The sequence below is a fragment of the Variovorax gracilis genome (assembly GCF_030317115.1).
GTDB lineage: Bacteria > Pseudomonadota > Gammaproteobacteria > Burkholderiales > Burkholderiaceae_C > Variovorax > Variovorax gracilis.
In genome coordinates, this window is the sequence record NZ_JASZYF010000002.1 from 1 (window position 1) to 56,006 (window position 56,006).

General features: G+C 65.3%; 57 protein-coding genes (1 of these 57 running past the window's edge). 33 read left to right on the top strand and 24 right to left on the bottom strand.

The genetic code is table 11. From position 1 onward, the window contains the following. The 9 genes from QTH97_RS05580 to dnaJ form a co-directional block, all read left to right on the top strand. The coding region (locus QTH97_RS05580; protein ID WP_286567534.1) for a UxaA family hydrolase at positions 1–121 on the top strand (121 nt) is incomplete at its 5' end. Positions 122–134: 13 nt separating this feature from the next. Further along, the gene (locus QTH97_RS05585) at positions 135–899 is read left to right on the top strand and encodes an SDR family NAD(P)-dependent oxidoreductase (protein ID WP_286567114.1); all 765 of its coding nucleotides are present in this window, start codon (positions 135–137) and stop codon (positions 897–899) included. A gap of 63 nt (positions 900–962) precedes the next feature. Next, a complete protein-coding gene (locus QTH97_RS05590) occupies positions 963–1,955 on the top strand; it encodes a Bug family tripartite tricarboxylate transporter substrate binding protein (RefSeq protein ID WP_286567115.1) in 993 nt (330 codons plus the stop codon). A gap of 67 nt (positions 1,956–2,022) precedes the next feature. Further along, entirely contained in the window at positions 2,023–2,874 is an 852-nt protein-coding gene (gene asd / locus QTH97_RS05595) for an archaetidylserine decarboxylase (RefSeq protein WP_286567116.1), read from the top strand. Between the two features lie 146 nt (positions 2,875–3,020). Then, positions 3,021–3,350 carry a winged helix-turn-helix transcriptional regulator gene (locus QTH97_RS05600; protein ID WP_286567117.1) on the top strand — a complete coding sequence of 110 codons (330 nt, stop codon included), beginning with the start codon at positions 3,021–3,023 and terminating at the stop codon, positions 3,348–3,350. Positions 3,351–3,434: 84 nt separating this feature from the next. After that, on the top strand, positions 3,435–3,785 hold the full coding sequence (locus tag QTH97_RS05605) for an FKBP-type peptidyl-prolyl cis-trans isomerase (RefSeq protein ID WP_286567118.1): 351 nt from the start codon (positions 3,435–3,437) through the stop codon (positions 3,783–3,785). Between the two features lie 140 nt (positions 3,786–3,925). Next, positions 3,926–4,492, top strand: coding sequence for a nucleotide exchange factor GrpE (gene grpE, locus QTH97_RS05610; RefSeq protein ID WP_286567119.1), 567 nt, complete (start codon positions 3,926–3,928; stop codon positions 4,490–4,492). Positions 4,493–4,572: 80 nt separating this feature from the next. Beyond that, positions 4,573–6,531, top strand: a complete 1,959-nt coding sequence (gene dnaK / locus QTH97_RS05615) for a molecular chaperone DnaK (RefSeq protein ID WP_286567535.1) — start codon at positions 4,573–4,575, stop codon at positions 6,529–6,531. Between the two features lie 90 nt (positions 6,532–6,621). Further along, complete coding sequence (gene dnaJ / locus QTH97_RS05620; protein WP_286567120.1) at positions 6,622–7,758, top strand: molecular chaperone DnaJ; 1,137 nt, start codon at positions 6,622–6,624, stop codon at positions 7,756–7,758. A gap of 148 nt (positions 7,759–7,906) precedes the next feature. On the opposite strand, the gene QTH97_RS05625 is transcribed toward dnaJ, so the two are convergent. From QTH97_RS05625 to QTH97_RS05635, 3 genes are all read right to left on the bottom strand, one after another. After that, on the bottom strand, positions 7,907–8,632 hold the full coding sequence (locus tag QTH97_RS05625; protein ID WP_286567121.1) for a molybdate ABC transporter substrate-binding protein: 726 nt from the start codon (positions 8,630–8,632) through the stop codon (positions 7,907–7,909). Further along, positions 8,629–9,621: a tripartite tricarboxylate transporter substrate binding protein gene (locus QTH97_RS05630; protein WP_353655621.1), complete on the bottom strand. Its 993-nt coding sequence runs from the start codon at positions 9,619–9,621 to the stop codon at positions 8,629–8,631. The genes QTH97_RS05625 and QTH97_RS05630 overlap by 4 nt, the downstream gene beginning before the upstream one ends. A 154-nt stretch (positions 9,622–9,775) precedes the next feature. After that, complete coding sequence (locus QTH97_RS05635; protein ID WP_286567122.1) at positions 9,776–10,447, bottom strand: FadR/GntR family transcriptional regulator; 672 nt, start codon at positions 10,445–10,447, stop codon at positions 9,776–9,778. Between the two features lie 120 nt (positions 10,448–10,567). On the opposite strand from QTH97_RS05635, the gene QTH97_RS05640 reads away from it, so the two are divergent. From QTH97_RS05640 to QTH97_RS05660, 5 genes are all read left to right on the top strand, one after another. Further along, entirely contained in the window at positions 10,568–11,464 is an 897-nt protein-coding gene (locus QTH97_RS05640; RefSeq protein WP_286567538.1) for a fumarylacetoacetate hydrolase family protein, read from the top strand. 11 nt (positions 11,465–11,475) lie between these two features. After that, a complete protein-coding gene (locus tag QTH97_RS05645) occupies positions 11,476–12,459 on the top strand; it encodes a tripartite tricarboxylate transporter substrate binding protein (RefSeq protein ID WP_286567123.1) in 984 nt (327 codons plus the stop codon). 520 nt (positions 12,460–12,979) lie between these two features. Then, entirely contained in the window at positions 12,980–14,902 is a 1,923-nt protein-coding gene (locus QTH97_RS05650; protein ID WP_286567124.1) for a PrkA family serine protein kinase, read from the top strand. A 27-nt stretch (positions 14,903–14,929) separates the two neighbouring features. Further along, positions 14,930–16,213, top strand: a complete 1,284-nt coding sequence (locus QTH97_RS05655) for a YeaH/YhbH family protein (RefSeq protein WP_444813396.1) — start codon at positions 14,930–14,932, stop codon at positions 16,211–16,213. Next, entirely contained in the window at positions 16,099–17,727 is a 1,629-nt protein-coding gene (locus QTH97_RS05660) for a SpoVR family protein (RefSeq protein WP_444813397.1), read from the top strand. Before QTH97_RS05655 ends, QTH97_RS05660 begins: the two co-directional genes overlap by 115 nt. 8 nt (positions 17,728–17,735) lie before the next feature. Here the strand turns inward: QTH97_RS05660 and QTH97_RS05665 are convergent, their stop codons facing one another. From QTH97_RS05665 to aroQ, 3 genes are read right to left on the bottom strand one after another with little or no spacing between them, the layout of a single operon-like run. Then, a complete protein-coding gene (locus QTH97_RS05665; protein WP_286567127.1) occupies positions 17,736–18,374 on the bottom strand; it encodes a DNA-3-methyladenine glycosylase I in 639 nt (212 codons plus the stop codon). Further along, positions 18,371–19,483, bottom strand: coding sequence for a mandelate racemase/muconate lactonizing enzyme family protein (locus QTH97_RS05670; protein WP_286567128.1), 1,113 nt, complete (start codon positions 19,481–19,483; stop codon positions 18,371–18,373). The genes QTH97_RS05665 and QTH97_RS05670 overlap by 4 nt, the downstream gene beginning before the upstream one ends. Further along, positions 19,480–19,935 (bottom strand): type II 3-dehydroquinate dehydratase, encoded by a 456-nt coding sequence (aroQ, locus tag QTH97_RS05675; RefSeq protein ID WP_286567129.1) that lies wholly within the window; start codon positions 19,933–19,935, stop codon positions 19,480–19,482. Before aroQ ends, QTH97_RS05670 begins: the two co-directional genes overlap by 4 nt. Before the next feature lie 65 nt (positions 19,936–20,000). Between aroQ and QTH97_RS05680 the strand changes: the two genes are divergently transcribed. The 4 genes from QTH97_RS05680 to QTH97_RS05695 are packed head-to-tail and all read left to right on the top strand — an operon-like array spanning position 20,001 to position 23,519. Continuing rightward, positions 20,001–21,107, top strand: a complete 1,107-nt coding sequence (locus QTH97_RS05680) for an S-(hydroxymethyl)glutathione dehydrogenase/class III alcohol dehydrogenase (RefSeq protein ID WP_286567130.1) — start codon at positions 20,001–20,003, stop codon at positions 21,105–21,107. A 13-nt stretch (positions 21,108–21,120) separates the two neighbouring features. Then, positions 21,121–22,032, top strand: coding sequence for an alpha/beta fold hydrolase (locus tag QTH97_RS05685; protein ID WP_286567131.1), 912 nt, complete (start codon positions 21,121–21,123; stop codon positions 22,030–22,032). Continuing rightward, the gene (gene fghA, locus QTH97_RS05690) at positions 22,029–22,895 is read left to right on the top strand and encodes an S-formylglutathione hydrolase (protein ID WP_286567132.1); all 867 of its coding nucleotides are present in this window, start codon (positions 22,029–22,031) and stop codon (positions 22,893–22,895) included. Before QTH97_RS05685 ends, fghA begins: the two co-directional genes overlap by 4 nt. Before the next feature lie 15 nt (positions 22,896–22,910). Then, on the top strand, positions 22,911–23,519 hold the full coding sequence (locus tag QTH97_RS05695) for a 3'-5' exonuclease (RefSeq protein WP_286567133.1): 609 nt from the start codon (positions 22,911–22,913) through the stop codon (positions 23,517–23,519). Here the strand turns inward: QTH97_RS05695 and QTH97_RS05700 are convergent. Continuing rightward, positions 23,516–24,055: a gluconokinase gene (locus tag QTH97_RS05700; protein ID WP_286567134.1), complete on the bottom strand. Its 540-nt coding sequence runs from the start codon at positions 24,053–24,055 to the stop codon at positions 23,516–23,518. The genes QTH97_RS05695 and QTH97_RS05700 overlap by 4 nt on opposite strands. 63 nt (positions 24,056–24,118) lie before the next feature. Between QTH97_RS05700 and QTH97_RS05705 the strand changes: the two genes are divergently transcribed. From QTH97_RS05705 to QTH97_RS05715, 3 genes are read left to right on the top strand one after another with little or no spacing between them, the layout of a single operon-like run. Beyond that, positions 24,119–27,337, top strand: a complete 3,219-nt coding sequence (locus tag QTH97_RS05705) for an efflux RND transporter permease subunit (RefSeq protein ID WP_286567135.1) — start codon at positions 24,119–24,121, stop codon at positions 27,335–27,337. Positions 27,338–27,341: 4 nt separating this feature from the next. Beyond that, on the top strand, positions 27,342–28,559 hold the full coding sequence (locus QTH97_RS05710; RefSeq protein WP_286567136.1) for an efflux RND transporter periplasmic adaptor subunit: 1,218 nt from the start codon (positions 27,342–27,344) through the stop codon (positions 28,557–28,559). Then, a complete protein-coding gene (locus tag QTH97_RS05715; protein ID WP_286567137.1) occupies positions 28,556–30,037 on the top strand; it encodes an efflux transporter outer membrane subunit in 1,482 nt (493 codons plus the stop codon). Before QTH97_RS05710 ends, QTH97_RS05715 begins: the two co-directional genes overlap by 4 nt. On the opposite strand, the gene QTH97_RS05720 is transcribed toward QTH97_RS05715, so the two are convergent. Continuing rightward, positions 29,988–31,082, bottom strand: a complete 1,095-nt coding sequence (locus tag QTH97_RS05720) for a PA0069 family radical SAM protein (protein ID WP_286567138.1) — start codon at positions 31,080–31,082, stop codon at positions 29,988–29,990. The genes QTH97_RS05715 and QTH97_RS05720 overlap by 50 nt on opposite strands. Before the next feature lie 119 nt (positions 31,083–31,201). Here QTH97_RS05720 and QTH97_RS05725 point away from each other — a divergent pair, with 119 nt between their 5' ends. Continuing rightward, positions 31,202–31,558: a DOPA 4,5-dioxygenase family protein gene (locus QTH97_RS05725; RefSeq protein WP_286567139.1), complete on the top strand. Its 357-nt coding sequence runs from the start codon at positions 31,202–31,204 to the stop codon at positions 31,556–31,558. 31 nt (positions 31,559–31,589) lie between these two features. Here QTH97_RS05725 and QTH97_RS05730 read toward each other — a convergent pair whose 3' ends face one another. After that, positions 31,590–32,246: a glutathione S-transferase gene (locus tag QTH97_RS05730; protein WP_286567140.1), complete on the bottom strand. Its 657-nt coding sequence runs from the start codon at positions 32,244–32,246 to the stop codon at positions 31,590–31,592. A gap of 115 nt (positions 32,247–32,361) precedes the next feature. On the opposite strand from QTH97_RS05730, the gene QTH97_RS05735 reads away from it, so the two are divergent. Continuing rightward, the gene (locus tag QTH97_RS05735) at positions 32,362–33,579 is read left to right on the top strand and encodes a polyhydroxyalkanoate depolymerase (protein ID WP_286567539.1); all 1,218 of its coding nucleotides are present in this window, start codon (positions 32,362–32,364) and stop codon (positions 33,577–33,579) included. Between the two features lie 36 nt (positions 33,580–33,615). Here QTH97_RS05735 and QTH97_RS05740 read toward each other — a convergent pair whose 3' ends face one another. Then, a complete protein-coding gene (locus QTH97_RS05740; RefSeq protein ID WP_286567141.1) occupies positions 33,616–34,521 on the bottom strand; it encodes a LysR family transcriptional regulator in 906 nt (301 codons plus the stop codon). A 62-nt stretch (positions 34,522–34,583) separates the two neighbouring features. Between QTH97_RS05740 and QTH97_RS05745 the strand changes: the two genes are divergently transcribed. Both QTH97_RS05745 and QTH97_RS05750 read left to right on the top strand, forming a co-directional pair. After that, the gene (locus tag QTH97_RS05745) at positions 34,584–35,651 is read left to right on the top strand and encodes an adenosine deaminase family protein (protein WP_286567142.1); all 1,068 of its coding nucleotides are present in this window, start codon (positions 34,584–34,586) and stop codon (positions 35,649–35,651) included. Positions 35,652–35,663: 12 nt separating this feature from the next. Further along, positions 35,664–36,653, top strand: coding sequence for a Bug family tripartite tricarboxylate transporter substrate binding protein (locus QTH97_RS05750; protein WP_286567143.1), 990 nt, complete (start codon positions 35,664–35,666; stop codon positions 36,651–36,653). 119 nt (positions 36,654–36,772) lie between these two features. Here QTH97_RS05750 and QTH97_RS05755 read toward each other — a convergent pair whose 3' ends face one another. Further along, positions 36,773–37,222, bottom strand: coding sequence for a CBS domain-containing protein (locus tag QTH97_RS05755; protein ID WP_286567144.1), 450 nt, complete (start codon positions 37,220–37,222; stop codon positions 36,773–36,775). Positions 37,223–37,358: 136 nt separating this feature from the next. Here QTH97_RS05755 and QTH97_RS05760 point away from each other — a divergent pair, with 136 nt between their 5' ends. Further along, the gene (locus QTH97_RS05760; protein ID WP_286567145.1) at positions 37,359–38,669 is read left to right on the top strand and encodes an O-acetylhomoserine aminocarboxypropyltransferase; all 1,311 of its coding nucleotides are present in this window, start codon (positions 37,359–37,361) and stop codon (positions 38,667–38,669) included. Then, entirely contained in the window at positions 38,669–39,475 is an 807-nt protein-coding gene (locus QTH97_RS05765; RefSeq protein ID WP_286567146.1) for an alpha/beta fold hydrolase, read from the top strand. The genes QTH97_RS05760 and QTH97_RS05765 overlap by 1 nt, the downstream gene beginning before the upstream one ends. Positions 39,476–39,496: 21 nt before the next feature. On the opposite strand, the gene QTH97_RS05770 is transcribed toward QTH97_RS05765, so the two are convergent. Genes QTH97_RS05770 through QTH97_RS05780 form a run of 3 tightly spaced genes read right to left on the bottom strand, consistent with a single transcriptional unit; the run spans position 39,497 to position 41,820 of the window. After that, positions 39,497–40,159 (bottom strand): Rossmann-fold NAD(P)-binding domain-containing protein, encoded by a 663-nt coding sequence (locus QTH97_RS05770; RefSeq protein ID WP_286567147.1) that lies wholly within the window; start codon positions 40,157–40,159, stop codon positions 39,497–39,499. A gap of 16 nt (positions 40,160–40,175) precedes the next feature. Next, complete coding sequence (locus tag QTH97_RS05775; protein ID WP_444813398.1) at positions 40,176–40,565, bottom strand: thioredoxin family protein; 390 nt, start codon at positions 40,563–40,565, stop codon at positions 40,176–40,178. Positions 40,566–40,602: 37 nt separating this feature from the next. Then, a complete protein-coding gene (locus tag QTH97_RS05780) occupies positions 40,603–41,820 on the bottom strand; it encodes a YihY family inner membrane protein (protein WP_286567149.1) in 1,218 nt (405 codons plus the stop codon). A gap of 121 nt (positions 41,821–41,941) precedes the next feature. Here QTH97_RS05780 and QTH97_RS05785 point away from each other — a divergent pair, with 121 nt between their 5' ends. From QTH97_RS05785 to QTH97_RS05810, 6 genes are read left to right on the top strand one after another with little or no spacing between them, the layout of a single operon-like run. Continuing rightward, the gene (locus QTH97_RS05785; protein ID WP_444813386.1) at positions 41,942–42,346 is read left to right on the top strand and encodes a DUF2069 domain-containing protein; all 405 of its coding nucleotides are present in this window, start codon (positions 41,942–41,944) and stop codon (positions 42,344–42,346) included. Then, positions 42,343–43,773, top strand: a complete 1,431-nt coding sequence (locus QTH97_RS05790; RefSeq protein ID WP_286567150.1) for an FAD-binding oxidoreductase — start codon at positions 42,343–42,345, stop codon at positions 43,771–43,773. The genes QTH97_RS05785 and QTH97_RS05790 overlap by 4 nt, the downstream gene beginning before the upstream one ends. After that, positions 43,770–44,600 (top strand): thymidylate synthase, encoded by an 831-nt coding sequence (locus QTH97_RS05795; protein WP_286567151.1) that lies wholly within the window; start codon positions 43,770–43,772, stop codon positions 44,598–44,600. The genes QTH97_RS05790 and QTH97_RS05795 overlap by 4 nt, the downstream gene beginning before the upstream one ends. Before the next feature lie 2 nt (positions 44,601–44,602). Then, positions 44,603–45,100 carry a dihydrofolate reductase gene (locus QTH97_RS05800; RefSeq protein WP_286567152.1) on the top strand — a complete coding sequence of 166 codons (498 nt, stop codon included), beginning with the start codon at positions 44,603–44,605 and terminating at the stop codon, positions 45,098–45,100. Between the two features lie 50 nt (positions 45,101–45,150). Then, a complete protein-coding gene (xth, locus tag QTH97_RS05805) occupies positions 45,151–45,930 on the top strand; it encodes an exodeoxyribonuclease III (protein WP_286567153.1) in 780 nt (259 codons plus the stop codon). Next, a complete protein-coding gene (locus QTH97_RS05810; RefSeq protein WP_286567154.1) occupies positions 45,927–46,424 on the top strand; it encodes a hypothetical protein in 498 nt (165 codons plus the stop codon). The genes xth and QTH97_RS05810 overlap by 4 nt, the downstream gene beginning before the upstream one ends. Before the next feature lie 20 nt (positions 46,425–46,444). Here QTH97_RS05810 and ntrC read toward each other — a convergent pair whose 3' ends face one another. The 10 genes from ntrC to QTH97_RS05860 all read right to left on the bottom strand — a co-directional run. Next, positions 46,445–47,956: a nitrogen regulation protein NR(I) gene (gene ntrC / locus QTH97_RS05815; protein ID WP_286567155.1), complete on the bottom strand. Its 1,512-nt coding sequence runs from the start codon at positions 47,954–47,956 to the stop codon at positions 46,445–46,447. 22 nt (positions 47,957–47,978) lie between these two features. Next, positions 47,979–49,055: a nitrogen regulation protein NR(II) gene (gene glnL / locus QTH97_RS05820; RefSeq protein ID WP_286567541.1), complete on the bottom strand. Its 1,077-nt coding sequence runs from the start codon at positions 49,053–49,055 to the stop codon at positions 47,979–47,981. Between the two features lie 114 nt (positions 49,056–49,169). Then, positions 49,170–49,679, bottom strand: coding sequence for a hypothetical protein (locus QTH97_RS05825; protein ID WP_286567542.1), 510 nt, complete (start codon positions 49,677–49,679; stop codon positions 49,170–49,172). 171 nt (positions 49,680–49,850) lie between these two features. After that, the gene (glnA, locus tag QTH97_RS05830) at positions 49,851–51,266 is read right to left on the bottom strand and encodes a type I glutamate--ammonia ligase (RefSeq protein WP_286567156.1); all 1,416 of its coding nucleotides are present in this window, start codon (positions 51,264–51,266) and stop codon (positions 49,851–49,853) included. Between the two features lie 147 nt (positions 51,267–51,413). After that, positions 51,414–52,214: a competence/damage-inducible protein A gene (locus tag QTH97_RS05835; RefSeq protein ID WP_286567157.1), complete on the bottom strand. Its 801-nt coding sequence runs from the start codon at positions 52,212–52,214 to the stop codon at positions 51,414–51,416. Continuing rightward, positions 52,211–53,083 (bottom strand): EI24 domain-containing protein, encoded by an 873-nt coding sequence (locus QTH97_RS05840; protein ID WP_286567158.1) that lies wholly within the window; start codon positions 53,081–53,083, stop codon positions 52,211–52,213. Before QTH97_RS05840 ends, QTH97_RS05835 begins: the two co-directional genes overlap by 4 nt. 36 nt (positions 53,084–53,119) lie before the next feature. After that, complete coding sequence (locus tag QTH97_RS05845) at positions 53,120–54,091, bottom strand: sterol desaturase family protein (RefSeq protein WP_286567159.1); 972 nt, start codon at positions 54,089–54,091, stop codon at positions 53,120–53,122. Positions 54,092–54,122: 31 nt separating this feature from the next. Then, complete coding sequence (locus QTH97_RS05850; RefSeq protein WP_286567160.1) at positions 54,123–54,941, bottom strand: polysaccharide deacetylase family protein; 819 nt, start codon at positions 54,939–54,941, stop codon at positions 54,123–54,125. After that, a complete protein-coding gene (locus QTH97_RS05855) occupies positions 54,907–55,887 on the bottom strand; it encodes a YVTN family beta-propeller repeat protein (protein ID WP_444813399.1) in 981 nt (326 codons plus the stop codon). The genes QTH97_RS05850 and QTH97_RS05855 overlap by 35 nt, the downstream gene beginning before the upstream one ends. A 42-nt stretch (positions 55,888–55,929) precedes the next feature. After that, on the bottom strand, positions 55,930–56,006 hold the end of the coding sequence (locus tag QTH97_RS05860) for a pseudouridine synthase (protein ID WP_286567162.1). Its footprint extends 682 nt past the window's final position; only the last 77 of its 759 coding nucleotides appear in the window; the start codon falls outside the window, past its right edge; its stop codon occupies positions 55,930–55,932.

Genomic DNA, 56,006 nt, shown 5'->3' on the forward strand with positions numbered 1-56,006 from the left:
CGTCGGCTGGGAAATGTTCCAGCTGATGCTCGACGTGGCGAGCGGCCGCAAGAAGACCTGGGCCGAGCACTGGAAGCTGCACAACGCGCTGGTGCTGTTCAATCCCGCCCCCGTCACCTGAAGGAGAACGAGACATGGAAGACCTCAAGGGCCGCAGCGCGCTCGTCACCGGCGCAAGCACGGGCATCGGCGCCGCCGTCGCCATCGGCTACGCCCGGCGCGGCATGCGCGTGGCGGTGCACTACAACAGTTCTGCGGACGCCGCCAACCAGGTGGTCGCGACGATCCAGGCTGCCGGCGGCGACGCGTTTGCACTGCAGGCGGACGTGCGCGACAGCGGGGCGATCCGGCGTGTCGTGGCTGAAGCCAACGAGCGGCTTGGCGGCATCGACGTGCTCGTCAACAACGCGGGCAGCCTGGTCAAGCGGCTGCCGATCGCCGAATTCGACGACGCTGTGTTCGACGAAGTGATGCACGTCAACGCACGCTCGGTGCTGGCGTTCTGCCGTGAGGTCGTGCCGCTCATGCGCAAGCGAGGGCAAGGCGGCAGCATCATCAATGTGTCGTCCATCGCCGCGCGCAACGGCGGCGGACCGGGCGCGTACCTGTACGCGGGCGCGAAGGGCTTCGTCAGCACCGCGACGCACGGCCTCGCCAAGGAACTCGCGACCGACAACATCCGCGTCAATGCCGTGGCACCCGGCGTGATCCAGACGCCCTTCCACGACCGCTTCTCCACTCCGCAGATGCTCGAATCGTTCAAGGCCGCCATCCCGATGGCGCGCATCGGCGAGCCGGACGATTGCGTCGGCGCCTTCCTCTACCTCGCTTCGGCGCAGCTGTCGGGCTATGTGACGGGGCAGATCATCGAAGTGAACGGCGGGCAGTACATGCCCTGAGTTCCGAAGGCCGCGACGCAACGACAAGAAGCGCGGCACCCACTTCTCAACGGAGACAAACCAATGCAACGCCGCACAATCATCCAAGCCGCGCTCGCCTCTCTCGCCGGAGGCCTCCCGACGCTGCCCGCTCTCGCGCAGGGTCAATGGCCCACGGGCAAGACGATTACCTACCTGGTCCCCTTTCCGGCCGGCGGCACCACCGACGTGCTGGGCAGGCTGATCGGCCAGAAGCTCGGCCCGGTGCTGGGCACCACGGTCGTCATTGACAACAAGGGTGGCGCCGGGGGCAGCGTCGGCTCCGAGATCGCATCGCGCGCCGCACCCGACGGCTACACGATGCTGGGCGGCACGATCAGCTCGCACGCGATCAACGTCAGCCTCTATCCCAAGATCGGCTACGACCCGCAGAAGTCCTTCGCACCGGTCACGCTGATCGGGACCAATCCCGTCGTTCTGGTGGTCAACCAGGCGAGCCCGTTCAAGACCCTCAAGGACGTGCTCGAGGCCAGCAAGGCCAAGCCGGGCGGCCTTTCTTCGGCCTCCGCCGGCACCGGCACCTCGCAGCACCTGGCGCTCGAACTGCTGGCCTACAAGTCGGGCGTCAAGTTCACGCACATTCCCTACAAGGGCAGCGGCCCGGCGATCCAGGACGTGATCGGCGGCCAGGTCGACATGATGTTCGACACCACCGTGGTGGCGGGGCCGCACATCCAGAGCGGCAAGCTGCGCGCGATCGCCGTGACCTCCGGCAAGCGGCTGGCATCGATGCCGGATGTGCCGACGGTCGCCGAATCGGGCGTACCGGGACTCAAGGATTTCGAGGTCGTGTCCTGGCAGGCGATCTTTGTGCCGGCCGGCACGCCGTCGCCCATCGTCGACCGGCTGCACAAGGAGATCCGGACGATCCTGGCCCAGCCGGACATGCAGGAAAAGCTCAAGGGGTTCGGGATGGAGCCCGCCGACATGACCACGGCGCAAATCGCCGCCTTCCAGAAGGCGGAAGTCGACAAATGGGCGCAAGTGATCAAGGCCGCCAACATCAAGGCGGAGTAGGTCTCGTCCTGCGAAACGCGCGGAAGGCGGTCGATAGAATCGCCCACCGCTTTTATTGGGTAGACCCTTGTCCGATCGCCTCCCCGTCCTGCCGCAGTACCTGTTTCCCAAGCAGGCGCTGACCTCTTTCGCCGGCTGGGTCGCGGGCAAGGAGCGCGGCGCCGTCACCACCTGGATCATCCGGCGCTTCGTCGCGAAGTACGACGTCAACATGGACGAGGCGCTCGACAGCGACATCGCGAGCTACCCGAGCTTCAACGAGTTCTTCACGCGCGCGTTGAAGCCGGGGGCGCGTCCGCTGGCGCAATCCGATCTGGTGTCGCCAGTCGATGGCGCAATCAGCCAGTTCGGCCCCATCGAAGGCGACCAGATCTTCCAGGCGAAGCGTCACCACTACTCGACCACCGCCCTGGTCGGCGGCGATGCGGCGCTGGCCGCCCAGTTCGAGCACGGCAGCTTTGCGACTCTCTACCTGAGCCCCAGGGACTACCACCGCATCCACATGCCCTGCGACGGTCGGCTGATGCGGATGATCTACGTGCCGGGCGACCTCTTCTCCGTGAACCCGACCACCGCCCGAGGCGTGCCTGGACTCTTCGCACGCAACGAGCGCGTGGTGTGCGTGTTCGAATCGCCGGCGGGTCCGTTCGTGCTGGTGCTCGTGGGCGCGACCATCGTCGGCAGCATGGCGACGGTGTGGCACGGCGTCGTGAATCCGCCTCGCGGCGGCGAAGTGCGCGAATGGCGCTACGACGACCAGCAGATCGCGCTCCGGCAAGGCGACGAGATGGGCCGCTTCCTGCTCGGCTCGACGGTCGTGATGCTCTTTCCTCCTCCGCCGCTGGACTTCAATCCGGCATGGGCACCGGCCCGCCCGGTTCGGCTCGGCGAAGCCATGGCCAACTACCCGACGCGCTGAGTGCGCGGCTGCAACCCGCAGCCGGCTTGCACTTACAGCTATAAAACTTGTAGCAACAGCTCTTCTGGGCTATAGTCCCCGGCCGTTTCGAGTGGTCACGAGCCAATCACGAAGAACAAGCCGCCGGTCCCGAGGAGATGAAGTCGATGAGTAGCAAGGAAAACGCAGCCATCAGCCAATTGCTTGCGCTGCTGGAAGCCCGCTACGCGCTGCGCGTCCTCTGGGCCCTGCGGGACGGCCACGCCCAGACCTTTCGGTTGCTGCAGGACAGCGTCGGCAACATCACGCCCAACACGCTCAACACCCGCATCAAGGAACTTCGCGAAGCGGGCCTCGTGAACCACGGCACCGACGGCTACAGCCTGACGCTCAGCGGGCAGGACCTGCTGAAGCGCTTGTCCGACCTGCAGGCCTTCGCCGGCAAGTGGCAGCAGAGCCAGGTCAAGAAGACACCGCCGTCCGCCGCCCCGAACTGAAACGGCGGCACCTTGCGCCGGGGGCCGGTCACGCAGCCTAGTTAAACTGCGCGGTTTCCTTCCCCATTCCCTAAGGAGCGCTCCATGCCCACCACTCCCTCCGGCCTGCAATACGAAGACACCACGGTCGGCGACGGCGCCGAAGCCAAGCCCGGCCACCACGTGCATGTGCACTACACCGGCTGGCTCTTCAACGACGGCGTGCAGGGCGCCAAGTTCGATTCGAGTCGCGACCGCAACGATCCCTTTGCCTTCTCGCTCGGCGCCGGCCAGGTCATCAAGGGCTGGGACGAAGGCGTCGCCGGCATGAAGATCGGCGGCAAGCGCACCCTGATCATCCCGGCTTCCCTTGGCTACGGTGCGCGCGGCGCTGGCGGCGTGATCCCCCCGAATGCGACCCTGAAGTTCGACGTCGAATTGCTGGACGCGCACTGACGAGACCGGATCTCCCGCCGCTCCCGAAATGCGCCCTCACCGGCGCATTTTTTTGCCTTGAAAACCCCGGGGCAGGCCTCAAATGGCTGCCTATTGTTCGTTTTCACCCGTTTTCCGGCATGGCCGCCGGCTTTTTGAGCATGACTGACCCGAAAAACCTTCAAGAAAATCCACAGACCCTGCAGGGCGAGCCCAGCCCGGAAGAGCTGGAGGCAGCCCAGGCCGCGAATGAAGCCGACGCGCTTGCCGCTGCCCAGGCCGAAATCGCCGCGCTGCAAGCCAAGAACGCCGAACTGGCCGACCAGTTCCTCCGCGCGCAGGCCGATGTGCAGAACGCGCGCCGCCGCGCGGACGAGGAAGTTTCCAAGGGCCGCAAGTTCGCGATCGAAGGTTTCGCCGAAAGCCTGCTGCCCGTGTTGGACAGCCTGGAGGCGGGCCTGTCGGTGCAGGACGCCACGTCGGAGCATCTGCGCGAAGGCACCGAAGCCACCCTGCGCCAGCTCAAGAGCGCACTGGAGCGCAACAAGGTCATCGAGATCGCTCCGCCGGCCGGCAGCAAGTTCGATCCGCACCTGCACCAGGCGATCTCCGTGGTGCCGGTGCCCGGGCAGGAGCCCAACACCATCGCCAGCGTGCTGCAGAAGGGCTACACGATCGCCGACCGGATCCTCCGTCCCGCTCTAGTGACCGTCAGCAGCCCGAGCTGAGAACAAACAAGAAACCCACAGGAAATCCCCGTTTCATCCCTTGAATCGAACCGGGTTATCCACAAGTTCACAACAACCTCATTTCAGATCCCAGGAGCAAAAACATGGCCAAAATCATCGGCATCGACCTCGGCACCACCAACTCGTGCGTGTCGATCATGGAAGGCAACACCACGCGTGTGATCGAGAACTCGGAAGGCGCCCGTACGACGCCCTCGATCGTGGCCTACCAGGAAGACGGCGAAGTTCTGGTCGGCGCCTCGGCCAAGCGCCAGGCGGTGACCAACCCCAAGAACACGATCTACGCGGTCAAGCGCCTGATCGGCCGCAAGTTCGAGGAAAAGGAAGTGCAGAAGGACATCGACCTGATGCCCTACACGATCACCAAGGCCGACAACGGCGACGCCTGGGTCGAAGTGCGCAGCAAGAAGCTCGCTCCCCAGCAGATCAGCGCCGAAATCCTGCGCAAGATGAAGAAGACCGCCGAGGACTATCTCGGCGAGCCCGTGACCGAAGCGGTGATCACCGTGCCGGCCTACTTCAACGACAGCCAACGCCAGGCCACCAAGGACGCCGGCCGCATCGCGGGCCTGGACGTCAAGCGCATCATCAACGAGCCCACCGCGGCTGCGCTGGCCTTCGGCCTCGACAAGCACGACAAGGCCGACCGCAAGATCGCCGTGTATGACCTCGGCGGCGGCACCTTCGACATCTCGATCATCGAGATCGCAGACGTGGACGGCGAAAAGCAGTTCGAAGTGCTCTCGACCAACGGCGACACCTTCCTCGGCGGCGAGGACTTCGACCAGCGCATCATCGACTACATCATTTCCGAGTTCAAGAAGGATCAGGGCGTCGACCTGAGCAAGGACGTGCTCGCGCTGCAGCGCCTGAAGGAAGCGGCCGAGAAGGCCAAGATCGAGCTGTCGAACAGCGCGGCGACCGACATCAACCTGCCGTACATCACGGCCGACGCATCGGGCCCGAAGCACCTGAACATCAAGCTCACCCGCGCCAAGCTCGAAAGCCTGGTCGACGAGTTGATCGAACGCACCATCGCGCCCTGCCGCACCGCCATCAAGGATGCCGGCGTGAGCGTCTCGGACATCAGCGACGTGATCCTGGTCGGCGGCATGACCCGCATGCCCAAGGTGCAGGACAAGGTCAAGGAATTCTTCGGCAAGGAACCGCGCAAGGACGTGAACCCCGATGAAGCCGTGGCTGTCGGCGCCGCCATCCAGGGCCAGGTGCTCTCCGGCGACCGCAAGGACGTGCTGTTGCTCGACGTGACCCCCCTGTCGCTCGGCATCGAGACCATGGGTGGCGTGATGACCAAGATGATCACGAAGAACACCACGATCCCGACGAAGTTCGCGCAGACCTTCTCGACCGCCGAGGACAACCAGCCGGCAGTGACGATCAAGGTGTTCCAGGGCGAGCGCGAGATCGCATCGGGCAACAAGCTGCTCGGCGAGTTCAACCTCGAAGGCATTCCGCCGGCCTCGCGCGGGACGCCGCAGATCGAGGTGAGCTTCGACATCGACGCCAACGGCATCCTGCACGTCGGCGCCAAGGACAAGGGCACCGGCAAGGAAAACAAGATCACCATCAAGGCGAACTCGGGCCTGTCCGAAGACGAGATCCAGAAGATGGTGAAGGACGCCGAGCTCAACGCGGCCGAGGACAAGAAAAAGGTCGAGCTGGCCCAGGCCCGCAACCAGGGCGAAGCCATGGTCCACAGCGTGAAGAAGTCGCTCGGCGAACACGGTGCGAGCCTGGATGCCGGCGAGAAGGAAAAGATCGAAGCCGCGATCAAGGACGTCGAAGAAGCCCTGAAGGGTGAAGACAAGGCCTCGATCGAGGAAAAGACCAACACGCTGATGAGCGCCAGCCAGAAGCTCGGCGAGAAGATGTACGCCGACGCGCAGGCCGCGGCAGGCGCGGCGGGCGGCGCGGCTGGCGCTGGCCCGGAAGCTGCAAGTGCTCCGGCGGACGACAACGTGGTCGACGCCGAAGTGAAGGAAGTGAAGAAGGGCTGATTTTCACGCCCTGACACGAGGCTGGACCCGCTGCAAGGTGGTCCAGCCTTTTCCGCTTCCTGAAAACGATTCCGCCACCGACCCTCGACCATGGCTACCAAACGCGACTATTACGAAACCCTCGGCGTTCCCAAGAACGCGAGCGAGGAGGAAATCAAGAAGGCTTATCGCAAGATGGCGATGAAGCACCACCCTGACCGCAACCACGGGGACTCCAGCAAGGAAGCCGAGTCCAAGTTCAAGGAGGTCAAGGAAGCCTACGAGATGCTGTCGGACTCGCAGAAGCGCGCGGCCTACGACCAGTACGGCCACGCGGGGGTCGACCCCAACATGCGCGGCGGCCCGGGCGCAGAAGGCTTCGGCGGCTTCGCGGAAGCCTTCGGCGACATCTTCGGCGATGTGTTCGGCCAGCGAGGCGGCCGCCAGGGCGGCGGGCGCCAGGTGTTCCGCGGCAGCGACCTGAGCTACGCGATGGAGGTCACCCTCGAGGAAGCAGCCGAAGGCAAGGATGCACAGATCCGCATCCCGAGTTGGGACGATTGCGGCACCTGCAAGGGTACGGGCGCCAAGCCCGGCACCAAGCCGATCACCTGCACCACCTGCCATGGCCAGGGCGCGGTCCAGATGCGCCAGGGCTTCTTCAGCGTGCAGCAGACCTGCCCGACCTGCCATGGCACGGGCAAGATCATTCCGGAACCGTGCACCACCTGCCACGGCCAGGGAAAGATCAAGAACAACAAGACGCTGGAAGTGAAGATCCCGGCCGGCATCGACGACGGCATGCGCATCCGCAGCACCGGCAACGGCGAGCCCGGCACCAATGGCGGCCCGCCGGGCGACCTCTATATAGAGATCCGCCTCAAGAAGCACGATCTGTTCGAGCGTGACGGCGACGACCTGCACTGCGTGGTGCCGGTCAGCGTCACGACCGCAGCGCTGGGTGGCGAGATCAACGTGCCGACGCTCAAGGGCGCGGCAGCGATCGATATTCCCGACGGCACCCAGAGCGGCAAGCAATTCCGGCTGCGCGGCAAGGGGATCAAGGGCGTTCGCTCGAGCTACCCGGGTGACCTGTACTGCCACGTGCGCGTGGAAACGCCGGTCAAGCTGACCGAGCACCAGCGCAAGCTGCTGAAGGAACTCGACGAGTCGCTCAAGAAGGGTGGCGAGAAGCACAGCCCCACGGACAAGGGCTGGTTCGACAAGGCCAAGGAGTTCTTCAGTTAGATGGGGCTCGCCCCCAGGCTACGCGCACTTCGTGTCGCTTCGCCTACCCCCTGCCGGGGGGCAACACCGGCGGCCCGGCGGAGCCGGCTCCGCGGTGTTTCACGAACGGGCTGGCTTCGCCGGCCTTGGGCTTGGATGCCACACCGGATCAGCCAGAAAGGCGCCCGACCGATGGCACGGACGCCGTGAATTCGAAGCCGCCCTGCTCCCGCAGGCAGCGTGACCTGGGGCCCGCGATCAGTTCGACGAAGCGCCGGGCCAGGTCCGGCTGGCGGGCCGAGGCGCCGACTGCCGCCGAATAGGTGGTGGCGAGCTCAAAACCCTCGGGCAGCGACCCCACCAGCTCGACACCCGGCGTGTACTTGATCTCGGTGATCTGCGTGCAGCCGATCGCGCCGGCGCGGCGCTCGGCGGCGAGTTCCCGCATGGCCGTGGCGCCGTTCGGAAAGGCGCGCAGGCGCGAAGCGACTGCCTCGGCGATCCCAAGCTCGACGAGCATGGAAGCGAAGTGGATGCCGGCGGTCGAGCGCTGCGTGTCCGGCAAGTAGATCGAACCGGCGGCGAGCAGAGCGGCCTTCAGATCGTCGGGCGTGGCAATCGCAGGCAACGGATCGCCGGCGCGGACCGCCAGGCCGGTGCGCACTCGGCCGAGGGCAGCTTCCGAACCCGGCACGAGGCGCCCGTCGGATTGCAATGAAGAGACCATGGCCTCGGTGACGATCATCACGTCGCAGGGCTCGCCTGCGATCAGTGCCTCCTTCATCGCGCCGACGGCGCCGAAACGGCCTTCGACCTTGGCACCGGTCAGTTCGAGGAACACGCCCTGCAGGGCCTTGACCAAGCCCTGTGCGGCGCCAGCGCAAAGAATGTTCATTGGTCGGCCTTTGCGCCCGAGATCTTCACGATGCGCGCCCACTTGTCGATGTCTTCGTTCATGTAGCGCGTGAAATCAGCGACGTTCATGGTCAGCGGCGTCGCGCCCTGCGCCTTCCAGGCGCGGACCACCTCGGGGTTGGAGACGATTTTCACGACTTCGGCGTTCAACCGATCGACGATCGCGGCGGGCGTGCCTTTGGGCGCCATCAGGCCGAGCCAGATCGTGGCTTCGTACTTGGGCACCCCGGCTTCGTTGACCGTCGGCACATCGGGCATCACCGCGGAGCGCGACAGGCCAGTGGTTGCCATGGCCTTGACCTTGCCGCTGCGGACGTGCTCCGTCATGGTGGGCACGGCGTCGAACATCATGTCGACCTGCCCGCCCAGCACGTCGGTGCGGGCGCCGGCGCTTCCCCGATAGGGAATGTGCAGGATCGAGACGCCCGCCATCGCCTTGAAGAGTTCACCGGCCATGTGGTACGGCGTGCCCGGCCCGGAAGACGCGTAGGAAAGCCCTCCGGGCTTCGACCTGGCAAGCGCGATCAACTGGCCCAGATTGTCGACCGGCAGCCCGCTTCTCGTGACGAGTACCAGGTCCGAGTAGTTGATGGCAGCGACCGGCACGAAATCGCGCATGAGTTGGAAAGGCTTGTTCGGGATCAGAGACTCATTGACCGTGTGCGCGTTCGACATCAGCAGCAGCGTGTAGCCATCCGGCGGGCTCTTTGCCACGGCGTCGGTGCCGATCACCGATCCGGCGCCAGGCCGGTTGTCAACAACGAATCCCTGGCCGAGCGACTCCTGCAGGCGTGTGGCGATGAAGCGCGCGTACACGTCGGCGGGACCGCCGGCGGCAAAAGGCACGACAACCCGGACCGGGTGCGATGGGTAGTCCTGCGCAGCGACCCACGGCGCCATGACTGCCAGCAAGGCAGCGGCCCACCACCGACGGTTCGGACGCAGACTTCGGGCAGACGCTGTCTTCACGGTTGTCTCCAAGGCGGTGGGGGCGGATCGCCGTCCGGTATCGCGACGATTGGTATGAATTGGTATGCACCGATGCCAATCGCGGACCAATATAGCGAGCGCCGCCGGCCCGGTCAATGCGGGGCCGGGTTTGTCCGCAACGCCCGGCCAAGGGTCAGTACCCGAGCAGATTGCGCCGCACGTGCGTGAGGTGTCCGATACAGAGTTCGTTGGCCCGGGCGCCGTCGCGGTCCTTCAGGGCCGCGACGAGTTCGCGATGTTCACGCTGGTAGTCCAGGCGACGTTCGGGCGTGGCGCTCCTGCGCTTGAGCATGCCCCACTCGCTTTGCGCCCGCGCCTCGTTCATGCGCTGGAAAACGGCCGAGATGAAAGTGTTGTGCGCGGCATCGGCGATGGCCTCGTGCAGCTTTCCATCCCAAAGCTCGAACTCTTCGATGGTCTCCGCCGCCTCGCCCCTCTCGCAGCAGTTCTCCATTCGGTCGAAGTCGGCGTGGGTGGCATTGCCGACGACCATTGCGATGATCGCGGGCTCCAGCACGAGGCGCGCGCTCATCAGTTCCGCCGGGCTGGTCGCAAGAGGCGCGCCGCCGTGGCTGATGTTCGCCAGCGCGTGCGCCACTTCTTCGCTGACGTAGGTGCCGCTGCCCACCGTCTGCGTGATGAGCCCCCTGCCCTTCAGCTCCGAGAGAACGCGGCGAACGGTCGACCGGCTGAGCCCGAACTGCCCGCTCAGCTCGCGCTCCGTCGGCAGGCGGTGGCCTGCTCGCCACGCACGCGATTGGAGGTTCTCGAGAATGGCTTCCCGGAGAGTCAGGGCACTTTGCACAGTTGCAAGAATGGATGGGTTGAGGTCGGTGGTCCGATCGTATCAATCGGCCCGCGCGCAACTTCTATTGTGCACTTGGTATCGGATTGGTAGCATTTGGTCGACATTCAGGAGATCATTTTGCGCATTGCAACATACCAATATCAAGGCCGAAGGCAGGTGGGCCTCGTTTCGCCGGACGGCGCGACGGTCACGGCGCTGCAGATCGACGCTCCCCGATCCCGGCGCGGCGTACTGTCGCTGATCGAGGAACGCGCATCGGGCGCCACGCAACTGCCCTCGACCGGTGAGACGGTGCAGCTCGGCGACGTCAGGCTGGAGGCGCCGCTGCCCATGCCGCGCCGCAACATATTCTGCGTGGGTCGCAATTACCACGCGCACGCGAAAGAGCTTTCGGCTTCGGTTTTCAAGAACAACGCAGCGAAGGTGGACGCGTGGCCCATCGTGTTCACCAAGGTGCCCGAGTGCGTGATCGGCCCCAACGACGAAGTCCGCCTGCCCGGCGAATCCATTTCCGCACAGATCGACTACGAAGCCGAGCTGGCCGTGGTGATCGGCAAAGGAGGCCGCAACATCTCGCGTGCGGATGCGCTGTCGCACGTGTTCGGCTACACCATCGTCAACGACGTTACGGCGCGCGACGTACAGATGCGCCACCAGCAGTGGGACCTCGGCAAGTCCTTCGACACGTTCTGCCCGATGGGCCCGTGGATCGTGACCGCCGACGAGATGGATGGCACGCGCACCCGGGTGCGTTGCTGGGTCAACGGCGAGCTGCGTCAGGACGGACAGACCACGGACTTCATTTTCGACATCCCGACGCTGATCGAAACCTGTTCGCGCGGTATCACATTGCATCCGGGCGACGTGATCGCCACCGGAACGCCGGCCGGCGTCGGCATGGGCCTGACGCCGCCCCAGTGGCTGAAGGCGGGCGACGTGGTCCGCATCGAGATCGACGGGCTCGGCACCCTGGAAAACCGGTTCGTCCAGGCCGACGCGCCCAAGAATACGTAGGAGACAAACACATGCTTCAACCCCGACGCGCGCTGCTGCGCGCCGCGCTCCTGGCGGCCGCGTGCTGCGCCGCCACAGCCGCGATGGCCCAGGGTGGCTGGCCCGAGAAGCCAATCACGATGATCGTGCCCTTCCCTCCCGGTGGCGTTGCCGACACCGTAGCGCGGCCGGTCGCCGAATCGCTGTCGCGCGAGTTGAAACAGGCGGTGATCGTCGAGAACAAGGCCGGAGCAGGCGGCGCGGTCGGCATCGGCTTCGTCGCCCGTGCGCCAGCGGACGGCTACACGGTGCTGCTGAGCCTTTCATCGATCTCGATCCTTCCCGAGGCCGACGCGATCCTCGAACGCAAGCCCGCCTACCAGATGAACCAGTTCAAGCCGATCGCCCGCTTCACCGCGGATCCGACCGTGCTGGTGGTGCGCGCCGACGCGCCGTGGAAGACCTTGTCGGAATTCGTCGCCGATGCGCGCGTCAAGCCCGGAACTTACAACTACGGAAGTTCCGGCAACTACGGCACGATGCACGTGCCGATGGAGATGCTGAAGAACGCCGCCGGATTCCGGATGACGCACATCCCTTACACGGGTGCAGGGCCCGCCATCGTCGCCCTGCTCGCAGGGCAGGTCGATGCCGTGGCAAGCGGACCGTCCACCGTGGTGCAGCAGATCAAGGCCGGCAAGCTTCGCGCGCTGGCGCATTGGGGCGACAAGCCGCTGGCCGCGCTGCCGGACTTGCCGAGCCTGGAACAGGCCGGCTACAAGGTGAAGTTCGCGCAGTGGTCGGGCCTTTTCGTGCCCGCGGGCACGCCGGACGACATCGTGCGAAAGCTGCGCGCCGCCTCGGCCAAGGTCGCCGCGGACCCCGCCGTGGTGCAAGTGATCGAGCGCGCAGGCAGTCCCCTGGCCTACCTCGACGCACCCGAATTCCAGACGTACTGGAACGCCGACGCAAACACGATGACCGACGCGGTGCGCAAGATCGGCAGGGTCGAGTAGCGATGCCCGGGAGGCACTAAGGCAATGCGCAGAAAAGGCGGCCCCGACGGCCGCTTTTTTTTCGCGCGGCCGCTGCCCTGGGAATAGTTCACGTTGATTGTCGCGCTTTGCGCGTTTGTCCGTATGCCTTCGCCGAGCCATGGGCGTTGGGCACGGAAATAGACATTGAAGCCATATGGAAAGACGGACACGTGTAGATGACGAAATCCGACAGCGTCGCCTTCCGCGCTCCCACGAAGATTCCCATCGACAGGTCGGGCGGACACGCCAGGACTTCGTGATTGTTTCGACGACCGCAGCAGCCATTCCCATGAACTTTTTCACCTTCTTGTTGTTCTTAACGGAAAAGCAAGAAAAGCAATTTGCTGGAGGCGTTCTTTGTTCTATGCTTTAACCAAGTTCCTGCTTGAGGAGTCGATCCAAAGCGTGCACACATCACCTGGCACCATTCCTGCGAACGATGCAACGTGTGCAGCACGGAAACTCCGGGCAGCGCCCCGCTGACTCGATGGAGGTGTCTATGGATGTCATCAGCAACTTCGCCGCTCGTTACGAGCGTACGCGCGAAGAGGTCCTGTCCCTGCAGGAATATCTTGAGATCTGCAAACGGGAGCCCATGGCGTACGCCACCGCGGCTGAACGTATGCTCGAAGCCATCGGTGAACCCGAACTGGTGGATACGCGCAACGACCCTCGCCTGTCGCGCATCTTCGCCAACAAGGTCATCAAGATCTACCCGGCCTTCCGCGAGTTCTACGGCATGGAGGACGCCATCGAGCAGGTGGTTTCGTACTTCCGGCATGGTGCGCAAGGGCTGGAAGAGAAGAAGCAGATCCTCTATCTGCTGGGGCCGGTCGGCGGCGGCAAGAGCTCGATCGCCGAGCGCCTCAAGCAGTTGATGGAGCACGTGCCCTTCTATTCGATCAAGGGTTCGCCGGTCAACGAAACGCCGCTCGGGCTCTTCGACGCGACAGAAGACGGCGAGATCCTCGAGAAGGAATACGGCATCCCTCGCCGCTACCTGCAGCGAATCCTCTCGCCCTGGGCCGTGAAGCGCCTCGAGGAGTTCGGCGGCGACATCCGAAAGTTCCAGGTCGTGAAGCGCTACCCCTCGGTGTTGCGGCAGATTGCCGTCGCCAAGACCGAGCCGGGTGACGAGAACAACCAGGACATCTCCTCGCTGGTCGGCAAGATCGACATCCGCAAGCTCGAGGACTTCGCGCAGGACGATCCCGACGCCTACGCCTATTCCGGTGGCCTGTGCCTGGCCAACCAGGGCTTGCTGGAATTCGTCGAAATGTTCAAGGCACCCATCAAGGTGCTGCATCCTCTGCTGACGGCCACGCAGGAAGGCAACTTCAAGGGCACCGAAGGCTTCGGTGCCATCCCCTTCGATGGCATCGTGCTCGCACACAGCAACGAGAGCGAGTGGAAGGCCTTCCGCAACAACAAGAACAACGAGGCCTTCCTCGACCGCATCTACATCGTCAAGGTGCCGTACTGCCTGCGCGTCTCCGAAGAGATCAAGATCTACGAGAAGCTGGTACGCAATTCGTCTCTTGCAGCAGCGCCCTGCGCACCCGGCACGCTGCGCATGATGGCGCAGTTCTCGGTGCTCACGCGCCTCAAGGAGCCCGAGAACTCCAGCATCTTCAGCAAGATGCAGGTCTACGACGGCGACAACCTGAAGGACACGGACCCCAAGGCCAAGTCCATCCAGGAGTACCGCGACTACGCGGGCGTCGACGAGGGCATGAGCGGCACTTCGACGCGCTTTGCGTTCAAGATCATCTCCAAGGTCTTCAACTTCGACAGCAGCGAGGTCGCGGCGAACCCCGTGCACCTCATGTATGTGCTCGAGCAGCAGATCGAGCGCGAGCAGTTTGCGCCCGAGACGGAGCAGAAGTACCTGTCCTACATCAAGGAGCTGATGGCGCCGCGCTATGCGGAGTTCATCGGCAAGGAGATCCAGACGGCGTACCTCGAGAGCTACTCCGAATACGGGCAGAACATCTTCGACCGCTACGTGACCTACGCCGACTACTGGATCCAGGACCAGGAGTACCGCGACCAGGACACCGGCGAAGTCTTCGACCGCGGATCGCTCAATGCCGAACTCGAGAAGATCGAGAAGCCCGCGGGGATCAGCAACCCCAAGGACTTCCGTAACGAGATCGTGAACTTCGTGCTGCGCGCGCGAGCCGGCAACGCGGGCAAGAACCCGCTGTGGACCAGCTACGAGAAGCTGCGCACGGTGATCGAGAAGAAGATGTTCTCCAACACCGAGGAACTGCTGCCTGTCATCAGTTTCAATGCCAAGAGCAGCGCCGACGAGCTCAAGAAGCACGAGGACTTCGTCAATCGCATGGTGCAGAAGGGTTACACCGCCAAACAGGTGCGTCTGCTGTGCGAGTGGTATTTGCGCGTTCGCAAGAGCTCATGATGAGCTGAAGGAGTTCCGGCCGTGGCCATGCTGCAGCAGATCATCGACCGCCGGTTGTCGGGCAAGAACAAGTCCATTGGCAACCGCGAGCGTTTCCTGCGGCGTTACCGCGAGCAGATCGGTGATGCCGTGCGCCGCGCCGTCAGCGGCCGCGGCATCCGCGACCTCGAACAGGGCGAGGACATCACGCTGCCCAAGCGCGATGTGTCCGAGCCGGTGTTCGGCCATGGCCAGGGCGGCGACCGCGAGTACGTGCATCCGGGCAACAAGGAGTACGTCAAGGGCGACCGCATCGAGCGGCCGCAAGGCGGCGGCGGATCGGGCAGCGGCTCGCAGGCCGGCGACGGCGAAGGGGGCGAAGACGATTTCGTCTTCCGCCTGACCAAGGAAGAGTTCATGCGGGTCTTTTTCGAGGACCTTGCCCTGCCCCACCTGATCCGCACCCAGTTGGCCGAAGTGCCGGAATGGAAGAGCCATCGCGCGGGCTTCGTCAGCGACGGCAATCCGAGCAACCTGCATGTCGTGCGTTCGATGCGCGGCGCACTGGCGCGGCGCATCGCGCTGGGCGGCGACTCCCGGCGCGAGATCCGAGAACTCGAGGCGCACCTGCTGCATCTGCAGCGCAGCCCGCGCGCGGCAGATGCGCTGGTGCAACGCGAGATCCGCGAAACCGAAGCGAGGCTCGAGGAACTGCGCGGCAAGGCCAAGCGCATTCCGTATCTCGACCCCATCGACCTGCGCTACCGCAACCGCGTGAAGGTGCCGGTGCCTTCGGCCAAGGCGGTGATGTTCTGCCTGATGGACGTCTCCGGCTCGATGGACGAGGCGCGCAAGGACATGTCCAAGCGCTTCTTCATGCTGTTGTACATGTTCCTGACCCGGCACTACGAGAAGATCGACCTCGTTTTCATTCGCCACCACACGCAGGCCGCCGAAGTCACCGAAGAAGAGTTTTTCCATGCCACCGAGACCGGTGGCACCGTGGTCTCCAGCGCCCTCACCTTGATGAACGAAATCATCCGTGCGCGCTACCCGAGCAACGAGTGGAACATCTACGGAGCGCAGGCCAGCGACGGCGACAACTGGCACCAGGACAGCGGCCGCTGCCGTGAGCTCCTGAGCGAGCATCTGCTGCCGGTGGTGCGCTACTACGCTTATGTACAGGTGGCCGAGGCCGAGCAGAACATGTGGGAGGAATACACCCAGCTGGTCGGCTCGCACAAGAACTTTGCCATGCGCAAGGTGGCCGATGCACAGGACATCTACCCCGTGTTCCGCGACCTGTTCAAGAAAGAGAGAGGACCGGCGTGAACGCGAAGACCCGAACCCCCTTGCCCAGCCCGTCGGACTGGACTTTCGAACTGATCGAGCAGTACCACGGCGAGATCGCCCGCGTGGCACGCGGATACAAGCTGGACACCTACGCCAACCAGCTGGAGATCATCACGGCCGAGCAGATGATGGACGCCTACGCATCGGTGGGCATGCCGGTCATCTACCGCCACTGGTCCTACGGCAAGCAGTTCATTGCCACCGAGAAGAACTACCGCCGCGGCCACATGGGCCTGGCCTATGAGATCGTGATCAATTCCGATCCGTGCATCGCCTACCTCATGGAAGAAAACACCATGGCGATGCAGGCCCTGGTGATTGCCCATGCTGCCTACGGCCACAACAGTTTCTTCAAGGGCAACTACCTCTTCAAGATGTGGACGGATGCCTCGTCCATCATCGACTACCTGGTCTATGCCCGGAACTACATCTCGGAGTGCGAGGAGCGCCACGGTGTGTCCGCCGTCGAGGACCTGCTGGATTCCTGCCACGCCCTGATGAACCATGGCGTGGATCGCTACCGCCGACCTCAAAGGCTTTCGCTCAGCCAGGAACAGGCGCGCCGCGAGGAGCGCGAGCACCACCTGCAACAGCAGGTCAATGACCTGTGGCGCACCCTGCCCCGGCGAAGCGGCCGGAGCGCCGAAGAGGAAGAGGCGTCCAGGCGCTTTCCCGCGGAGCCGCAGGAGAACCTGCTGTACTTCATCGAGAAAAATGCACCATTGTTGGAACCCTGGCAACGCGAAGTGGTGCGTATCGTGCGCAAAATCGGGCAGTACTTCTACCCGCAGCGCCAGACGCAGGTGATGAACGAGGGTTGGGCCACTTTCTGGCACTACACCCTGCTCAATACGCTCTACGACGAAGGCCTGCTGGCGGACGGCTTCATGATGGAGTGGCTACAGTCGCACACCAACGTCGTCTACCAGCCGCCGATCGGCCATCGCGCCTACAGCGGCATCAATCCCTATGCCCTCGGATTCGCGATGTACACGGATCTCCGTCGCATTTGCGAAAAGCCGACCGATGAAGACAAGCGCTGGTTCCCCGATCTGGCGGGCACCCCCTGGCAGACTTCGCTCGACTACGCCATGCGCAATTTCAAGGACGAGAGCTTTATCGGCCAATTCCTTTCGCCCAAGCTGATGCGCGATTTCCGCTTTTTTGCGGTGCGCGACCAGGAAAGCGAGCCCGAACTGGAGGTTTCAGCCATCCACGACGACAGCGGCTACCGCCAGTTGCGTGAATCGCTGTCGCGCCAGTACGACCTCAACCACCGCGAGCCCAACATCCAGGTGTGGAGCGTCAACCTGCGCGGCGACCGGTCGCTGACCCTGCGCCACACGCAGCACAACAACCGCCCGCTGCACGACGATTCGCAGGAAGTGCTCAAGCACGTGGCGCGGCTGTGGGGCTTCGACGTCCATCTGGAGAGCGTCGACAGCCAGGGCCGCGTGAACCACCGCAAGGTTCCGGGGCCGCAGGCTGCGTAGCCGGGCAATCAGCGTGGCAGCTTGAGCTTGGCGCGTGCCTTCAGCGCCTGCTCGCGGGCGTGGCAGCCCTCGATGTGATCGTTGACCAGGCCCATGGCCTGCATGAAGGCATAGACGGTCGTCGGTCCGACGAAGCTCCAGCCGCGCTTCTTCAAGTCCTTGGACATCGCCACCGACTCGGCCGACGTCGTCATCGCGCGCAAGGCCTCGTGCGTGATCCGCTTCGGACGCGAGCTTGCTTCAGGTTCGAAGCGCCACGCATAGGCAGCCAGGGAGCCGAATTCCTGGCGCAGTTCGAGCACACGCTGCGCGTTGTTGATGGCCGACTCGATCTTGCCGCGATGCCGCACGATGCCCGCATCGGCGAGCAGTCGCGCGATGTCGTCGGCGCCGAAGCGCGCTACGCGCTCGGCCTCGAACTGCGCAAAGCCGCGCCGGAAGGCCTCCCGCTTGTTGAGGATCGTCAGCCAACTCAACCCCGCCTGGAAGCCTTCGAGGCACAGCTTCTCGAAAAGCCTCCGGTCGTCCGTGACCGGAAAGCCCCATTCGCTATCGTGGTAATCCCGATAGATCTGCGTCGATTCGCACCAGCGGCAGCGCAAGGCACCATCCGCGCCTTCGAACAAGCCTGCCCGCTCGCTCATCATGCGGTGGCCTGGCGGTACTTCTGCCAGGCGTCGGAGGTCGGGGTGGTTCCCGCGCCGGGCTCTTGCGGCAGCGCGAAATGGCCGTCCACCACCTCGGCCGGGTCGGTGAAGCAGGCCTTGATCCAGGGGATGTACTCCAGCACCTCGCAGGCCGGATGGGCATAGCTCAGGTGCACGTGGACCTGGCTCATGTCGCCTGCATGCGGCGCGACGGGCAGGCGGAATGCGTGCGCGGCCTCGCAGACCTGCAGGACCTCGGTGATGCCGCCCATGCGCGTCACGTCGGGCTGCACCCAGTGGATGGCCTGCTGCGCGAAGAACTCCGAGAACGCATCGGCTGTATAGAGCTGCTCGCCGAGCGCCACCGGAATGCGCGTGGCGCGTGCCAATTGCGCATGGCCCTTGACGTCGTCGTACCAGAGCGGCTCCTCGAACCAGAACACATCGGACGCCTCCGCGCCGCGGCAGAAGCGCAGGCAATCCGCCAGGCTCCACTTGCCGTTGCCGTCGACCGCCAGCGTGACCTCCGGGCCGATCGCCTTTCGCACGGCTTCGAGGCGGCGCAGGTCGCGGTCCACGCTCGAGCCGACCTTGATCTTGATGCCGGTGAAGCCTTCGTCCACCGCACGCCGTGCACCTTCGACCAGCTTGTCATCCGCGATGCTGAGCCAGCCGATGTCGGTGTTGTAGGCCCGAACCTTCTGCCGGACCTGGCCGCCGAGCAGCTTCCAGAGCGGAACGCCGGCGGCCGTGGCCTTCAGGTCCCAGAGCGCGATGTCGATCGCCGCGAGCGACAGCGTGGTGATGCCGGCGCGGCCGATCCACTGCAGCGCAGGGTTGCGGGCGAGCTTCAACCAAAGCCGATGCACGTCGTTCGCATCCTCCCCGACCAGCAGCGGCGCATGGCAGGTCTCGATGCACCGCGTGATGAGCTGGTCGCCGGGCAGATGCGCGTGCGTGCCGGTGAAACCGTAGCCCTTGAGGCCGTCTTCGGTCTCGACCTGCGCGCCGACCACACCCCAATGCGTGATGCTGTGCGTGCTGTCGGCGATCTGGCTGCCGGTGACCGGCACATGCAGGATGAAGGGCTGGACGGACTTGATCTTCACTTCGACTCGCTCACGCGCACCAGCGCCTCGATCGCGAGCGGATAGCCCTTCACACCGAAGCCGACGATGATGCCGCGCGCCGCGGGCGAGATGAATGAATGGTGCCGAAACTCCTCGCGCGCATGCACGTTGGAGATGTGCAGTTCCACCAAAGGCACGCTCGCGCCCTTGATGGCGTCGTGCAGCGCGACCGACGTGTGCGTGTAGGCGCCGGGGTTCATGACCACGCCGAACATGCGGCCCGCCGCCACCTCCCGACCGGCCTCGTGGATCCAGTCGATGAGCTGGCCTTCGTGGTTGGACTGTCGGCACTCGATTTCCACGCCGATCTTCGCGCCCGTTTCCGCGCACATGCGCTCGACGTCGGCCAGTGTTTCGTAGCCGTATTGCGCGGGCTCGCGCGTACCGAGCAGGTTGAGGTTCGGGCCGTTGAGGACAAGGATTTTCTTCATGACGTGACGCTCCTGTGCCGGGCATCTTATAGTGCCCGGTTCCCGAATCGAACCCCCTAGGACCCATGAAAACCAAAGCCGCCGTCGCCTGGAAATCCGCCGCGCCCCTGACCATCGAGACCGTGGACCTCGAAGGCCCCCGTTTCGGCGAAGTGCTGGTGGAAATCAAGGCCACCGGGATCTGCCACACCGACTACTACACGCTTTCGGGCGCGGACCCCGAAGGCATCTTCCCCGCCATCCTGGGCCATGAAGGCGCGGGGATCGTGGTCGACGTGGGCCCCGGCGTGACCACCCTCAAGAAGGGCGACCACGTCATCCCGCTCTACACGCCCGAATGCCGCCAGTGCAAGTTCTGCCTTTCGCGCAAGACCAACCTGTGCCAACTCATCCGCGGCACCCAGGGCAAGGGCCTGATGCCCGACGGCAGCAGCCGTTTCAGCCTGGACGGCAAGCCCATCTTCCACTACATGGGCACGAGCACCTTCAGCAACTACACGGTCGCCCCCGAGATCTCGCTGGCCAAGATCCGCGAGGACGCGCCCTTCGACAAGGTCTGCTACATCGGCTGCGGCGTGACCACCGGCATTGGCGCCGTGATCTTCACGGCCAAGGTCGAAGCCGGTGCGAACGTGGTCGTGTTCGGTCTCGGCGGCATCGGCCTGAACGTGATCCAGGGCGCGAAGATGGTGGGCGCGGACAAGATCATCGGCGTCGACCTGAATCCGGCGCGCGAGGCGATGGCCCGCAAGTTCGGCATGACGCACTTCATCAACCCGAAGGACACGCCGAACGTGGTGGATGCCATCGTGCAACTGACCGACGGCGGCGCCGACTACAGCTTCGAGTGCATCGGCAACACGCAGGTGATGCGCCAGGCGCTGGAGTGCACGCACAAGGGCTGGGGCCGCAGCATCATCATCGGCGTGGCCGAAGCCGGTGCGGAAATCAGCACCCGGCCCTTCCAGCTCGTGACCGGCCGCAAGTGGGAAGGCTCGGCCTTCGGCGGCGCGCGCGGACGCACCGACGTGCCCAAGATCGTCGACTGGTACATGGAAAACAAGATCAACATCGACGACCTGATCACCCACACGATGCCGCTGGAGGACATCAACAAGGGCTTCGATCTCATGAAGAGCGGCGAGTCGATCCGCGGCGTTGTCCTGTACTAGAACTGGAACTGCCATGACCCGCATGGACGCACTGCGCACAATCCGGGCCGGCGTGCTGGAAGTCGCCTACTTCGAGGCCGGTCCGGCCGACGGCCCGCCCGTGCTGCTCATGCATGGCTTTCCATACGACATCCACAGCTACGTCGACGTTGCGCCCATGTTGGCCGATGCGGGATGCCGGGTGATCGTGCCGTACCTGCGCGGCTACGGTGCCACGCGCTTCCTGAGCGACGCGACGCCGCGCTCCGGCGAACAGTCAGCGCTGGGGGCGGACTTGCTTGCGCTGCTGGATGCTCTCGCGATCCCGCGTGCGGTGCTGGCCGGCTACGACTGGGGCGGCCGCGCCGCCTGCGTGGTGGCAGCACTCTGGCCTGAACGCTGCGCCGGGCTGGTCTCCTTCAATAGCTACAACATCCAGAACATCGCCAGGGCAATGGAGCCGGAGGTCGCCGAGAACGAGCACCGGCTCTGGTACCAGTACTACTTCCACAACGAGCGCGGACGCGCCGGGTTGGCGGCCAACCGCCGTGGCATCACCCGGCTGCTCTGGCGGCTCTGGTCGCCGACCTGGAAGTTCGACGATTCGACCTTCGAGCGCAGCGCGTCGGCCTTCGACCATCCGGATTTCGTCGAGGTCGTGATCCACTCGTACCGCCACCGTTTCGGCCTCGTGCCGGGCGACCCGGCCTATGCCGCCATCGAGGCGCGTCTGGCCGCGCAACCGTCGATCACCGTACCGACCATCACGTTCGACGGCGCAGACGATGGCGTGCGGCCGGTGGCCGATGCCTCCGCCCATGCGCACCGCTTCAACGGACCGCGTTCGCATCGCATCGTGCCCGGCGTCGGCCACAACATGCCGCAGGAAGCACCGCGCGTTTTCGCGGATGCGGTGCTCGAACTCGTACCCGCCCTCAAGACATGACAGATAGCCTGAAGACCCTTTCGCAACACCGCTGCTTCGGCGGTGTGCAACGCTTCCACGAACACGCCTCGCGCGAGATCGGCCTGCCGATGCGCTTCTCGGTGTACCTGCCGCCGCAAGCCGAGCACGGGCCGGTGCCCGCCCTGATGTACCTCGCGGGCCTGACGTGCAACGATGAAACCTTCATGGTGAAGGCAGGCGCGCAACGAGTCGCGGCCGAACTGGGCCTTGCATTGATCGCTCCGGACACCAGCCCCCGGGGGCCGGTGGTCGAGGGGATCGCGGGCGCGACGTCGAGTTGGGACTTCGGCGTCGGCGCCGGCTTCTATCTCGACGCGACGGCCGAGCCCTGGACCGATCACTGGCGCATGGAAAGCTGGCTGATCCACGAACTGCTCCCGCTCGTCACCCAAGCCTTTGCCATCGATGCGAAGCGCATCGGAATTTTCGGCCACTCGATGGGTGGCCATGGCGCGCTGACGCTGGCGCTGCGGCATCCGGGACGCTTCAAATCGTTGTCGGCCTTCGCACCGATCTGCGCGCCTTCCCAGTGTCCGTGGGGAGAGAAGGCATTCAGCGGCTACCTGGGCACCGACCGCAGCGCCTGGCTCGCGCACGATGCGTGCGCGCTGATGCAGTCGCAAGTCGTCGCGCCCTATCCGGAAGGCATCCTCGTCGACCAGGGCCTGGCCGACAAATTCCTGGCCGAGCAGTTGCACCCGCAGTTGTTCGAGGCCGCGTGCTTCGCAGCCGGCCAGCCGCTGAGCCTGCGGCGGCACGAGGGTTACGACCACGGCTACTACTTCATCCAGAGCTTCATTGCCGATCACCTGGCCCATCACGGCCATATCCTGCGAGCCTGAATCGGCCACCCCCTGATGAATCAAGCCCTCCCCCCGCTGCCCGAGCGCGAGCAGATCGCCCTGCTCGAACCTTTCGACGGCCTCGGGCTCCAGGACATCCGGGTCGTCACAACGCCGCAGGAAGCGCACGACGCGACGAAGGCGCTGCTCGCCAGCGGCGTGGTGGGCTTCGACACCGAATCGAAACCCACCTTCGCGAAGTTCGAGGTCTCCGGCGGCCCGCACGTGGTCCAGTTCGCGACGCTCCACGAGGCATGGCTGTTCCAGCTGCATCGCACGGAGTTCCACGGCGCGCTGGGCGCCTTGCTCGCTTCGACGGAGCTCACGAAAGTGGGTTTCGGCCTGTCGAGCGATCTGGGCCTGATCCGCCAGCGCTTCGGCGTCGAGCCGCAAGCCGTATTCGATATCGACAGCGAATTCCGCCGCCGCGGCTACCGCAAGTCGGTCGGCGTGAAGACGGCGGTGGCGCTGGTGTTCAACCGGCGTTTCGTCAAGTCGCGCAAGGCCACGACATCGAACTGGGCCAACCGGCAACTCACCGACGCACAACTGCGCTACGCGGCCAACGATTCGTACGCGGCGATCCGGGTGTTCGACGCACTCGGGCTTCGCGCCGCGGCCTAGCCCGGCGGAGCGGCCTCGGCGAGCCAGGTGCGTGTCTTCGCGACGAGTTCATCCCTCGGCGCTGTCGCATCGAGTTCCAGCACACCCGGCTCACCCACCGGCGATTCGAGCGTCGCGAACTGGTTGGCAACGAGGCTGGCCGGGAACATGTGTGCACCGGCCCGCGACGCGACCCGCCGCTCGGACTCCTCGCGCGTCAATGCCAGGAACGCGAAGCGCAGCCCCGGCACGGCGGCGCGGAGACGCTCGCGATAGTCGCGCTTGAGCGCCGAGCAGGTGAGCACCGCCCCTTCCGGGTGACTTGCCAGTTCCCGACCCAAGGTGGCGAGCCAGTCGGCCCGGTCGGCATCGGTCAGGGCAATGCCGGCGCGCATCTTGCTCACGCTTTCGGGCGAATGGAAGTCGTCCCCTTCGATCAGCGGCAGCGCCAGTTCGCGCGCCAGCGCTGCACCCAGGCTGGATTTTCCGCAGCCGGAGACGCCCATCACCACCAGCCAATGAAAGGTGTCGCGACCGGGAACGTAAAGCTGCTGCATAGGCTCCATTGTGTTGCCATCTCTCCTTATGATGGCGGCCTCGTTGTCGAGAAGTAACAAGTCGTGTCCATGGTCCAGCTCGCCCTGCGTCGCCCGTACACCTTCATCGTGATGGCGATGCTCATCGTGCTGGCAACGCCATTCGTGCTGTTACGGATGGCGACAGACATCTTTCCGGAAATCAATATTCCGGTCATCAGCATCATCTGGAACTACGGCGGCCTGCCGGCACAGGAGATGGGCCAGCGCATCGCCGGCCAGACCGAGCGCAGCCTGACCACGACGGTGAGCGACATCGAGCACATCGAGTCGCAGTCGCTGGCGGGGGTCACGGTCATCAAGGTCTTCTTCCAGCCGACAGCGAACATCGAGACGGCCATCGCGCAGGTCGTGGCCTCGATGCAGACACAGGTCCGCCAGTTGCCGCCGGGCATCACGCCGCCGCTGGTCATCAAGTACTCGGCATCGAGCATTCCGGTCATCCAGTTGGCGCTGTCGAGCCCCACGCGGGCGGAAAACGCGCTGTTCGACGCGGCGATCAACCAGCTCAGGCCGCAGCTCATCACCGTGCCGGGCGTGGCGGTGCCCTTCCCCTATGGCGGCAAGAACCGGCTCATCTCGGTCGACCTCGACACGCAGGCAATGCAGGCGCGCGGCCTGTCGCCGGCCGACGTGGTCAATGCGGTCAACGCGCAAAACCTGATCCTGCCGTCGGGCACGGCCAAGTTCGGCGCCACCGAATACAGCGTGCGCATGAACGGCTCGCCCGAGGCCATCGCCGGCCTCAACGACCTGCCGGTGCGGACTTCCGCCGGCGCCACCACCTACCTTCGCGACGTTGCGAACGTGCGCGACGGCTTTTCGCCTCAGACCAATGTGGTGCGGCAGGACGGCGTGCGCGGCGTACTGCTGTCGGTACTGAAGAACGGCGGCGCGTCGACGCTGGACATCGTCTCCAACTTGCGGGCGTTGCTGCCCGTCGCCGCGCAGGGCATGCCGGCGGACATCAAGATCACGCCGCTCTTCGACCAGTCAGTCTTCGTCAAGGCTGCCGTGCAGGGCGTGGTGGCCGAAGCGGTCATTGCCGCGGCGCTGACGGCCGCGATGGTGCTGCTCTTCCTGGGCAACTGGCGCAGCACGCTCATCATTGCGCTCACGATCCCGCTGTCGATCCTGGCGTCCATCCTCGTGCTCTATGCGCTGGGCCAGACGCTCAATCTCATGACGCTCGGCGGCCTTGCGCTCTCGGTCGGCATCCTGGTGGACCAGGCGATCGTGACGATCGAGAACATCGAGCGCCACCTGCACATGGGCACCGAGCTCAACGAGGCCATCCTGGTCGGCGCCGGCGAGATCGGGCCGGCGGCCTTCGTGTCGACGCTTTGCATCTGCATCGTGTTCGTCCCGATGTTCTTCCTGTCGGGCGTGGCGCGATTTCTCTTCGTGCCGCTCGCGGAAGCGGTGGTGTTCGCGATGTTGGCGTCCTACATCCTCTCGCGCACGCTGGTCCCGACGCTGGTCATGCTGCTGATGGGCGGCGTGCATGCCAAGGCCGCCGCCGACACCCATCCGGGCTTGCTGCAGCGGGTCTACCGCAGCTTCGACCGCAAGTTCGAGCGCGTTCGGCGGGCCTACACGCTCGTGCTGTCGGCCCTGCTGGCGAAGCGCGGGCAGTTCATCGTGCTCTTCCTGGGCTTCTGCGTTCTGTCGTGCCTGCTGTACCCGGTGCTGGGCCGCGACTTCTTCCCCGGCGTGGATGCCGGCCAGATCCGCCTCCACATGCGCGCCCCCACCGGCACCCGCATCGAGGAAACGGCGCGCTTGGCCGACGAAGTCGAAGCGGCGATCCGGCAGCTGATTCCCAAGGACCAGCTCGAAACCATCCTCGACAACCTCGGCGTGCCCAACAGCGGCATCAACCTCTCCTACAGCAATGCCGGAACCATCGGCACGCTGGACGGCGAGATCCTGCTGTCGCTGCGCGACGGGCACAGGCCGACCGAAGAGTTCGTTTCACTCTTGCGCGCCGAGCTGCCCAAGCGCTTTCCGGGCACGGAATTCTTCTTCCAGCCGGCGGATATCGTCACGCAAATCCTCAACTTCGGCCTGCCCGCGGCCATCGACGTGCAGTTCAGCGGCAACGACATCAACGCCAACGCGGCCCGCGCTGCGGAACTGGTCAAGGCCATCCGGCAGATTCCCGGCGCGGTCGACGCGCACGTGCACCAGCGGCTGGACGGCCCCGGCCTGAACCTGCAGATGGACCGCACGCGGCTGCAGCAGTTCGGGCTGACGGCCGCGAACGTCGGGCAGAACGTGCTGATCGCGCTGTCCGGCAGTTCGCAGACGGCGCCGGCGTTCTGGCTCAACCCGCAGAATGGCGTCGTCTACAACATCGCGGTGCAATCGCCGCAGTACAACGTGGACTCGCTGGATTCGCTACTCAACATCCCGGTCGGCGCTGGCGGCGGTGGCGCGGCTGCCGGCAATGCGCCGCAGTTGCTGGGCAACCTGGTCGACGCCCAGCCCGGACGGCAGCCGGCGGTGGTCTCGCGCTACAACATCAGCCCGGTGGTCGACGTGTACGTCAGCGTCCAGGGGACCGACCTCGCGAGCGTGGCGTCCAAGGTGCAGGCGCTGGTCGACGAGATGCGGCCCAAGCTTTCGCGGGGCAGCCAGGTGACGGTGCGCGGACAGGTGCAGACCATGCAGTCGTCCTTCATCGGGCTGGGCGTCGGCCTGGCGATGGCGATCGTCCTGGTCTATCTGTTGATCGTGGTGACCTTCCAGTCGTGGATCGATGCAGCCATCATCATCACTGCGCTGCCGGCGGCATTGGCCGGCATCGCATGGATGCTGTTCATCACCGGCACCACCCTCAGCGTGCCGGCATTGACAGGCGCGATCATGACCATGGGCGTCGCGACGGCGAACAGCATCCTTCTGGTGGCCTTCGCGCGCGAGCGGCTCTCGGCGGGGACCACCCCTCTCTCGTCCGCGCTCGAGGCCGGCGCCACGCGCATCCGGCCGGTGCTCATGACGGCACTGGCGATGATCATCGGCATGATCCCGATGGCGCTGGGGCTCGGTGAAGGCGCCGAGCAGAACGCGCCGCTCGGCCGCGCCGTGATCGGTGGCCTGCTGTTCGCGACGGTGTCGACGCTGTTCTTCGTGCCGGCCGTCTTCGCCGAAATCCACAGCCGCCGCGCGCGCCGCAAGGCAGCGCGCGACACTGCCCCATCTGCATCATCCTCGCTCGGGGCCGAGCCCCAGGAGACCTGAAAACATGTCGGAGCAACGCCACGCGGCATTGGCCATCCACCCGATCGCCGTCGATGAAGACGGCGCTCACCACGAGCTGCCGAAGCGCCGGCAGATCTTGCGCCGCACCCGGATCGCGGTGCTCATCGTGCTCGTGCTGCTGGCAGTCGGCGCCGCGCGCACCGTGTTCGTCCGCATGAGCAATGCGCGCGCGCTGGAGGCCGGCACCACCGAGCGCGCCGCGCAGTACGTGAAGACGGCCCTGCCCCAGACGGCGGCAGCCGGCCAGACGCTGGCGCTGCCGGGCACGCTGCAGGGCTTCGTGCAGTCGCCGATCTCGGCACGCGCCAGCGGCTATCTGCGCAGGTGGACCAAGGACATCGGCAGCCGTGTCGAAAAGGGTGAACTCCTGGCCGAGATCGAGACGCCGGAAATCGACCAGCAACTTTCACAGGCCATCGCGGCACGCCAGCAGGCAGCCTCGGGGCTGGAACTGGCGAAGAGCACGGTCGCCCGCTGGGAGAACCTGCGCAAGAAGGACGTGGTCTCGCAGCAGGACCTGGACGAGCGCCGCAGCGCGCTCGCACAGTCCACCGCGAACCTGGCCGCCGCCGACGCCAACGTGCAGCGCTTGCGGCAGACCGAGGGATTCAAGCGCGTCCTGGCGCCCTTCGCCGGGGTCGTCACGCGGCGCAACGTCGACGTGGGCGACCTGATCGATGCGGGCGGAGGTGGTGGCGGGCGGGCGCTGTTCATGCTCGCGCAGACCGACCCGCTGCGGGTGTACATCAACGTGCCGCAGGCCTATGCGCAGCTCATCAAGGCCGGGCAGCCGGTCGTCGTCACCCAGTCCGAACTGCGCGGCCAGAGTTTCAAGGGCGAAGTGGCGCGCACGTCGGGCGCGATCGACACGACCACGCGGATGATGCAGGTCGAGGTGTCCTTGCCCAACAAGGACGGCACCCTGCTGCCCGGTGCCTACGTGCAGGTCTCGCTGCCGCTCGCGGCAAGCCAGTCGCTCACCATTCCCGCCAACGCGCTGCTCTTCAGGGCCGAAGGCACGCGCGTGGCCGTGGTCGACGGGCAGGGGCGCGTTCGCCTGCGCACCGTGCAACTCGGACGCAACTACGGGGAGACGGTCGAAGTGCTCGATGGCCTCGGCGCCACCGACCGGCTGGTGCTGAACCCGTCGGATTCGCTGGCCGAGGGCGACGTCGTCGTGGTCGCCAAGGAACCGGCGTGAGCTTGCCCCGGATCTCGATACTGGCGGCCGCGCTGCTGGCGGGCTGCGTTGCAGGGCCGGACTACCGGAAGCCGCCCGTCGACGTGCCGGTGACCTGGCAGCTCGAAGAACCGTGGCGCCAGGGCACACCCAGCGACGCAGACGCCAAGGGCCGCTGGTGGCAGCGTTTCGGTGACGCGCAGCTCGACGCACTGCAGCAAAAGGCGCTGGTCAACAACCCGACGCTGGACGTGGCTGCCGCGAGGCTGGCTCAGGCGCGCGCATCGCTCGCCGGCAGCGAGGCGGCGCGCTATCCGCAAGTCGGACTCGGCGCGCGCGCGGCGCGTTTCCAGATCTCGGAAAACCGTCCGCTCACCAATTACAACGCGCCCAATTTCTCGACGGTGCAGAACGACTTCGCGCTGTCGCTCACGGCGAGCTACGAACTCGACCTCGCAGGGCGCGTGCAGCGGTCCGTCGAAGGCGCAACGGCGTCGGCCGCGCAGTCGGCCGCCGACCTCGAGAACACCCGACTCCTGCTCACGACCGACCTGGCGTCGAGCTACTTCAACTTGCGTTCGACCGACGTGGAACTGGATGTGCTCGCGCGCTCCATCGCCTTGCAGCGTCGCGCGCTGGAGTTCGTGACCGATCGGCACGATCTGGGTGCCGTGTCGGGCCTGGACGTCGCCCAACAGCAAGCCCTGCTCGACAACACGCTCACACAAGTGGACGTGCTGAAGAAACAGCGCTCCCAGTACGAACACGCGATCGCCACGCTGACCGGAACGCCCGCGCCCGTGTTCTCGATCGCGGCCGATCTCAAGCCGCTCGTGCCACCCGCGATTCCCATCGGCGTGCCGTCGGATGCACTGGAGCGCCGACCCGACGTCGCGTCCGCGGAGCGCGCGATGGCCGCAGCCAATGCGCAGATCGGCGTGGCCACCGCGGCCTTCTATCCGAGCGTGATGCTGTTCCCGACCGGGGGCCTCGACAGCCGAACGCTTTCGACCCTGTTCAATGCCAACAGCCTGCTGTGGTCGATCGGCGTCTCGGCCACGCAGACGATCTTCGACGGCGGGCGCATCCGCGCCAATGTCGATTTCACGCGCGCCGGCTACGACGCCGCCGTGGCCAACTACCGCCGCGTCGTCCTGACCGCGATGCAGGAGGCCGAGGACGGCATCACCGGCCTGGCATCGCTGGACCGCGCATCGACCCAAGCACTCGCAGCCGTCGCGAGTTCGCGCCGCGTGCTGGACATGGCGGCCAGCCGCTACGAGGGCGGCGCGTCGATCTATCTCGATGTGATTACCGCCCAGCAGGCACTCCTCAACACCGAACGCCAGGCTGCGCAGATCAATGGCCAGCGCATGCTGACCTCCGTCTTCCTCGTGAAGGCGCTGGGCGGCGACTGGTGCGGCGTCGAGCCCCGCGGCACGAGCGAAGCTAGAACAGGCTGCCCTGCCCCGCTGCGCCAGGTGGTCGGAACGCGCTGAGGTCCTGCGTCGTGCGCTCACGGTTGAAGCCGATGCGCTGGGTTGCCTTCTCGAATCGCTGCCGGATCAGGTCCGCCCACAGCCCGCTGCCTTTCATGCGCGTGGCGAAGTCGGCGTCGTAGTCCTTGCCGCCGCGCATCTCGCGGATGCGCGCCATGATGCGGCCCGCGCGCTGCGGGTAGTGCAGCTCCAGCCATTGCTTGAAGAGCGGCGCGACTTCCCAAGGCAGGCGGACAACCGTATAGAACGCACTGCGCGCACCCGCTTCCCAGGCCGCTTCGAGCACCTGCTCCATATCCTCGTTGACGAACGGAATCTGCGGCCCCACGCTCACGCCCACTGGGACGCCCGCTTCGGCCAGCGTGCGCACGGTGCGCAGGCGGCGGTGCGGCGCCGCCGCGCGCGGTTCGAGCTTGCGCGCCAGTTCGCCATCCAGCGTGGTGATGGTGACGTACACGGCCGCCAGGCGCTCTGCGGCCATCGGCGCGATCACGTCGAGGTCGTGCTCCACCGCGCTGGACTTGGTGACGAGGCCGAAGGGGTGGCGTGTTTCCTTCAGCAGTTCGATCACCGAGCGCGTGAGCCGGAGTTCGCGCTCGATCGGCTGGTAGCAATCCGTCGCGGTGCCGATCACGATGGGACTCGGTACGTAGCTCTTGCGGCCCAGTTCGGCGCGCAGCACCTCGACGATGTTGCGCTTGGCGATCAGCTTGGTCTCGAAATCGAGCCCTGGCGACAGATTGAGGTAGCTGTGGGTGGGACGGGCGAAGCAGTAGATGCAGCCGTGCTCGCACCCCCGGTACGGATTGAGCGAACTGTCGAACGGCACGTCAGGGGAATCGTTGTGGGTGAGCACCGATTTGACGTTTTCGAAGCGGACTTCGGTGGCGAGGGGCGGCAAGCCTTCGGCATCGGCCGCGCCTTCCTCGAGCGTGCCCCAGCCGTCGTCGAAGGCGTTGCGCGCGTCGCGCTCGAATCGATGCGGCAAGTGCGTGGCCGCACCTCGGCCCTTCAGGGCGTGCAGGGGGATGAATACGTCGGCCATGGCTGGGTCTAGATGCTGTATGAAATAACAGTATTTCACCATTCCGCCTGCGATGCAGCAAGCGCCTGTTACCGACGGACAAGCAGAAGCGTAAGCTCCACGTTCGCCCGGAGTCCACCATGCCTCGCCGCCCAGAAAACCTCTACCCGCAGTACCACGCCCATATCTATTTCGGGCCGGACACCGTCGAGCAGGCGCGCCAGTTGGCCGAGGACGCCGGCCACAGCCTGCTCGTGGTGGTGGGCCGGGTCCATGAAAAGCTGGTGGGTCCCCATCCGCACTGGAGTTGCCAGATCGCTTTCGACGCCGCGGAGTTCGATGAAGTCATCGGCTGGCTCGACGAGCATCGCAACGGGCTCGACATCTTCGTCCATGGCCTGACCGGCGACGACTACCTCGATCACACCGCTCACGCAATGTGGCTGGGCAACGAAGCAACGCTCGACCTGCGCATGTTCCGCAAGGCCGCGGGCTGACACGGCCGGCCGGCCGGCCGGCGGCAAGGGCTCAGAACTCGGCGTCGAGTTCGTCGATTTCTTCCGGCTCCTGTTTTGCCGCCTTGACCCATTCCTGCATGGCAGGCAATTCGATGATCCGCTTGCAATAGGCGGCGCAGGTCCTGTCGAGCGCCACGTCGTAGGTGATGAAACGCGTGACGACCGGCGCGTACATCGCATCCGCCATGCAGGGCTGTTCACCGAACAGGAAAGGGCCGCCGTACGCACTGAGGCACTCGCGCCAGATCGCGACCACCCGGTCGATGTCGGTCTGGGCGCGCGACCAGATCTTGAACGCGGGGAACTTGGCCTTGACGTTCATCGGCAGCGATCCGCGCATCGAGCTGAAGCCCGAGTGCATCTCGCCGCAGATCGCGCGGCAATGCGCACGCGCCTTCATGTCGGCGGGCAGCAGGCCGGCCTTGGGCTTGATTTCGTTGAGGTATTCACCGATGGCCAAGGTGTCCCACACCTTGACGCTGCCGTGCTGCAGCGAGGGCACCAGCATCGAGGCGGAGAGCAGCAGCATCTCGGCCTTCATCGCCGGATCGTCGGGCGGGATGATGTGCTCGGTGAACTCCAGGCCCGCAAGGCGGCACATCAGCCAGCCGCGAAGCGACCACGCACCGTAGTTCTTGCTGCTGATGGTGAGTACGGGTTTGGCCATGCTGACGCTCCTCGGCTGCCGGATCGGCCTGGGAGCTGTGCAAGGCCTGTGCCAGAACGGTGCGCCTGCCGATCGCACGCCCGTGCTTGGCCCACAACTTGCCTACACCTCATGCATGCTGTACCGGGCCTACCAAACCAACGCCGACCTGCTTTCGCCATCCCGGCTTGCGGCCCAATACCTCGGCAGCGCGCTCTGGCACTCGAAAGCCGACCGCACCCTGACACGGCGAATGGCCGCGGCGATGGAGGTGTATTCGCGAATGCGGCTCACGCACACGCGTCCTCCCTACGGCATCGATAGCGTGATGGTCGACGGCGAGGAAGTCGCGGTGCATGAAGAGCCTGCGCTGGTCGCGCCCTTCGGCACGCTGCTGCACTTTCGCAAGGACACCAGCGCGGTGCATCCGCCGGTGCTGCTGGCCGCACCACTGTCGGGCCATTTCGCGACGCTCCTGCGCGAAACGGTGCGCACCCTGCTGCGCGACCATGACGTCTACATCACCGACTGGCACAACGCGCGCGATGTGCCGCTCTGGCACGGCGGATTCGGCCTCGACGACTACACGCTGCAGATCATCAGTTTTCTCGAGGCGATCGGCCCGGGCACGCACATGGTCGCGGTGTGCCAGCCCTGCGTCGCGGCGCTGGCGGCGACCGCGCTCATGTCCGAAGACGACAACCCGTCCACGCCGTACAGCCTGACGCTGATGGCCGGCCCGGTCGACTGCCGAATCAACCCGACCGCGGTGAACAAGCTCGCGAACGAACGCTCCATCGGCTGGTTCGAGCGCAACCTGATCAGCCGTGTGCCATGGCCGCATGCCGGCATGATGCGGCGCGTCTACCCCGGCTTCCTGCAGCTCAGCGCGTTCATGAGCATGAACCCGGACCGCCACAAGCAGCAGTTCGCCAAGCTCTTCCAGCATCTGGTGGATGGCGAGGTCGACCAAGCCACCGTCATCCGGAACTTCTATGACGAATACCTGGCGGTGAACGACCTGCCGGCGGAGTTCTATCTGGAAACGGTGGAACGCGTGTTTCAGACCTACGACCTGCCCCGCGGCAAACTCACGGTCGGCGACCGCAAGGTGGACCCCGCCGCCATCCGCAAGACGGCATTGCTCACCGTGGAGGGCGAGCGCGACGACATCTGCGCCGTCGGCCAGACCGTGGCTGCGCAGGACTTGTGCACCAGCGTACGGCCGTACCTCAAGACCCACCACCTGCAAGCCGGCGTCGGCCACTACGGCGTCTTCAGCGGCAGCAAGTGGAATACGCAGATCTATCCACGCGTGCGAGAGACGATCCACACGGCTGCGGAGATGCACTAGCCGCTGGCGGCAAGGCCCGTCGGCCCATGGCGGAGCCTATTCCAGGAGGCCTCGGGCGAGATGCGCGATGAGTTCCTGCGCGACGACGTTGCGCATCGGCCCCGGCAGATAGACCAGCACGACACGCCGCTCGATGTGCGGCCGCTGCAGGTCGAGCACCTTCAAATCATCGTCGCGCAGCGTCGAGGTGTAGAGCTTCGGCATCAGGCCCAGCGCGTGGCCGCTGCGCACCAATGCGTAGAGCGTCTCCGCGTAGCTGACACGGTAAGGCTCGGCCCCTTGCGCAAACTGGGCGCGCGCCGGATCGCCGAGCGCCGGCATGCTGCCGCTCTCGAAGAGCACCAGCCGCTCGCTCCCGAGCGCCTCCCAGTTCGCCTCGCCCGCCTGCGCCAGCGGATGGTCGCGCCGCACCACCAGCACCAGCGGATCGAGAAACAGGTCGACGCAGGCCAGCCCGCCTGGCGGCTCGGTGATTGCCGCCACCGCCAGATCGAGTTGCCCGCTGCGCACCTCCGCCAGCAGCGTGTTGGACGGTGCATCGCGCCAGCCGAACTCGACCTCACGCGGCGCGTCGCCTCTCGTGAATTCAGCCACTGCCGATGCAACCAGGCCGCTCGCCGACGGGATCACGCCGATTCGCACGAACGCGCGCCCGCGCCGTACCGTGCTCTCGATGTCTCGCAACGCGACGTCGAACGTGTTGACGAGAAAGTCGGTGCGCGCCAGGACCTCGGCGCCCACCGCCGTGAGTTCGAGCTTGTGCGTCGAGCGGGACAGCAACTCGGCTCCGAGCAGCTTTTCCATTTGCTTGATGGCATTGCTCAGCGCAGGCTGCGTGATGGAAAGCCGCCGCGCCGCGCGGCCGAACTGGCCCTCCTCGACCAGGACCGAGAAGAACTGGAGTTGGCGCAGCGTCAGCGCACGCAGAGACGAAGGCGGCATGGATTGTTATCAATTGGATGAATCAAATTATAGAAATTCAAAATTTTGCTTATCAACTCCCCATGCCTAGACTTCCCGTCATGCTCACCCTGGAATCCTTCCTCCATGCGATTCCGAAGGTCGAACTGCATTGCCACCTGTTCGGCACCGTGCGGCACGACACCTTCGCCCTGCTCAACCGCCGCGCCGGCGCGCCACTGGCCGACGAGGAAATCGAGGGCTTCTACACGCGAGGCGAAAAGCCGGTCGGCGTGCTGCGCGTGCTTCGCGCGCTCGACTCGCATCTGGTGCGCGGGCCCGATGACCTGCACCGGCTCACGCTCGAATACCTCGAAGACGCCGCCAGTCACCAGGTTCGCTACAGCGAGTTCTTCTGGAACCCGACGGGCACGGTGCATGAATCCGGCATCGCCTACCGGATGGCACAGGACGCGATCGTGCGCGCCATCCACGATGCACAGCAGCAGTTCGGCATCACCGGCAGGCTCATCGTGGCCATCGACCGCGAGGCCAGTCCCGAAGCAGCCGTCGAAATGGTGCAATGGGTGACGGAGAACCGGTGCGATGAAGTCATCGGCGTCGGCATCGACTACCGCGAGATCGACCGTCCACCGGAACTCTTCATGCAGGCCTACGCCGACGCCCGGCGCGCCGGCCTCAAGACCACCGCACATGCCGGCGAGTTCGGCATGCCGTGGACCAACGTGCGCACCGCGCTCGATGTGCTCAAAGTCGACCGGATCGACCACGGCTACACGGTGACCGACCAGCCCGACTTCGCGCGCGAGTGCGCCGAACGTGGCGTGCTGTTCACCGTGGTGCCGACGAACTCCTATTACCTGCGGACCTTGCCGCCCGAGCGCTGGGCGCTCGATCATCCGATCCGGCGGATGCCCGGCTTGGGCCTGCGCATCCACCCGAACACCGACGATCCGACCCTGCACAAGGTCACGCCGACGCAGGCTTGGCTGATGATGGTGCGCGACTTCGGCTTCGGGCTCGACGACCTGCGCGGCTTCATGCACAACGGCCTCGATGGCGCCTGGATCGACGACTCGCTGCGCCGCCAATGGCACACGCAGTGGAACTACGAATTCGATGCGCTCCGCGCCCAGCTTCCGCAAGACTGAACTCACCACGCCATGAACAAGCACACCCGCCGCCCCCTCCTACTCGCCTCGATGCTGATGGCCGCGCTGCCCGGCGCCGCATTCGCGCAGGCTCCCGCGTGGCCGGCCGCCAAGCCGATCACGCTGATCGTTCCGTATTCGGCCGGCGGCAGCGTGGACGTCGCGGCGCGGCTCGTTGCGACCAAGCTCGGCGAGCGGCTCAAGCAGTCGGTCGTGATCGAGAACGTGACCGGTGCAGGCGGCGCGATCGGCGTGGCCAAGGCCGTCAACGCGACTCCGGACGGCTACACGCTCGTCGCCGGGCCGGATAGCGCCATCGCGATCGGCAAGCTGATCAACCCGGCCGCCTTCAAGTTCGACCCGCTCAAGGATCTCGCGCCCGTCGGCATGCTCAACACCGCGCCGATGGTGCTCGTCGCGCGGCCCGGCCTGCCAGTCAAGGATTTCGCCGACTTCGTGAAGCTCGCGAAGGCATCGCCGGGCAAGTACAACTACGCGACCTCGGGCGTGGGCACGGTGCTGCAACTCGCCATGGAACTGCTCAAGGAACGCACCGGCACCTTCGTGACCCACGTCCCGTACCGCGGCGGTGCACAGATTGCCACCGACGTGATCGGCAACCAGGTCGACCTCGCGATGCTGGTCAGCGCCAGCGCAATCCCGCACGTGACCGGCAACCGGGTGAAAGCGCTGGGCGTGACGAGCAGCAAGCGGCTCGACGCCATGCCCAACGTGCCGGCCTTCGACGAAATGCCGGGCCTGAAAGGCTATTCGATGGTGAGCTGGACCGGCCTCTTCGCGCCGGCCGGAACGCCGCCCGAGATCGTGAGCCGCCTCAACCAGGAACTCAACGCAGTGCTGAAGGACCCCGACGTGCGCGCCAAGCTGCAGGAACAAGGCGCCGTGCCCGGCAGCGGGTCACCGGAAGAACTGGGCCGATTCGTTCGCGCGGAATACGCCCGCAATCAAAAGATCGTTCAAGCCGCCAATATCAAGGAATAGGCCTTGGCGCAGCGAGCCCGTTGGCGAGACACCGCGGAACCGGCTTTGCCAAGCCGCCGGTTTCTCCTTCGGCAGGCGGTCGGCGAAGCGACACGAAGTGCGCAACGCCCCGGGCGAGCTCAAGAGTTTTCGTCTTCGGCAGGCCAGTCGCGGATGTATGCCTTCAGCATCTTGTTCTCGAAGTTCTGGCTGTCGACCACTGCCTTGGCAACGTCGTAGAAGCTGATCACGCCCATCAGCATGCGCTTGTCCATCACCGGCATGTAGCGCGCATGGCGCTCCAGCATGATGCGGCGGATCTCGTCGAGATCGGTTTCGAGGGTGCAGGTCACGGGATGGTCGTCCATCGCCTTGCGTACCAGCGTGCCGCCGACCTGCCCGCCGTTGGCGACGATGGCGACGATCACCTCGCGGAAGGTGAGCATGCCGACCAGATCGCCATGCTCCATGACGACGAGCGAGCCGATGTCCTTGTCGGCCATGGTGTTGACCGCGTCAGCCAGGGGTTGATCGGGCGTTGCAGTGAAGAGCGTGTTGCCCTTGACTCGCAGGATGTCGCTGACTTTCATCGTGTTGCTCCTCACTTACTCGGCGGCGTGCCGAATTGAATATAGCCCACAATGGCCGCCCATCCACTCGCCCACGTCGACGTCGCAGGGTTTGCACGCGTAACGGGGCATTGCAAAACGACACTGAAAGGCGCTCATGTCCGGCTACTCCGACCCCGGCTTCGACACGCTGGCATTGCATGCCGGCGCAGCACCCGACCCGGCCACTGGCGCGCGGGCGGTGCCGATCCACCTGACCACCTCCTTCGTCTTCGAGTCGAGCGACCATGCGGCAGCGCTCTTCAATCTCGAACGGGCTGGCCATGTGTACTCGCGCATCAGCAATCCCACGAATGCCGTACTGGAGCAACGCGTGGCGGCACTCGAAGGTGGCATCGGCGCGATCGCGACGGCCAGTGGACAGGCGGCGCTGCATCTGTCGATCGCGACATTGATGGGAGCGGGCTCACACATCGTCGCGAGCACGGCGCTTTACGGAGGCTCACAGAACCTTTTGCATTACACGATGCGTCGCTTCGGCATCGACACCACCTTCGTGAAGCCGGGCGACCTCGATGGCTGGCGCGCCGCCATCCGGCCGGAGACCAAGCTGTTGTTCGGCGAGACGGTAGGCAATCCGGGTCTCGATGTGCTGGACATTCCGGCGGTCAGCGAGATCGCGCATGCGGCCAAGGTGCCGCTGCTGGTCGATTCGACGCTGACTTCGCCCTACCTCATCAAGCCCTTCGACTGGGGCGCCGATCTGGTCTATCACTCGGCGACGAAGTTCCTGTCGGGCCACGGCACGGTGATCGGCGGCGTGGTGGTCGACGGCGGCAGCTTCGACTGGGAGCGCTCGGGCAAATTCGCCGAGCTGACACAGGCGTACGACGGCTTCCACAACATGGTGTTCAGCGAGGAGAGCACGGTCGGCGCCTTCCTGCTGCGCGCGCGGCGCGAAGGGCTGCGTGACTTCGGCGCCTCGATGAGCCCGCATACCGCTTGGCTGATCCTGCAGGGCATCGAGACGCTGCCGCTGCGCATGGAGCGCCATATCGACAACACGCAGAAGGTGGTGGAGTTCCTCGCAGCGCATCCCTTCGTGGCGCACGTGGGGCATCCGCTGCTGGAGACGCATCCGAGCCATGCCTTGGCCAACAAGCTGCTGCGGCATGGCGCGAAGGGTGCGGGCGCGGTCTTCAGCTTCGACCTGAAGGGCAACCGCGAGCAAGGCAAGAAGTTCATCGAGACGCTCAAGCTGTTCAGCCATCTGGCGAACGTGGGCGACTGCCGCAGCCTGGTGATCCATCCGGCGAGCACCACGCATTTCCGCATGACCGATGAGGCGCTGGCCGGAGCGGGCATCACGCAAGGCACGATCCGGTTGTCGATCGGCCTCGAAGACCCCGCAGACCTCATCGATGACCTCAAGCGCGCGCTGAAGGCCGCAGAAAAGGCAGGTGCCTGATGGACCTCATCGTCAACGGCCACCGCACTTACTGCTACACCGGCGGCAAATCGATCGACCGCGCCAAGCCGACCGTGGTCTTCATCCACGGCGTCCTCAACGACCACAGCGTATGGATTCTCCAGAGCCGCTGGTTTGCCAACCACGGCTGGAACGTGCTGGCGGTGGATCTGCCGGGCCATTGCAAAAGCGAAGGCCCGCCACCCGCGACGGTCGAGGAGGCGGCTGCGTTCATCGTCGCGCTGCTCGATGCAGCCGGCATCGCCAAGGCCGCACTGGTGGGCCACAGCTTCGGCTCGCTGATCGCGCTCGAGACCGCAGCGCGATCGCCGGAGCGTGTCACCCACCTGGCACTGGTGGCTACCGCCTATCCCATGACCGTGTCGCCGGCCCTGCTCGATGGCGCACTCAACGATCCGCAACGCGCGATCACCATGGTCAACAACTTCTCGCATTCGCTGCTGGCGCCTCCGCCCTCCTCGCTGGGCCCCGGCACCTGGCTCTATGGCGGATCGCGGGCCCTCATGCGCCGCGTGCTGGCTAGCAACCCGAACGCCAACGTGTTCCACATCGGCTTCAAGGCGTGCAACGACTATGCGAACGGCGAACAGGCGATGGCGGCCGTGCACTGCCCGACGCTGTTCCTCCTCGGCGAATCAGACCAGATGACGCCCCCGCGCTCGGCACGCACGCTGGCCTCGAAGGCCGGCAACGCCAAGGTCGTGACCGTCAAGGCCGGCCATGCACTGATGACGGAAGCGCCCGACGACGCGCTGTTCGCGCTGAGCGCGTTCCTGACACGCTGAACGTGAAGGAACGCGCCGGCGTCAGCGCAGCGCGTTGATGTCCGGCACTTCGACCAGCGGCATGGGCGCGCCGCGCTTGGCAGCCACGAGCATCGCGCGTCCGACCTGCACGCTGGTGGTCACTCGGTTCGGCGCCCATCGGCGCAACAGGCCGAACACCGGCTTCGCGATCACGTAGGCTGCCTGGTAGAGCGCCGTCTTCGACCGCACGCCATGCATCGGCTCGATGAAGCCGGGCCGGAACATGTAGGCGGCCCTGAAGGGCAGACGCATCAGCGAGTTCTCGGTCGCACCCTTGACCCTGGCCCACATGCTTGGCCCACGCTCGGTGCTGTCGGTTCCGGCACCCGACACATAGATGAAGGTCATTTGCGGATTCAGACGTGCCAGCGGCTGAGCCGCCGCCATCGTGAGGTCGTAGGTGATGCGGCGGTAGTCCGCCTCGCTCATGCCGACGGAGGAAACACCCAGGCAGAAGAAGCAGCCATCGAAACCGGACAGCCTGTCTTCGACGGCCGAGTAGTCGTACATGTCCGGGACGATGAGCTCGCTGAGCTTCGGATGCTGCTGGCCGGTCGGCTTGCGGCCGACGCAGAGCACGCGCGTCACGTCGCCATCGACCAGGCATTCGCGCAATACCCCCTGCCCCACCATGCCCGTTGCACCAAAGAGCATGATTTTCATGAGGGTTCCAGAGGGGTCAGCCGACCGTGAAGGTCCGGGGCTCGCGCGCCAGGGCGGCGAGCAGCGTGGTCACTTCGGGCGCGGAAGCCTGCGCAGGCTGCAGTGCGCCCAACAGGCGTGCGAGGGTTTCCGCATGCGGCAGCAAGGGGCCGAGAAAGCGCGTGCCGTCCGCGCCAGCGACGAGCATCGTCGGAAAGGTCTCGACGTCGAAGTCGTCGGCAATGTCCGCGTGATCCTCGACATCGACCCAGGCGAAGCGGAATTGGGGATAGGCACGCGCGACCTGCTCGAAGAGCGGCCGGTACTCGCGGCAGGCGCCGCACCACTCGGCACACAGGCAAACGACCCACTGCGGGTCGCCGGAAGACTGGGGGTCAGCGGAAGCGGAGAAGTCGGTCAAGGCCAGGGTGGAAAAAGGAAAAGGAATGAAACGCGCCGCGCCATTATCGATTCGGCAGCAGATCCTGCAGCAGAAGCGCATCCAAAGGGCCTTTGCGCCACAGGCTCTCCAGCGGAGGCGCCTGCGGCATGAGCAGTTGCTTCAGCAGCGGTTCGAGCGCCGTCGTGGCGGGGTCGGCCAGGAGGACGTAGCGCGGGTCATCGTTGTCGGGCTCCTCGGCGAGCGGCGCGATCCAGTCGATCGCGACCAGGGTTTCGAGCACCGGCGCGAGTTGCAGCGCGTCGATCCGCATCCGGGCAACGAGTTCCGCCGCGCCCATGCCCTTGCCGGGCCTGGCCTTCGCGCGGTGCAGGTGCTGCAGGACCTCGACCGCGAGCTGCAGCGACCAGCCCGCCATGCCGCCCCGCCGCGCCACACCCATCAGCAGGCTGGGCAGGTAGGCGACGATCACGGCGCCGAACAGGACAATGAGCCAGGCCACGTAGATCCAGATCAGGAGGATCGGAACGGTCGCGAAGGCGCCGTACAGAACTGAATAGGTCGGCACCAGGCTGAGGTAGTAGCCGAGGACCCGCTTGGAGATCTCGATCGCCGCCGCGACGAAGATGCCGCCGGCCCAGGCATGCGACCACTTGACGTGCGTGTTGGGCACATAGCGATAGAGCGCGGCCATTCCGCCCGCCAGAAGCACGAACTCGAAGGTGTCGAACAGCAACTTGACCACGCTGACGCCGACCACGTCGCGGGAGGCAGAGAAGAAAGAAGCGGTGGTGCTCAGGCTCAGGGCCAGCACCAGCGGGCCCAGGGTGATCGCTGCCCAGTAGATCAGCACGCGTTGCGCGAAAGGCCGCGGCGTGCGCACGCGCCAGATATTGTTGAGCGTCTTGTCCATGGTGAGGATCAAGGCGACAGCGGTCACCAGCAACACCACGAGCCCCGCCACGCCCAGGCCGCTGGCCTTGCTCGCGAACTGGTTCAGGTAGCCCAGCACCTGCCGCGCGATGTTGTCCGGGATCAGGCTTTCGATCAGCCAGCGTTGAACCCGGCCCTGCATCTTGGAGAACATCGGAAACACCGTGAACAGCGCCGCCGCGACGGTGAAGAAGGGCACCAGCGCGATGGTGGTGGTGAAGGTCAGGCTGCTCGCCGTGAGGCCGAGGCGATCCTCCCGGAAACGTTCGCCGAGCACCGCGGCGGTGTTGCCCCAGGGAAAGTGCGAAAGGTCCCTCCATAGTTGCCGGCGATTCATGGCCGGTATCATCTCACCCCCAGGCTTCGCGCACTTCGTGTCGCGTCGCCCACCCCTGCGAGGGGCGACACCGGCAGACTGGCTGCGGTATCCCTGGATTGGCATTGCGCGTAGCGCTACGGATTTTTCCCTCTTGATTGCATCCACTCTTCCTCGCACTTCTGTTTCAGCCACGCGCTGGCTCGCCGTCGGCAGCCTCATCGGGCTGATCGTGCTCGGACTCGCCTGGGAGCTGTGGCTTGCGCCGTTGCGTCCGGGCGGCTCGTGGCTGGCGCTCAAGGTTCTGCCGCTGGTCGTCCCGCTCGCGGGACTGCTCAAGAACCGCATGTACACCTACCGCTGGGTCAGCCTGATGGTCTGGCTCTATTTCACCGAAGGCGTGGTGCGCGCCTGGAGCGACACCAACGGCGTCGGGCAAGTACTCGCGCTGGTCCAGGTGCTGCTGTGCCTGGCGCTCTTCACCGCCTGTGCTTGGCATGTTCGACTTCGCCTGCGCAACGCCGCGCGGGCGCGAAGCCTGGAAGGAGCGACGCAATGAGCGTCCTGACCGAGAAGTTGCGCGCCATCGTCGGCGCCCCGCATGTGCTGACCGATGGCGATCTCACCGCCTGGGAGCAGGACTGGCGCAAGCGCTCGCGCGGCAAGTCGCTGGCCGTCGTGCGGCCGGCCAGCGTGCAGCAGGTAGCAGACGTGGTCAAGGCCTGCGCCGAGGCCGGCACGTCGATCGTCCCGCAGGGCGGCAACACCGGCCTCGCGGTCGGCTCGATCCCCGACGACAGCGGTACCCAGGTCCTTCTGAGCCTGCAGCGCATGAACGCGATCCGCGGCATCGACGCCGCCAACCTCACCGTGACCGTCGAGGCCGGCTGCGTCCTGCAGACGCTGCAGGAAGCCGTCAGGAATGCCGGCTTCCTCTTTCCGCTCAGCCTCGCCGCCGAAGGCAGTTGCACCATCGGCGGCAACCTTGCGACCAATGCCGGCGGCACGCAAGTCGTGCGCTACGGCAACACCCGGGACCTGTGCCTCGGCCTCGAAGTGATCACGCCCCAGGGCGAGATCTGGGAGGGCACCAGCGGCCTGCGCAAGGACAACACCGGCTACGACCTGCGCGACCTGATGATCGGCAGCGAAGGTACCCTGGGCATCATCACCGCGGCGACCATGAAGCTCTACCCGCTGCCGGCCGCGCAGCTCACCGCGTGGGCGGCAGTGCCTTCGCTGGAGCACGCGGTCACGCTGCTCGGCCTCGCGCACAAGCGCCTGGGCGCGGGCCTGACCGGGTTCGAGGTCATGGGCAAGTTCGCGCTGAGCCTGGTGGCCAAGCACTTCCCCGCTATGCGCGTTCCGTTCATCGACGACGAGGCAGTGCCCTACTGCGTGCTGCTCGAGAATTCCGACAACGAGTCCGAAGACCACGCGCGAGCCCGCTTCGAGGCGCTTCTCGAAACCGCCTTCGAGGCAGGTTGCGTGAGCGACGCCGTGGTCGCGGAAAACCTCACCCAGGCGCATCAGCTCTGGCACATCCGCGAGAGCATTCCGCTGGCGCAGGCCGAGGAAGGGCTGAACATCAAGCACGACATCTCGATCGCGGTGTCGCGCATTCCCGACTTCGTGGCCGATACCGACGCACTCCTCGAGCGCGAGATTCCCGGGGTCCGGCTCGTGAACTTCGGCCACCTGGGCGACGGCAACCTCCACTACAACGTGCAGGCGCCGGCCGGTGGCGACAACTCCGCCTTTCTGCGCGACCATGAAGACCGCATCAACACGCTGGTGTATGACGCAGTCGAGAAGTTCGACGGCTCTTTCTCGGCCGAGCACGGCGTCGGCTCGCTGAAGGTCGACAAGCTCGAGAAGCACAAGTCGCCGGTGGCGCTCGGCATGATGCGTGCCATCAAGCGCGGCCTCGATCCGCAGAACATCCTGAATCCGGGTCGGGTGATCCGGGTGGAGACTTCCCAATGAACCGGCCCGTCCGCTCCCAATACGAAGACTTCATGCGCCACGTCGACACGACGGGCGTGCAGAAAGGCGACCGCACCGGTACCGGCACGAAGAGCGTGTTCGGCTACCAGATGCGCTTCGACCTCAGCGAAGGCTTTCCTCTCGTCACCACCAAGAAGGTGCACCTCAAATCCATCATCCAGGAACTGCTGTGGTTCCTGACCGGGTCGAGCAACAACAACTGGCTGAAGGAGCGCGGCGTCACGATCTGGGACGAATGGGCACGCGAAGGCGGCGACCTCGGGCCGGTGTACGGCGTGCAGTGGCGGAGCTGGCCGACGCCGGACGGCGGCCACATCGACCAGATCCAGCAGGTGATCGACACGCTCAAGAGCAACCCCGATTCGCGCCGCATCATCGTGAGTGCCTGGAACGTGGCAGAGCTGTCGAAGATGGCCCTGATGCCCTGCCATGCCTTCTTCCAGTTCTACGTGGCGCCGCCGCAAGCGGCCGGCGAGCGCGGCAAGCTCAGCTGCCAGCTCTACCAGCGCAGCGCTGACATCTTCCTGGGCGTACCTTTCAACATCGCCAGCTATGCGCTGCTCACGCACATGATCGCGCAGCAATGCGATCTCGACGTGGGCGACTTCATCTGGACGGGTGGCGACTGCCATATCTACAGCAACCATGCGGAACAGGTGGCGCTGCAACTCAGCCGCGAGCCGTTCCCCTATCCGACCCTGGTCATCAAGCGCAAGCCCGCCTCGATCTTCGACTACGAGTACGAAGACTTCGAGGTCGTCGACTACCAGCATCACACCGCCATCAAGGCGCCCGTCGCCGTCTGACCGTGGCCACCCGCATCAACCTGATCCTCGCGCGCGCCGCCAATGGCGTGATCGGCCTCAACGGCGTGATGCCCTGGCATCTGCCCGAGGACCTGGCGCATTTCAAGAAGCAGACGGCGGGTGCGCCGGTGATCATGGGGCGCAAGACCTGGGACTCGCTGCCCCCGCGTTTCCGTCCGCTGCCCGGGCGCCGCAACATGGTCATCACGCGCCAGCCGGATTGGCAGAGCGACGGTGCGGAGCGCGTGCCCAGCCTGCAGGCCGCCCTGTCGATCTGCGAGCGCGACAACTCGCCCGAAGCCTGGGTGATCGGCGGCGCGCAGATCTACGCGGAAGCCGAGCCTCTCGCGCAGCGCGCCGTCGTGACCGAGATCGGGCGCGACTACGAAGGCGACGCCTGGGCACCCCGATTCGGCCCCGGCTGGCAAGAGATTGCGCGCGAGTCTCACACCGCAGCCAACGGCCTTCCGTTCAGCTTCGTCACGCTCGAACGGCGCTGACTGCCGAGAACTTCGTTACAGAGACGTCACGCTGCCGAACGCTCAACCCTATGAAAATCGCTACCTGGAACGTCAACTCCCTCACTGCGCGGCTGCAGCATGTGCTCGACTGGCTGATCGCCAATCCAGTCGATGTGCTGTGCCTGCAGGAACTCAAGATGAGCGACGACAAGTTTCCGCTCGAAGTGCTGAAGTCGGCCGGCTATGACGCCGCCGTGTTCGGCCAGAAGACCTACAACGGCGTCGCGATCCTGAGCCTGGCGCCGGTGCGTGACGTCGTGAAGAACATCGGCGGATTCATCGACGATCACTCCCGCGTCATCAGTGCGACCATCGACACGCCGGCCGGCGAGCTGCGCGTGGTCAACGGCTACTTCGTGAACGGCCAGGCACCCGGCACCGAGAAGTTCGAATACAAGATGCGCTGGCTGAGCGCATTGCGCGACTGGCTGCGCGAGGAACTCGTCGCCCATCCGAACCTGGTGCTGCTCGGCGACTTCAACGTCACGCCGGAAGACCGCGACAGCTTCGACCCCGTCGGGCTCGCAGAGACGATTCACCACACCACCGCAGAACGTGAGCACTTCAAGGACTTGTTGAAGCTGGGCATGACGGACAGCTTCCGTCTCTTCGACCAGCCCGAGAAGAGCTACTCGTGGTGGGACTACCGCATGCTGGGCTACCAGAAGAACCGCGGATTGCGCATCGACCACATCCTGGTGAGCGCACCGCTGGTGCCGCGCGTCAAGGGCTGCGTGATCGACCGTGTGCCGCGCAAGTGGGAGAAGCCCAGTGACCACGCCCCTGTGATACTGGATCTGGCACCATGAAACACACGCTCCTCCTGACCGTTCTCGTTGTCTCACTCGGCCTGGCAGGCTGCGAGGCCTTGAAGCAGGAGGGGAAGAGCGACGCCGCGAAGGCCGCGCCCAGGGACGACACCCCATCCGCGCAGGTGACGCCCGAGCGGCTGATCACCTCGCAGACGTCCGCCGTCAAGGCGTATCGCAAGGTCGGCGCGGGCTACATCTACAAGAAGTATCCGAACCGCATCTACAAGGGCAAGATCCCGCCGCTGGTGTATGCGGTGGTGGTCACGGAGACTGACGTGGACAGCACCGGCAAGGTCACGGGCGTCTACTTCTCGCGTACGCCGAGCCATGCGCCGGAGGTGGCGCCGATGATCGAGGAACTGATCAAGGACGCATCGCCCTTTCCGAACCCCGGCAAGGTCGGCGCCCATACGTACGTCGACACCTGGCTCTGGGACAAGAGCGGCAAGTTCCAGCTCGACACCCTGACGCTGGGCCAGCGCAATCGCTGACCCCGTCGGGTCGGGCCCGGTCATTCCAGGCCGAGTTCCTGGATCTTCCGAGTGATGGTGTTGCGGCCGATGCCGAGCTTTTGCGCGGCCTCGATGCGGCGGCCTCGGGTATTCGCCAGGGCCGTAAGGATCAGGCGTGATTCGAAGCGGCGCGAGAGCGCATCCCAGACGTCGGTGCGGCCGGCCGCCAGCATGGCCTGCGCTTCGAGTTCGAGTCCGCTCTCCCATGCCACCGTCGATGCGGCGCCGAGGACCGGCGCCGACACTGTTGGGGGCGCCACTCCAGCCGGTGAAACCACCGGCGCGGGCTCACGCTCGACCACCGAGGCAACGACCGCCGCCGCTGGTGCCTCGACATGCGCGCCTGCCATCACTTCGGGCGGCAAGTCCTTGGCCTCGATGAGTTGCGCCGGCGCCATCACCGTCAGCCAGTGACAGATGTTCTCGAGTTGCCGTACGTTGCCGGGAAAGCCGAAGGTCGCCAACTGCGCGAGCGCCGCATCCGAGATGCGCTTGGGCTCCACGCCCAGTTGCTTGGCGCTCTGCTGCAGGAAGTGACGCGTGAGCGCGGGCACGTCCTCGCCGCGCTCGCGCAATGCCGGCAGCCGCAGGCGGATCACGTTGAGCCGGTGAAAGAGGTCTTCGCGGAAGCCGCCGAGCTTGACGCGCTGTTCCAGGTCCTGATGGGTTGCCGCGATCACGCGCACGTTGGCCTTGACGGAGTTGTGGCCGCCCACGCGATAGAAATGGCCGTCGCTCAGCACGCGCAGCAGACGCGTCTGGAGGTCGAAAGGCATGTCGCCGATCTCGTCGAGAAACAGGGTGCCGCCCTCGGCCTGTTCGAAACGGCCGCGCCGCATGGTCTGCGCGCCGGTGAAGGCCCCGCGCTCGTGGCCGAACAGCTCGCTTTCGAGGAGGTCCTTGGGAATGGCCGCGGTGTTGATCGCGACGAAGGGCCCGCTCGCGCGCGGCGAATGCTTGTGCAACGCGCGCGCCACGAGTTCCTTGCCGGAGCCGGACTCGCCGGTGATCAGCACCGTCACATTGCTTTGCGACAGCCGTCCGATCGCACGGAACACGTCCTGCATCGCAGGGGCCTGTCCGAGCATTTCGGGCGCCGCCTGCATTCGCTCCTCGGCAACCTCCTCGCGCTGGCTTTCGTCGACGGCACGGCGAATCAACTCCACCGCGCGCGGCAGGTCGAAAGGCTTCGGCAGGTACTCGAAGGCGCCGCCCTGGAAGGCCGAGACGGCGCTGTCCAGATCGGAGAACGCCGTCATGATGATGACCGGAAGTCCGGGGTGCTTGGCCTTGATCTTGTCGAGCAGGTCGAGGCCCGAGCCCCCGGGCATCCGGATGTCGCTCACCAGGACCTGGGGACCCTGCAGTTCGTCGTCGGCAGCCGCTTCGAGTGCGGCAAGAACTTCGCGCGTGTTGGTGAAGCTACGGGTTGGCAGGTCTTCGCGCAGTAGCGCTTTTTCCAGCACAAAGCGGATCGATTGGTCATCATCCACTATCCAGATCGGCTTCATGCAGCTCCTTGTTGCTTGGCTGCTAGGGCAGCGGTATCAGTATCTTGAAATCGGTCCGGCCCGGGACGCTGTCGCACTCGATCACCCCGTGATGCTGTTGCACAAAAGTTTGCGCAAGCGTCAATCCCAAGCCAGTCCCGCCTTCTCTGCCCGACACCAGCGGGTAAAAAATGCGGTCCTTGATCGCGTCCGGCACGCCCGGTCCATTGTCGATGACATGCAATTCCAGTGCCAGTCGATACCACTGCTTATTGAAGATAACCTGGCGCGCGATGCGGGTCTTGAACGTGATCTGCGCATCACCTGCGGCACGCCGTTCCGCCAGCGCCTGAGCGGCGTTGTGGACGATGTTGAGCGTGGCCTGGATAAGCTGCTCGCGGTCGCCGCGAAACTCCGGAATCGACACGTCGAAATCGCGCTCGATGTGCAGGTCGCGAGGGAACTCGGCCAGGATCACCGAACGCACGCGTTCGCAGACCTCGTGGATGTTGACGTCGCCCACCACGTGCGGCCGCCGGTGCGGCGCCAGCAGCCGATCGACCAGCGTCTGCAGCCGGTCAGCCTCGTGGATGATGACCTGCGTGTACTCGATGAGGTCGCGTGACTCGACTTCCATCTGCAACAACTGCGCCGCGCCGCGAATCCCGCCGAGCGGGTTCTTGATCTCGTGCGCGAGGTTGCGGATCAGTTCCTTGTTCGCCTGCGCCTGATCGAGCAGCCGCTCTTCGCGGTCTTGCCGCACTTGCTGTTCGAGCGGCGACATCTCGATGATCAACTCTCCCGCCTTGTCGCTCTGCGCGAGCGTCACCTGCACCGGCATCAGTTCGTGGTTGACGCGGCGCAACAGGGCCTCGTATCGCAGGGTGGCGAAGTCGTTGCTGCGCGCACCATCGATCGCGGTACGAAGCACCTGCGGTTCGTGAAAGCAGGCACCGAACTGCGAGCCCTCGAGCGTGCGGCGCGAGGTGCCGAGAGCGTCTTCGAGCCCGGAGTTGGCGAACAGCACCGATCCATCGGTGCGCACCACCGCAATCAGCGTCGAGAGCAGGTCGAAGGCTTGGAAGCGCTTGCCCGGTCCGGCGGATTTACCAAAAGCCACGTGAGCAGATCCCTTCCTGGAACGCCGCGGACCCGGCGCCGCCGGTCCGCAGGTATTGCGCCCGGCGGGGGGCCGGCGAAGCGACACGAAGTGCGCGCAGGCTGAGGGCGAGCCTCATTTCACCGGGAGGCGGCCGATCTCGCGCTGGATGCCGGCGATATCGCTTTCGTTGCGCGCAAGTTCGGCCTTCATTTCGGCCACGCGGTCGAGGTACTTCTGGTAGTTGCGACTCTCGCTACCCTGCTTTTCAGGTTCGCCGTTGTTGTATTCCCTGAGCAGCTGGGTTTGCCGATCCTGCGCCTTCCGGAGTTCGGATTCGAGCACCGAGCGGGCCTCGCCGTCACGAGCGCGCTGATCGGCGCCGTCGACGCGCGGGCTGCCAGCCGGGCTGCTCGCGCTGGATGGCGCGCGGACCGCGCTGCTCGATGCAGCGGAAGCAATCGGCCGGGTGCCCTGCACGACGGTGACGTTGCCACCCTCCATCAGCTTGCAACCGCGCTGCTGCGCCTGCGTCGCGTTGTTGGTGTATTCATTGCCGCAGCGCCATACACGCTCCTGCGCCTGGGCTTGCACGTGAACGCCAACCGCAAATGCAGTCAGCAGGAAAACGGAGAGAGTCTTCATGGTCATGGTTGGAGTGCGCAGCAATGCGGCATTTTCGTGCAATTCGATACGAGTGCCATGCTGGTGTTCCCACCCAAAGAAAAAGGACGGCGATTGCCGTCCTTTTTTAACGCCCGGCAGTTGCCGGCATTGCCCTTTCAGGGAGTCGCCGCAGCCTTGGGGCGAGCAATATTACAGCGAGTAGTACATGTCGAACTCGACCGGGTGCGTCGCCATGCGGAAACGCGTGACTTCCTGCATCTTGAGGTCGATGTACGCGTCGATGTACGCATCGGTGAACACGCCGCCCTTCGTCAGGAACGCACGGTCCTTGTCGAGGTATTCCAGGGCCTGGTCGAGGCTGTGGCACACGGTCGGGATCAGCGCGTCTTCTTCCGGCGGCAGGTGGTAGAGGTCCTTGCTGGCGGCTTCGCCCGGATGGATCTTGTTTTCCACGCCGTCGAGACCGGCCATCAGCAGCGCTGCAAAACCGAGGTACGGGTTCATCAGCGGATCGGGGAAGCGCGCTTCGACGCGACGGCCCTTCGGGTTCGCCACGAACGGGATGCGGATCGATGCCGAGCGGTTCTTGGCCGAGTAGGCCAGCTTCACCGGGGCTTCGAAGCCGGGCACCAGGCGCTTGTAGCTGTTGGTGCCGGGGTTCGTGATGGCGTTCAGCGCGCGAGCGTGCTTGATGATGCCGCCGATGTAGTGCAGGGCGAAGTCGCTCAGGCCTGCATAGCCGTCGCCGGCGAACAGGTTCTTGCCGTCCTTCCAGACCGACTGGTGCACGTGCATGCCGGACCCGTTGTCGCCAACGATCGGCTTGGGCATGAAGGTGGCGGTCTTGCCGTAGGCGTGGGCCACGTTGTGGATCACATATTTCTGCAGTTGGACCCAGTCGGCACGCTGGATCAGCGTGCTGAACTTCGTGCCGAGTTCCATCTGGCCGGCGTTGGCCACTTCATGGTGATGCACTTCGACTGGAATGCCGAGCGACTCGAGCACCAGGCACATTTCCGAGCGCATGTCCTGGAAGCTATCGACCGGCGGGACCGGGAAGTAGCCGCCCTTGACGGCGGGGCGATGGCCCGTGTTGCCGTGCTCGAATTCCTTGCCGGTGTTCCAGGCAGCTTCTTCGGACTCGATCTTCACGGAGCAGCCAGACATGTCGTTCTGCCAGCGCACGCCGTCGAACACGAAGAATTCGGGTTCCGGTCCGAAGTACGCGGTGTCGCCGAGGCCCGATGCCTTCATGTAGGCCTCGGCACGCTTGGCGAGCGAACGTGGATCGCGCTCGTAGGGCTTGCCGTCCGAAGGGTCGACCACGTCGCAGGTCAGGATGAGTGTCGTTTCTTCGAAGAAGGGGTCGATGTTGGCCGTGTTCGGGTCGGGCATGAGTTGCATGTCCGATGCTTCGATGCCCTTCCAACCGGCGATCGACGAGCCATCGAATGCATGGCCCGCCGTGAACTTGTCCTCGTCGAACGCGGAAACAGGCACGGTGACGTGCTGTTCCTTGCCGCGAGTGTCGGTGAAGCGAAAGTCGACGAACTTGACCTCGTTTTCCTTGACGAGTTTGAGTACATCGGCGACGGTCTTTGCCATCAGGTTCTCCTGGTTTGGATAGTGGTTGGAAGTACGGGTATTCCGGAATGCAGTTTCTGTGCCATTGTCACTGCAGCCGAGGGGGGTTTGGCGCACGCGCCAGAACCCAAAAACAGGCGAGTTGTAACCAATTTGGTGCGCACCAAATCACCGCACCATTTCAGGGCCAAGGCGCGCGCCAAACGCGTGCAAGCCGGCCAGCAACTGCGCGTAGGCGGGTCCGATCCGGTCGGCCTCGCCCTTCACTCCGAGCTCGATGTGCCGCCCATGTTCGGCATGGTCGACACTCGGCAGGCTGAACACCTTGATGCCAGGGTGCGCTTGTTCGATGGCCTCCATCAACGGCGTGAGCGTGGCCTCCATGGCGCCATAGACGATCACGGATCTTTCGGCGGCGCGGCCGCGGGCGAAGAGATCGGCATAGCGCTCGTCGAGCACCGATTCGATCATCGGCCAGGCCATGACCGGGAAGCCGGGCACGAAATGCACGTCGCCCACGCTGAAGCCGGGGATCTTGTTGTAGGGGTTGCGGATGATCCTGGCGCCCAGCGGAAAGACGCCCATGTTGAGGCGGTGGATGTTGTCGGGTCGATCAGGCTCGTAGTCCGTCCCCTGCTCGCGCGCGGTGTCCTGCATGCGCTCGCGGATCAGCACCTCGGCCTCGGGGTGCAGCCCCAGGGGGACGCCAAGGGCGGCCGCCGCGCACTGGCGGGTGTGGTCGTCGGGTGTGGCGCCGATGCCGCCGGTCGAGAACACGACGTCGCCGGAAGCGAAGGCGCGTGCCAGCGCCGCAGTGATGCGCACCGGCACATCGCCGACGTACTCGGCCCATCCCAGCTCCAGGCCACGCTCGGCGAGCAACTGGATGACCTTGGGCATGTGCTTGTCGACGCGCTTGCCGGAAAGGATTTCGTCGCCGACGACGATCAGACCGAATGAACGACTCATGGGGCACCCCATTGGCTTGCGGCCGCATTGGCATCGGCCAACTCGACCGCGGGTGGCGAAACAGCCGCGGCGGCGCGCCGCATCCGCAGCTGCGCCAGCGCGTCGAGGCAATAGTGCGCGAACCACAGCGCGGAGAAAGCGAACACCAGCGTGTAGATCCAGATCGCGACGGGCACCAGGACGAAGAAGGCGGCCGCGAACAGCACGCCCGATGCCCAGACGATGCTCGGCGCCGCGCCCAGGTAGCCGCACAGCACGCCGATGCCCAGCAGCGTCAACCGGTGAATCCGCAGGAGTTCGTCGCGCTCCTCCGGGCTCGCATGCTCTGCGAGCGCGTCGAAGCTCATCACGCGATAGGTCAACCAGCCCCAGATGAGCGGCGGAAGAATCAGCACCAGCGGCGGGATGAGCCAGAGCGGCATCGAGACCACGAGCGCCAGCATGGCCAGCAGGGTGAGGCCGAGCGAGCGGGCAACGCTTCCGATGAAGGATGCTCCCTTCTTGCGCTCCAGCGACGGGAAACGCCGCTCGGCCACCAGGCGGGTGAGCGCCGGCGCCATGAAGCCGGCAACGATCAGCAGCGACGCCACCACGATCAGGGGCGTGGCGGCGAACACCACCACCAGCGGCGCGAGCATGGCCGTGACATCCCCCGAAAACATGCGGCCGATCCACGCCCAGAAACTGGCCAGCAAAGGCCAGGCGTCCAGCGCCTCGCGCGTCCATGCGATGGCGGCGTCCCAATAGAAATAGCCGAATACCGCTGCGATCAGCACCATCAATCCCAGCGGCAGCAAGGACAGCACGATCACGCGCGGGTGCATGCAGTAGGCGACCGAACGCCAGAAGGAATCGAGAAGAAGACGCATCGGTCCCGAGGATAACGCCAGCGCGTGCAGCGCCGATCAGCCTCGGCCCACGAGGCGCCTGAGCCCCAGCCATTGCTGCGACCAGAAACCACGCCCGTAGTCCTTGACACGGCCACGGTCGTCGGGCTCGACCTGGTCGCGGATGCCAGTCGGATCGTAGCGGTCTTCGAAGTTCGCAGTCCTGCACAACATGTCCCACCAGGGCAGCAGCACGCCGAAGTTGTGGCCGCCAAGCGTCTTCGGACCTCGCGATTCATGCCCGATCCCGATGCTGTGATGCAGGCGATGGAAACGGGGGCTGACCCAGAGCCGCTCACCGATCGCGCCGAAGCTCAGCCGCAGGTTGGCATGCTGCAGGCTCTCGCTGAGCTGCGTGAACGCGACGATGGCGATGAACTGCCCCGGCGCAACGCCGATCAGTTGCGCGACGATCACGATGATGGTGTCGTGGATCACGTCGTCGAGCAGGTGGTTGCGGTTGTCGCTCCACATCGTCATCTGGCGCTGCGAGTGATGGAGCGAATGCAAGGCCCACCACCATTCGAACCGGTGCTGCCCGCGATGAATGAGGTATTCGACCAGGTCCAGCACGAGGAGGTAGATCACGAGCGTGACCCAAGGCACGTCCGTCACGCCGGGCCAGAGCTGGTCGAGATGCACCGTTCCCCAGCCCGCGGCCCGTACCGCGCCCAGCGCGTCGTCGAAGAGGGGCTCGAGCGCGAAGAACATCGCCAGCCGGAAGAGGCCCAGACGGTGGATCAGCGTGTAGATCACGTCGATGCGGATGGCGCGCCGGTCGGCTACCGGCTCCGCCGGGCGCCAACGCTGCAGCGGGCCGATCACGGCGATCAGCACTGCGATCTGGATCAGGCCGACCAGCAGCCAGCCCGTCGCGTCGAACGCGTCCTCGACCCAGCCGCCCAGCCCGACGGCGTAGACCACCGGCTGAACCGCCGTCTCGAACAGCCACTGCTGCAGGTTCGCGAAGAAATCAGTGAGCCAATCCATTGGCGTGCGATCCCGGCCGTCGCGGAAAGGTTCAGGGATGCGCCGCGATCCAGGCGCGGTAGGCCGGATGCTGGCGCAGCGTCTCGAAGCAGAAACCCTTGGCCTTGAGCCCGACGATCAGCGGTTCGAGATCGGCAGGTGCCCAGGGATCCTTGCGCGACCAGATGCCCAGGTGCGCGAGCAGGATGTCTCCAGGCTCGATCTTGTCGAGCGCCTGTTGCAGCAGCTTCTCGTTGCTGAACTTCTCGCTCGGCAACTCATCGCCCAGGAAGCCAGCCGGCGCCCAGCCGACGTGCTCGTAGCCGCAGGCCTTGGCGGCCGCCAGCAGTTTCGGCGACGTCTTGCCGCCCGGCGCCCGGAACAGCGGGAGCGGCTTCTTGCCGGTGATGTCCTGCAGGCGCTCGGAAGACTTGGCCACGTTGGCGCAGTACTGCCTGGCGTCCCAGGTGAACTCACGCCCTGCGAATGCGCCTGCCGTCGGCTTGATCCGAAAGCGCGGCTCGACGCCCGGCAGGTCGCCACGCCAGTAGGCATGGTCGTAGGTATGGGACGCGAATTCATGCCCTTCGGCCGCCCTCGCCTTCCACCATGGCGCCCAGTGGTTGTCGAGGCTGTCGCCGTCCGTCTGAGTGCGCTCCGCCGCGGCGAAGAAAGTGACGCGGACGTCCTGTCGCTTGAGCACCTCGGCGACCAGGGGTGCAACCCCCATGTGGCCGGTATCGAAGGTCAGGTACACCGGCTTGCTGCAGGTGCCCTGGGCGACCGCGCCGGTGGACACGGCCGAGGCCGCCACCAGGAGCATCGCAGCTCCGAACTCAGATCTTGGCATGGTCGAGGGTCCAGACGCCATGCGGCGAACGACCCACATTGACTTGTCGCACGACCTTGCGGCTGGCGAGGTCGACCACGCTGAGCTTCTTGGCCCAGCGCGAGGTGACGAAGAGGGTCTTGCCGTCGGCGGAGACATCCATGCAATCGGGCCCGCCCGGCACAGGATAGGTGTCGGTGACCGTGAGCGTCTGGATGTCGATGCGGCTGATCGTGTTGGCCACGCGATTGCTGACGAACACGCTGCGGCCGTCGCCTGCGGAACGGAATGCATGGGCCCCCTTCCCGGTCAGGAGCTTGCCGACCGGTTTGGGCTGGGCGCCCGCCACATCGAACACCTGCACGCCGTCGCTGCCCGTCAGGCCGACCAGCAGCGTCTTGCCGTCGTGGATGCCGAAGATGTCGGCCGGCATGGGGCCGGTGGGCGTGCGCCAGCGGATCGTCTGCGTGGCAAGGTCGACGGCGATCAACTCGTCGCTGTCCTGCATGGTGACGTAGGCAGTCGTGCTCTTGCCGTCGATCCAGATGTGGCTGGGCGTCTTTCCGGTGGGAATGCGCTTGACGAGCTTGGGTTCCTTGCCGTCCCATCGATAGATGTCGACGTGGTTCAGGCGGTTGGCCGCCGTGACGAACCACTTCATGTCCGGCGAAAAGCGCAGGTGGTAGGGATCGATGATGCCGTAGACGACTCGCTGCACTTCGGCCGTACGGGGGTTCAGGAAGGTCAGCGAATCACCCGCCGAGTTCGCGACGATCAACGAACTCTGATCGGGCGTGAGATAGAGGTGATGCGGCTCCTTGCCGGTCGGAATTCGCTGCTTCTCGGCCCAGTTGCCCGGATCGATCACGCTCACCGTCGCGTCGAGCGAATTGAGTACGAAGATGGGAGGCGGCTCGGCGGCGTGCGACGGAAGCACTGCGCAGCAAGCAAACAAAAAGGCCGCAAGACGGCCCGTCGGGAATGAAATGGAGCGCAAGGGACGTTTTCCGGCAGAAGACCACCTTGGATTCTAACGAGCGACTGTCACAACAAGGTGACTGCCGCGGGCGTTGCGCAGCGCTTCGACCTCCTCAGGCCGCAACCAGC

What these genes read in the sequence shown, in the direction of transcription:
- QTH97_RS05585 (WP_286567114.1), top strand. Translation starts at nt 135, where the DNA reads ATGGAAGACCTCAAGGGCCGCAGCGCGCTCGTCACCGGCGCAAGCACG.
- QTH97_RS05590 (WP_286567115.1), top strand. Translation starts at nt 963, where the DNA reads ATGCAACGCCGCACAATCATCCAAGCCGCGCTCGCCTCTCTCGCCGGA.
- QTH97_RS05600 (WP_286567117.1), top strand. Translation starts at nt 3,021, where the DNA reads ATGAGTAGCAAGGAAAACGCAGCCATCAGCCAATTGCTTGCGCTGCTG.
- QTH97_RS05605 (WP_286567118.1), top strand. Translation starts at nt 3,435, where the DNA reads ATGCCCACCACTCCCTCCGGCCTGCAATACGAAGACACCACGGTCGGC.
- grpE (WP_286567119.1), top strand. Translation starts at nt 3,926, where the DNA reads ATGACTGACCCGAAAAACCTTCAAGAAAATCCACAGACCCTGCAGGGC.
- dnaJ (WP_286567120.1), top strand. Translation starts at nt 6,622, where the DNA reads ATGGCTACCAAACGCGACTATTACGAAACCCTCGGCGTTCCCAAGAAC.
- QTH97_RS05625 (WP_286567121.1), bottom strand. Translation starts at nt 8,632, where the DNA reads ATGAACATTCTTTGCGCTGGCGCCGCACAGGGCTTGGTCAAGGCCCTG.
- QTH97_RS05645 (WP_286567123.1), top strand. Translation starts at nt 11,476, where the DNA reads ATGCTTCAACCCCGACGCGCGCTGCTGCGCGCCGCGCTCCTGGCGGCC.
- QTH97_RS05650 (WP_286567124.1), top strand. Translation starts at nt 12,980, where the DNA reads ATGGATGTCATCAGCAACTTCGCCGCTCGTTACGAGCGTACGCGCGAA.
- QTH97_RS05655 (WP_444813396.1), top strand. Translation starts at nt 14,930, where the DNA reads ATGCTGCAGCAGATCATCGACCGCCGGTTGTCGGGCAAGAACAAGTCC.
- QTH97_RS05665 (WP_286567127.1), bottom strand. Translation starts at nt 18,374, where the DNA reads ATGATGAGCGAGCGGGCAGGCTTGTTCGAAGGCGCGGATGGTGCCTTG.
- aroQ (WP_286567129.1), bottom strand. Translation starts at nt 19,935, where the DNA reads ATGAAGAAAATCCTTGTCCTCAACGGCCCGAACCTCAACCTGCTCGGT.
- QTH97_RS05680 (WP_286567130.1), top strand. Translation starts at nt 20,001, where the DNA reads ATGAAAACCAAAGCCGCCGTCGCCTGGAAATCCGCCGCGCCCCTGACC.
- QTH97_RS05685 (WP_286567131.1), top strand. Translation starts at nt 21,121, where the DNA reads ATGACCCGCATGGACGCACTGCGCACAATCCGGGCCGGCGTGCTGGAA.
- fghA (WP_286567132.1), top strand. Translation starts at nt 22,029, where the DNA reads ATGACAGATAGCCTGAAGACCCTTTCGCAACACCGCTGCTTCGGCGGT.
- QTH97_RS05695 (WP_286567133.1), top strand. Translation starts at nt 22,911, where the DNA reads ATGAATCAAGCCCTCCCCCCGCTGCCCGAGCGCGAGCAGATCGCCCTG.
- QTH97_RS05700 (WP_286567134.1), bottom strand. Translation starts at nt 24,055, where the DNA reads ATGCAGCAGCTTTACGTTCCCGGTCGCGACACCTTTCATTGGCTGGTG.
- QTH97_RS05710 (WP_286567136.1), top strand. Translation starts at nt 27,342, where the DNA reads ATGTCGGAGCAACGCCACGCGGCATTGGCCATCCACCCGATCGCCGTC.
- QTH97_RS05720 (WP_286567138.1), bottom strand. Translation starts at nt 31,082, where the DNA reads ATGGCCGACGTATTCATCCCCCTGCACGCCCTGAAGGGCCGAGGTGCG.
- QTH97_RS05725 (WP_286567139.1), top strand. Translation starts at nt 31,202, where the DNA reads ATGCCTCGCCGCCCAGAAAACCTCTACCCGCAGTACCACGCCCATATC.
- QTH97_RS05730 (WP_286567140.1), bottom strand. Translation starts at nt 32,246, where the DNA reads ATGGCCAAACCCGTACTCACCATCAGCAGCAAGAACTACGGTGCGTGG.
- QTH97_RS05735 (WP_286567539.1), top strand. Translation starts at nt 32,362, where the DNA reads ATGCTGTACCGGGCCTACCAAACCAACGCCGACCTGCTTTCGCCATCC.
- QTH97_RS05740 (WP_286567141.1), bottom strand. Translation starts at nt 34,521, where the DNA reads ATGCCGCCTTCGTCTCTGCGTGCGCTGACGCTGCGCCAACTCCAGTTC.
- QTH97_RS05745 (WP_286567142.1), top strand. Translation starts at nt 34,584, where the DNA reads ATGCCTAGACTTCCCGTCATGCTCACCCTGGAATCCTTCCTCCATGCG.
- QTH97_RS05750 (WP_286567143.1), top strand. Translation starts at nt 35,664, where the DNA reads ATGAACAAGCACACCCGCCGCCCCCTCCTACTCGCCTCGATGCTGATG.
- QTH97_RS05755 (WP_286567144.1), bottom strand. Translation starts at nt 37,222, where the DNA reads ATGAAAGTCAGCGACATCCTGCGAGTCAAGGGCAACACGCTCTTCACT.
- QTH97_RS05760 (WP_286567145.1), top strand. Translation starts at nt 37,359, where the DNA reads ATGTCCGGCTACTCCGACCCCGGCTTCGACACGCTGGCATTGCATGCC.
- QTH97_RS05765 (WP_286567146.1), top strand. Translation starts at nt 38,669, where the DNA reads ATGGACCTCATCGTCAACGGCCACCGCACTTACTGCTACACCGGCGGC.
- QTH97_RS05770 (WP_286567147.1), bottom strand. Translation starts at nt 40,159, where the DNA reads ATGAAAATCATGCTCTTTGGTGCAACGGGCATGGTGGGGCAGGGGGTA.
- QTH97_RS05780 (WP_286567149.1), bottom strand. Translation starts at nt 41,820, where the DNA reads ATGATACCGGCCATGAATCGCCGGCAACTATGGAGGGACCTTTCGCAC.
- QTH97_RS05790 (WP_286567150.1), top strand. Translation starts at nt 42,343, where the DNA reads ATGAGCGTCCTGACCGAGAAGTTGCGCGCCATCGTCGGCGCCCCGCAT.
- QTH97_RS05795 (WP_286567151.1), top strand. Translation starts at nt 43,770, where the DNA reads ATGAACCGGCCCGTCCGCTCCCAATACGAAGACTTCATGCGCCACGTC.
- xth (WP_286567153.1), top strand. Translation starts at nt 45,151, where the DNA reads ATGAAAATCGCTACCTGGAACGTCAACTCCCTCACTGCGCGGCTGCAG.
- QTH97_RS05810 (WP_286567154.1), top strand. Translation starts at nt 45,927, where the DNA reads ATGAAACACACGCTCCTCCTGACCGTTCTCGTTGTCTCACTCGGCCTG.
- ntrC (WP_286567155.1), bottom strand. Translation starts at nt 47,956, where the DNA reads ATGAAGCCGATCTGGATAGTGGATGATGACCAATCGATCCGCTTTGTG.
- QTH97_RS05825 (WP_286567542.1), bottom strand. Translation starts at nt 49,679, where the DNA reads ATGAAGACTCTCTCCGTTTTCCTGCTGACTGCATTTGCGGTTGGCGTT.
- glnA (WP_286567156.1), bottom strand. Translation starts at nt 51,266, where the DNA reads ATGGCAAAGACCGTCGCCGATGTACTCAAACTCGTCAAGGAAAACGAG.
- QTH97_RS05835 (WP_286567157.1), bottom strand. Translation starts at nt 52,214, where the DNA reads ATGAGTCGTTCATTCGGTCTGATCGTCGTCGGCGACGAAATCCTTTCC.
- QTH97_RS05840 (WP_286567158.1), bottom strand. Translation starts at nt 53,083, where the DNA reads ATGCGTCTTCTTCTCGATTCCTTCTGGCGTTCGGTCGCCTACTGCATG.
- QTH97_RS05845 (WP_286567159.1), bottom strand. Translation starts at nt 54,091, where the DNA reads ATGGATTGGCTCACTGATTTCTTCGCGAACCTGCAGCAGTGGCTGTTC.
- QTH97_RS05850 (WP_286567160.1), bottom strand. Translation starts at nt 54,941, where the DNA reads ATGGCGTCTGGACCCTCGACCATGCCAAGATCTGAGTTCGGAGCTGCG.